The sequence below is a fragment of the Legionella antarctica genome (assembly GCF_011764505.1).
Classification (GTDB): domain Bacteria; phylum Pseudomonadota; class Gammaproteobacteria; order Legionellales; family Legionellaceae; genus Legionella; species Legionella antarctica.
Map to the genome: position 1 here is coordinate 1,220,072 of NZ_AP022839.1, position 57,671 is coordinate 1,277,742.

Below are 57,671 nucleotides of genomic sequence, written 5' to 3' on the forward strand. Positions count from 1 at the left end.
ATAGAGTTTGGGATTTACCTAGTGCCAGTCCTTTTTGTATGAAGGTTGAAACTTATTTACGAATGATGAAATTACCCTATGAAAATAAATTTGTGAATAACCCTCAAAAAAGTCCCAAGGGAAAGCTGCCCCATATTAAACTGGATGGAAAATTTTATCCCGACAGTGAATTGATTATCGATGAATTAAAAACTCGTTTTGGCAACGAACTGGATAGAGATTTAACTACAGAACAAACAGCACTAGCCCAGTTAATTGAAATAGCTTTTTGTGAGCGGCTTTATTGGGTGATGATTTATCTGCGTTGGCAGAATGATACGGCTTGGGAGCATGTTAAAGAGAGTATGTTTGAAAAGTTACCCGCGATTGCCAAATTATTTGTGCCTAATATGATCAAAAAATACATGTTAAAGCAATTGAATCATCAAGGAACAGGAAGGCATACTCTGCAGGAAGTCCTACAATTGGGGATAAAAAATCTGGATACCATATCTGTGATCCTGGATGGGAAAAAATATTTTTTAGGGGATAAACCAACTAGTGTCGATGCCACTGCATTTGCTTTTTTAGCGAATATTATCTGGAGTCCTCTTGATGATCCCTTTAAAGAGCACGCGCTTCAGCAAAATAATATTGTAGCTTATTGTCATCGGATGTGGGATGAATATTATCCGGATTTTGTTAAACCCAAAACACAGAGTTATGTTATAAATAATTTGATACACTAACATTATTAAATTGAACCAAGGTCAAAAATGAATTCCTATTTGTTAACACAAAATATAGAGCAAATTAATCATCAAGAAAGTCTCAATATTTTGGAATCAGGTAACATACTGTTTTTCCCTGAGTATTTTTTTTCCTCAGTTGACCCGTCCTTAATGTCTGAGTCGATTTTACATGGCACGCATAAAAATGTAAGTTATGATTATAAACGTAATAAACTGGGTGCTTTTAAAAAAAATGTTCCCGACTTAGACAAGAAATTAGAACAGTTTATGCGGGGGTATGCAGAGTTTGCCCATAAACTCATTCAAACTGCCCTACCCTCCTACTTACCCCATCTGCAATGGGGAAGAACCAGCTTCAGACCAGCACAAATTAGTGGTAGAGCTACATCGAGACGTAAAGATGATACTCGTTTACATGTAGATTCATTTTCAGCTAGCCCCGTTAACGGCTTAAGAATTTTGCGGGTTTTTTGTAACATTAATCCGCAACAGGAACCTCGCGTATGGAATCTTGGAGAGCCTTTTGCTCAGGTTCTTCAACGTTTTGCACCTCAAATTAGTTCTTACAGTAAATTAACGGCAAGGATTTTAAAATTAGTTAAAACCACCAAAACTCTGCGATCACCTTATGACCATTACATGCTTCATTTGCATGATACAATGAAACGAGATGATCATTACCAGGCGCAAGTAAAGAAAATTCAAATTAATTTTCCGTCGCAAAGCACCTGGATAGTATTCACAGATCACGTGTCTCATGCAGCACTCAGTGGACAGTATTTATTAGAGCAAACCTTCTATCTTCCTGTTGATAAAATGGCCAACCCTGAATTTTCTCCATTCAATGAATGGAAGAAATTCAGACCTGAATTGCGTTATCTGACATCACATTAATAACTTATACGCGTAATCGGAGAAAAACATGGTCAGGAGCTGATCATGATCAGCTATCTTTAACAGCCCGAAGCACCTTGGGATCCTGAGATCCAGCTTGCCGCGAAATTTCTGGATCCTGCGGACAATCTCTGAAGGATAATCAGATTGTATACTGTCTACGTACTGCGCTATATGCGCATTACGTAGATGATATTGATCGCTGCACCAGGGTTTTCCTACTAAGTAGCAACATCGTTTTGGATACCGTGCATAAAGCACGGTAGGCTGGGAGCGAAAATTATGTAACTAAAAAATGAGTGATGATTAAATTTTCTGATGCTCCATCTGGAGCAAGCCGCGTACGCCGTGATATGCATTAATATTCAATCGTTCTAAAAGGCACATTTTTTTGCTACATAACTTAAAATTCGCTATGATGAGTCGCTCTGTAATTCCCTATTACTCAATTTGATAAAGGATAGTGGTATCCTATGGAAGGAAAGCAATTTGATATGGGTCCGCATGTCTGGAACAAAATTAAGGAAAAATAAGAGCTATTCATCCATCATTTATAGTTAAAAATTCACTCAAATTAACCTATTTAAACCTACTCAATACCGTATGAATAGTGATTGCTACTACGAATTGTCTTAGGTCATTTTACCACAACTCTATCAGAATGACTTATCCACAAGTCCACAGGTCAGGAGAGCTTCACTTTCTCGTATAGGCCTGTGGGCCTTGTGGGTAAGTCATGACGCTCTCATTTAGGGTTTATGGTCTTTTCCGGCCATAATACACCTCTGCGGGCGTTAAATAATTAAAGGACTGGTGAAGCCTTCGGTTATTATAATACTCAAAATACTCCGTTAAGGCCAGCTCAACCTCTTCAATTGTATCAAAATCATACCGGTAGATTTTTTCTTGCTTAACACTACGCCACAATCGCTCGATAAATATATTATCTAAATAACGTCCTCGCCCATCCATGCTGATAGAAATGTGGTGAGATTTTAGCGTATTTATCCAATCTTTTGAGGTAAATTGAGAACCCTGATCCGTGTTAAAGATCTCACAACGCGAATGCAGCAAAGCGTTTCTAAGCGCCTCAATACAAAATTCAGCCTCCATAGTAGGTGAAATAGCCCATCCAATCACATAACGACTATACCAGTCCATAATAGCTACTAAATACACATGCTTTCCTTTCATGCGGATGTAGGTGATATCTGCGGCCCAAACCTGATTTGGTTTGGTGATATCCACCTCTTTTAATAAATAAGGGAACACCTCATGCTCCTTATTGGGAACGCTTGTATTTGGCTTTGGGTAAACAGTCGATAACCCCATCATTTCCATCAACTTTTTTACTCGACGTTTACCAACAGGATAGCCTACTTCTTTTGACAGCCATCTTGCCCGCTTAATTTTACCTTCACATGGATACTGCAGATAGTGCTCATCAAGTAGCGCCATAAGCGCTTCATCTTCGACAGAAATGGGCTTGGCACTATAATAATAACTTGAAACAGGCAAGTCTAATAGCAAGCATTGTTCACGAATGGTGAGCTCGGCAAGAGGATCAATCATGACGCGCTTTTCATCCAGACTAAAGTTCATGCTTTTTTTTTAGCCAAGATAGCTGCGCTTGAAGTCGACCAATTTCTTGATATAATGCCTCAACAAGCTGCTCTTGGGACTTGGCTTCTTTTTCATTAGCCCCAGAGAATAAATCGTTAATGGCTTTGATGGCCGATTGCTTCCAAGTTTTTACCTGCGTTGCGTGAACACCGTATTCACTGGTAATTTGCGCTTGTGTGAGTTTCCCCTCAATCGCAGCTAGCGTTATTTTTGCCTTCTTGGCCGCCGTATAATAAGCTCGCTTTTTAGACATTTTATTCTCCTCTTTGTATTAAGAAGAATAGCTCTTAAAAAACCTTTTTTTGTGTCCAGAAAACCGCGCCTATATTAATTCGATGATATTGATAATAGCGAATCGATGATTCCCAAAAATAAATTGGAATGGTTACCCCCCTCATGGAATTGGGGAATAATAATTCTGTTGATTTTATTTATTGGTTTGATCTGGTATTTCCTGGTCAGGGAGAAACCCAAAGAGAATATAATCAAACCGATACCGGTAGTCTCTGCTATTGCTACAGTTCGTGATGTTCCTATCTTCCTTTCGGCTCTGGGGAGCGTTACTCCAAAATATAGTGTAACTGTCAGAACCCAGTTAAATGGTATTTTGACTCAAGTATCCTTCAAAGAGGGACAAATGGTAAAAATCGGCGATTTATTGGCACAAATAGATCCTCGACCCTATGAGGCGTTGTTAACTCAATATGAAGGTAACTTAAAGCGGGATACGGCACTGCTTGCCAACGCAAAAATTGATCTTAAGCGCTATCAAAAACTATGGAAACAAGATTCGGTCTCCCAACAAACTCTGGCCACCCAAATCGCATTAGTTGAGCAATACGAGGGGGCAATCAAAATTGATCAGGGATTGATTCAGGGCACTAAAGTGAATTTAATTTATACTCGCATTATTTCTCCTGTCGATGGTCGCATTGGCTTACGCTTGGTCGATCCTGGCAATGTAGTACAAACCAACGATACTAATGGTATCGCAGTAGTTAACACGTTGAATCCCATAACCGTTATCTTTACCTTACCTGAAGATAATGTGCCGCAAATACTTCCACAAGTTTATTCCGATCAAAAACTTGTTGTGCAAGTCTTTGATCGTCAACAAAATAAATTATTGTCAACGGGAACCTTGTTAACAATTGATAATCAAATAAATCAAAGTACAGGTACAGTCAAACTGAGAGCGATCTTTGATAATAAAGACAATAAATTATTCCCTAATCAGTTTGTCAATGCGAGGATACTGATAGAAACTTTGCACCAGGCTACCGTGGTACCCACTGCTGCAATTCAACATTCTATAACCAAGGGGAATTTCGTCTATTTGGTGAATAAAAATAATACTGTGACTGTTAGACCCATAATAACTGGAGCGGCGAGTGAGAATGAGACAGTCATCAAAAGTGGGGTTAAACCCGGTCAATCAGTTGTAGTAGAAGGTGCGGATAAATTAAGAAACGGCTCTAAAGTTGCGGTAGGAAATGCGGCAAAACTATTCTCCCATACTAAAAAAAGAACGCCTTTTAATTCGGAACGCAGTCTGGCATGAGTATTTCCGGTCCTTTTATTACAAGAGCAATAGCGACATCACTTATCATGGTTGCTATTCTTCTCACAGGAGTTCTCTCATATAAATTATTACCTGTTTCTTCATTACCAGATGTAGATTATCCCACCATTCAAGTGTCAACGTTTTATCCAGGTGCCAGCCCTGAAGTGATGGCCTCCTCCGTGACTGCCCCTCTTGAGCGTCAATTTGGTCAAATGTCTGGATTAGATCAAATGACTTCTAATAGCTCGACTGGCTCATCAATTATTACCATGCAGTTTAATCTAACCGTGGGTTTAGATGTAGCTGAGCAACAAGTACAGCAATCTATAAATGCGGCCAGTAGTTTTTTACCTAAAGATTTGCCCAATCCTCCTATTTATAGCAAAGTAAATCCTTCAGATACACCTATTATCACATTGGCATTGACGTCAATGAGCTTGCCATTACCCAAAATAGAAGATTACGCTGAAACACGTCTTGTTCCTAAACTATCACAATTAGCTGGGGTTGGTTTAGTCAGTATTGGTGGTGGTCAACGTCCTGCTGTACGTATTCAGGCTAATCCAGATGCATTATCCGCTTATGGATTAACTATGGAACATGTGCGAAACCTTGTATCTGCATCGAATGTGAATGCGGCAAAAGGTAATTTTGATGGGCCAAGGCTTTCTTATACGATTAATAGCAATGATCAGTTGTTAACTGCTGCAGAATATCGTCCGTTAATAATTGCTTATAAAAACGGTGCTCCTGTTCGTCTTTCAGATGTTGCGAATGTGGTTGATGGAGCTGAAAACACCATGCAAGCTGCCTGGATGAACATGGAGCCTGCTGTTATTGTAAACGTACAACGCCAGCCCGGCGCTAATGTTATTGAGGTGGCTGATCGAGTAAAAGAATTACTTACCAATCTTCGTGCCACCTTACCAAATGATATTAAAGCTGAGATCTTAACCGATAGAACGATTAGCATCCGTGCATCAGTATCTGATGTGCAATTTGAATTATTATTAGCAGTGGTCCTCGTGGTGATGGTCATATTTCTTTTTTTACGCAATTTTTCGGCTACAATAATTCCCAGTATTTCTGTACCGCTGGCACTTGTAGGTTCGCTAGGGGTGATGTATGCGCTTGGATTTAGCCTTAATAATTTGACCTTGATGGGTTTAACGATTGCTACAGGTTTTGTCGTCGATGATGCTATTGTGATGATAGAAAATATCATACGTTACCTGGAACGTGGCGATACCCCATTGGATGCCGCCCATAAGGGGGCAAAGCAAATTGGCTTTACTATTATCTCTTTATCCATTTCTCTGATCGGGGTATTAATTCCTTTGTTGTTTATGGAGGATATAGTAGGAAGAATGTTTCGGGAGTTTGCTCTTACCTTAACTATAGCTATTCTGATCTCAGCCTTTGTATCGTTGACTTTGACGCCTATGTTGTGTTCAAGACTATTACGTCATAAAGGACTCCAGGAAAAAAGCAGTAAGCTTGAAAGGGTTTTGGAAAAGGGTTTAAATTATCTTATCGACAAATACAAGACATCTTTAGGCTGGGTTCTGCATCATCAATCGTTAATCCTGGGAATATTTTTTTTAACGATTCTGATTAATGTGATTTTACTCTTTTCAATTCCTAAAGGTTTTTTTCCTCTTCAGGATACTGGGGTTATTCAAGGTATATCAGAAGCCTCACAAACTATTTCATTCCCTGCAATGGCTGAGCGTCAGCAAGACCTGGCTCGAGTTGTTCTTGAAGATCCCGCAGTTGAAAATTTATCATCATTTATTGGTATCGATGGGATAAACAGTACCCTCAACAGTGGGCGTATACTCATTACCCTCAAACCATTGGAAGAGCGCCCTGGGGTAATGGAAGTGATTAATCGTATCCAGTCCAATCTCCAAAAGGTGATGGGAGCAACCCTTTATATGCAGCCGGTGCAGGACTTAACTATTGACACAGTGGTTAGTCGAACGCAATTTCAATACGGTATTAGTGCACAACATTCAGAACAGGTTAAAAAATGGACAGATTTGATGCTTGATAAAATGCGCCAGCTTTCCATTCTTCAGGATGTAACTACAGATCAGCAGAATCAGGGTTTAGTATCGCTAATCACCGTAGATCGTGATATGGCATCACGACTTGGTATTACCATGCAGATGATTGATGACACATTATATGATTCTTTTGGGCAGCGGCAAATATCGATTATGTTTACTCAAAGTAATCAATATCGCGTTGTTCTTGAAGTATTGCCCTGGCTGCAACATGCCAACTCGGCATTCAGAAATCTTTTTATTAACTCATCAGTTACGAATACAATTAATCCGGACTCAATTGCGTCCAAATCGTTTGTTTCCAATTCGAGTAATAGTGTTACATCCAGTGGGTCGGTGCCTTTTAGTACTTTTTCGACTTTATCTCATACGATTGGCCCGCTCCAAATCACCCGGCTGGATCAATTTCCTTCTGCCACACTTTCATTTAATCTTGCTCCTGATGCTTCTTTAGGCGATGCGGTAAGGGCTATTGATTCCATAAAAAAAGATCTTAATATTCCTGATAATGTCCGTACTGGCTTTTTAGGAACGGCGAAAAGCTTTCAGGATTCTCTGGCAAATGGTGGGTGGTTAGTACTGTCAGCTATCATAGTGGTCTACATCGTATTGGGAGTGCTTTATGAAAGTTATATTCATCCCATCACTATTTTATCTACTTTACCGTCCGCCTTTATGGGGGCATTGCTCGCGTTATTTTTTACCAGGAATGATCTTGGTATTATTGCCTTGATTGCTATTATTTTGTTGATTGGCCTCGTGATGAAAAATGCAATTATGATGATTGATTTTGCTTTGGAGCAAGAGCGAAACCATCAAAAACTACCCCAGGAAGCGATCTATGAGGCTGCTCTATTACGTTTTAGGCCAATTTTAATGACCACAATGGCATCGATGCTGGGAGCTATCCCTTTAGCGTTTAGTTTTGGTATGGGTGGAGAATTGCGCAGGCCATTAGGTATAGCCATCATTGGCGGATTAATAGTAAGTCAGTTAATTACATTATATACAACCCCCGTTATTTATTTAGCGTTTGACAGAATGGGGCGCAGAGTAATGAGCTTGGGTCAGCCCAAATTGCCTCTGGAAGGCACATAATATGTCAGGGGCAAAAATGTGAATTTATCGTTATTGTTCATCCAACGGCCCATTGGAACTACTTTATTGGCAGTAGGGCTTGCCCTGGCTGGCATCCTCGCATTCAATTTATTACCAGTTGCTCCCTTACCGCAAATTGATTTCCCCACGATTATAGTACAAGCCCAATTACCTGGTGCAAGTCCTGTTGTTATGGCCACTTCAGTTGCAACACCTCTTGAACGCCAAATAGGGCGAATAGCCGGCATTACTCAAATCACCTCAACAAGCATGATGGGGCAAATGACTATTGTAGTCCAATTTGATTTATCACGAAATATTGATGGTGCTGCTCGAGATGTGCAGGCAGCAATTAATGCATCGCTTAGCCAGTTGCCTCCAAATCTGGTTAATAATCCTACTTATCGTAAAATAAATCCTGCTGATGCGCCTATTATGATTCTTGCTCTTACATCAGATAAGAGTTCAACAGGAGAAATGTACGATGTGGCATCTACAATTTTACAGCAGAAAATTTTGCGTACGCCCGGAGTGGGGCAGGTTTATGTTGGCGGCAGCTCGTTACCTGCTGTTCGTGTAGAGCTTAATCCAACAACTCTTAATAAATATGGCATCGGATTGGATCAGGTTGCGACTGTAATTGCACAGGCAAATACCAATCAGGCAAAAGGGCAAATAACCAGTGCGGACGGCACTATTTCAACCATTCGTACCAATGATCAAATGTTCACAGCCGCAGAATACGCTCCATTGATTATTAAATATCAAGACAACAGTCCTGTACGTATTTCTGATGTTGGTTACGTAGTCAACTCAGTTGCTGACCTGCGTAATGCAGGGTTTTCAAATGGGAAACCCTCGGTACTCCTTGTTATATACAAACAGACCGGGGCGAATGTGATTAAGACAGTCGATAGGGTAAGGGAACTGCTGCCACAACTTAAAGCGACTATTCCAAGCGACATGGAGCTGGCCACGTTGCTGGATCGTACCGCCACAATTCGAACATCTTTACATGATGTTGAGCTCACCCTTTTAATTTCAATGGTGTTGGTGATCCTGGTTACTTATCTGTTTTTGGGTAGTTTCCGCAGTATGATCATTTCGGGTACTGCAGTGCCTTTGTCATTATTGGGTAGTTTTGTCGTAATGCAGTTAATGGGTTATAGCCTGGATAATTTATCATTAATGGCATTAACCATTTCTACGGGTTTTGTGGTCGATGATGCCGTTGTTGTTCTTGAAAATGTATCTCGCCATCTGGCAATGGGCAAAAAACCCATGCAAGCGGCACTTGATGGCACCAAAGAAATTGGATTTACTGTTATATCGATGAGTCTTTCATTGATTGCTGTTTTTATCCCAATTTTATTAATGGGTGGGATTGTCGGGCGTTTGTTTCACGAATTTGTAGTAGTGCTCTCAGTGGCAATATTAGTATCTTTAGTGGTTTCATTAACCTTGATACCTATGTTGTGCTCAAGAGTTTTGCATAAAGTAGGCGATGAAAAAAGTCACTTGTTTATGCGTTTTATTGAACGTATCCGTCAACGTTATGCAAGTACGTTAAAATGGACATTATTGCATCCATCAGCCATGTTGGTTCTTACCCTTGGGACCATCATATTAACTGGTTATTTATTTATAGTGACACCTAAAGGATTTTTCCCCCAGCAAGATACAGAGAGAATTGTAGCTTCCTTGCAAGCGGATCAAAATATCTCCTTTCAGGCCTTGAAAAAAAAGATGATTCAAGTTCTTGAATTGGTAAAAAAAGATCCTGCCGTTCTTAATGTTGCAGCATACATAGGGGGGGGAGGAAATACGTCCAATACCGGGTCAATATATATCATGCTAAAACCACTAAAGGAACGGAGAGTGTCTACAGGGACAGTACTTAATCGATTACGTAGCCAATTAGCAATTGTGCAGGGTGCAAGGGTTTATATGCAGGTTCCTCAGGATCTTACTATAGGGGGCCGACAAAATAATGCTCAATTTCAATATACTCTGTCGGACAGCAATTTACAGGAACTTAATTATTGGGCACCACGAATTATGGAACAACTTTCAAAAATTAATGGTATAGCCGATCTGAATAGTGATCAGCTTAGCCATGGATTGCAGGTTTATGTGAACGTAGATCATGATACAGCTTCACGCTTTGGGATCACCCCCCAAAAGATAGATAAGGTCTTATACAGTGCCTTTGGGCAAAGCCAGGTGTCCATTCTATACATGCATATGAACCAATATCGCGTGGTCATGGAAGTAGCTCCAAAATATTGGCAATATCCAGAAATATTAAATGATATCTATGTCTTATCATCATCTGGTGATGAGGTACCGCTTTCTGCATTTGCCAGTTTTGCTCCCTCCTCAACATTGTTGTCAGTTAACCATCAAAGTCAGGCACCATCAGCAACCTTATCATTTAATTTAATTCCCGGTAATGCACTTGGGGATATAGTCAATAAAGTTGACAGGGTTGTAAAAGGGATGAAATTACCCCCTACCATCAGTGGTTCATTTCAAGGTACAGCACAGGCCTTTCAACAATCCCTTGCCAACGAAGCATACTTGATTGCAGCTTCATTATTGGCGGTCTATATTGTGCTTGGTATTCTATATGAAAGTCTGATTCATCCTATAACCATTTTATCTACATTGCCATCAGCCGGATTGGGGGCATTATTAGCCTTACTGATATGCCGCACTGATCTCAGTCTTATTGCCTTGATCGGGATAATTCTCCTCATTGGTATAGTTAAGAAGAATGCCATAATGATGATTGATTTCGCATTGAACGCAGAGCGGACTGAAAATAAATCATCAAGAGATGCTATTTATGAAGCTGCACTGTTGCGTTTTCGACCTATTTTAATGACAACGATGGCTGCTTTGTTTGGCGCGTTGCCTTTAATCATTGGTTTTGGACTAGGCTCTGAATTACGTCGTCCGCTAGGTATTGCGATTGTTGGAGGATTGATCGTCAGCCAATTACTGACTCTCTATACTACCCCAGTTATCTATTTGACTATGGAAAACACGGCTATTCGTTTTCATCATTTCTGGAAAAAAAATAAACCGCAAAGAGGTGCATATGGACACTAACACCAGAGAGATAAGTGCCTCTTTAAAAAGTAGATTAATTCTGGCGTTATTCACCCTATCATTCCTCTCATCTTGTATGGTTGGGCCTAATTATAAACGTCCTCCGGTGTTAGTACCGCTAAAATTTAAAGAAGTGAAAGGGCAAAGCCAGTTAAAGGTGTCCCCCGATCTAAAAGATAAGAACTGGAAACCAATACAGCCGCGAGATTATTGTGAGCGAGGTGATTGGTGGAAAATATTTAATGACCCCTTATTAAATGATCTGGAAATGCAGCTTAATAAATTCAATCAGAATATTGTTAATGCTGAAGCTAATTATCGCCAGTCGCTTGCGATTGTTGAGCAGGCACGTTCCAATTTATTTCCTTTATTAGAAAGCGCCTTTAGCATGTTCCGTCAAAAACAGGGCGCAGGAGTCACGACGTTTATTAGTACTTCAGGTGGAACGACTACTACCGGAACGGCAGCATCCAGTGCAACGGATTTTTCTCCAGCGACAACTACCTATTCCTCTGTACTGACTGCATCCTGGGAGCCCGATATTTGGGGATTAGTTAGACGTACTATAGAAGCAGATGTAGCAAGTGCTCAATCAAATGCTGCATTACTTGCATCTACTCGCTTGTCCGCTCAGGGTTCGTTGGCGCAAATTTATTTTGAATTGCGTACCCTGGATACAGATCAACAATTATTAGATGAAACGGTTGATGCGTATAAAAAAACATTGCAGCTGACACGCAATCAATATGCATCCGGGATAGTATCAAGAGCTGACATAGTACAAGCTCAGGCTCAACTGGAATCTGCACAGGGGCAAGCACTGAATAATGGAATATTGCGTGGTCAATACGAACATGCCATCGCGGTACTAATGGGGCGGCCACCTGCTTTTTTATCTCTAAATTTTATGCCTTTAGCTACCAAATTACCCCTAATTCCTGTGGAAGTTCCAAGCGTCTGGTTGGAGAGACGACCTGATATTGCACAAGCTGAGCGACTGGTTCAACAAACAAGTGCTCTCATTGGGGTGGCAGTTGCAGCCTATTTCCCTACATTGACCTTAACCGGAGCTGCAAGCGTTGCAGGTAACAGTTTTCATCAGCTCATTCGTACACCATCAATTGGTTGGTCTGCTGGATTGCAAGTGGCAGAAACATTATTTGATGCAGGTTTCCGGGCAGCAAAAGTCAGAGCTGCAAAAGCAGCATATTATGCTCAGGTTGCCGCCTATCGACAAGCAGTGCTTACTGCATTCCAGGATGTCGAGGATAATTTGATCGCTTTGCGTATTCTTAGAGAACAACTCGTAGTGCAAAAAAAAGCTGCAGCAAGTGCCGGCTTGGCTCTAAAATTGGTTATCAATCAATATAAGGCCGGAACAGTAGATTATGCCAGTGTAATCACAGCGCAGATTACTGCATACTCCGCTCAGAAAACAGCTAATGATGTAGCTGGACTTCTTATGTCCTCCGAAGTAGGTCTAATAAAAGCATTAGGTGGTGGTTGGGATGCAAAATCACTGTGTTGCGTGACTAAAGATCATTCGTGAGCATAATTTATGTCCTCTCCAGCACCTCCTGAAACATTTTAAAAAGAATAGGGTTATTTATTCTGGCTGGGAGTAGTTTAAACTAATCTAGAAAACATACTTTTGCTGACCCTCATCGATTGAGGGGGATGATTCTGTTGGATGAAACTCGTAATGGGTCAAATTAAAGTCCACAGGCATTTCAGTGCCATGGACGTTTATAGCTTGTTCAAAAGATTCATAGATTATTTTTTGAATTATCTCTTTAACAGGCATAGACTTATACCCCTCTATTATGGCTATCTGAGTGGTTAGATTTATGATTTGTTGTTCCCCGAAAAAAGTGTCCGCACGTGCTTGTTTTCTGAGGTTAAACAAATGCATGATTTTGCTATCTAACTCTCCCAACTCGTCTTTACGGGCATTACACATTGCTGTTTCCATTTGAGTAATCATTCTTTGAGGATCGTATAGGTGAAGAGTTATCAGAGTATGACAGGCTTTTGCCAGGGAGCTAATCTCTTCGTTGTATGCATCTTTATTACTCAACCTATAAGCGTGCATGGCATTCACACTGTGGGAAGAAATTAAATCATCACATTCTTCTTGGGAAAGAAGTGGAGGTTCTTCATTTTTGTCACGTGACATGATGAATCTCCTTTCTGGTACATATATTACAAGTATAGCATTCAAATTGTATATAAATTAGTCAGTCGCTTATTCTATCTTATCTCATTGAATTTCTCTGGAGTTGATTTCTAGTTACAGTCATGTGGTTTATTTCCACAGTTTTTTGCATATTAATCAAAATAAGTTGACATAATTGTAAGATTTATATAAAATGCTTAAAACTTAAACAAAGTGGAGATGGTATGCCTAATGTAAACAATCTTTTGGAAAATGAGCTAGTGAACGAGATGCGAGATAGCAATGTAGCGTATCTTAAAAACAGACCTGGTTTTTTTACTCCTTATAATAGCATAAGCGACTTTGACGAAACCTTGGCGGCTCCAGTAGTTGCCCCCGCTGGTTTTGCGATTGCAACTGGACTGTTAGGTGTGGCAAGTGCTCTTGCAGCATCTGTTTGTGTTACCAGTTTTTTGGCAGCAGGCTTTGCAGCTGCGTTAGGTAAGAATGGAGCACGTGATGAGGCACTTACTGTTGGTGTAGTTAGTGGCATAATTGCTTTAGCAGCTCCTTTATTAGCCGCTCTTAGCGCTCTGACCATTGTGCTTTCTTTTCTTGCCACAACGGCATATTTAGTGACTCGATCAGCTGCTACAGTTGGTAGTGCAATAGCTAAGGGAGCAACTGCTCTGACTGAATGTTTTCATGATCATGATGATGAAGAAAACAGTGATGAAGATCTTGCATTTGAACAAATGCAGACTAGCTCTGTAATGTAGATGCCAGTTTAACGAAAGCCCTCTTACCGTAAAGAGGGCTCTTTTTTCTATAATAACTTTTAAGCTGTTCTTTGCTTAATCAGAAGTAATTAATTTCAGTAAATTAATAATATCAGTTGTTAAAAAAAATCCTGCACCATTGAAATCTGAAAAAGTTACTTGCTTACGCAATAGTTTCTTGACAAAATATTGCCTAAAAAGTTAGCATGTATCCTGAATTTATTAAGATAATTGAAAAATGATTTTAAACCGACATTTTATTTTTGGTAATCCATTTTTCTTAATCTCGCTTATCCTTATGGTGGTGCGTCACTTGAGCCTTTCCTCAGCTCTGAGTCGGCTTACTCTTTAAATTTATCTGTCCCGCCTCTAAGCGTAAAAGCAAACGGATGATACTGAATTAATTATCATAACCAGGGGCTTAAATCCTTTGCGCGTGATGGAAATGAGTGACTTCCTCGTTCAGAGAGGAAAAAAGCAGTATGTCTAAACATCGGTGGCTAATTTAAGGTTGATGTGATTAGCAAAACAATTGCACAAGTCTATAACAATATTTAGGAGTTATAGTGAATACATTTAAAAGCAAACATCAATGGCTAGCAAAAGCTTATCCCTGGATCATTTGGACAATTGCCGCAAGTTTCTTTTTTTATAAATATTTAATTCAGGTTTCTCCAAGTGTAATGACTGATGATTTAATGCAAGCTTTTCAGGTCCATGGTGCGGGTCTTGGTAACCTATCGGCTTTTTATTTCTATGCTTATTTAATCATGCAGATCCCTGTTGGGGTGATGCTTGACAGATTCAGTCCCCGCCTACTTACAACGGGGGCTATTTTTCTTTGCAGTATCAGTACGTTTATTTTTTCACAAACTGATACATTTTGGCTGGCTTGTTTTAGCAGAGCCCTTATGGGGGCAGGAGCTGCGTTTGCTGCTGTATCCTGTTTTAAACTGGCTGCAGTTTGGTTTTCTCCAAAACGTTTTGCTTTGGTTTCTGGAATGTTTATGACCGCTGCAATGCTCGGTGCTGTCGGTGGCCAAATGCCATTAGCTCATTTAGTGCAAAATCTTGGCTGGAGAATGGCGCTCGAAATTGTTAGTGCTATGGGGGTTGTTCTTGGTGTTATCTATTTTTTGGTGTTAAGAGATAAACCAATCAAACCGTTGCATAAAATTCAAAACAAGGAAAAAATAAGCCGTCTATTACACCGTATTGTAAGCAATAAGCAAGCATGGGCACTGTCTTTATACAGTGGGCTGGCTTTTGCGCCCGTTTCTGTATTTGGAGGATTATGGGGGGTACCGTTTTTGGAAAAGGCCTATCAACTTTCTCGAACCAATGCAGCGCTTGCAATATCATGTATTTTTATAGGATTTGCTGCAGGAGCACCTTTTTGGGGGTGGTTTTCTGATTATATCAGAAGGAGAAAGCCTGTATTGTTCATTGGGACGTTTTCCGCTTTGTTATGCTTACTAATAGTACTCTACATCCCCGGTCAAATTTTGTCTTCTTTAATGTTCCTTTTGTTTTGCTTTGGATTTGGCGCTAGCGGATTTTTTACCAGTTTTGCCATGATTCGTGAATTATTTCCTATAGCCCTGGTTGCTACAGTTCTTGGTATTATGAATACCTTTAATTCCGTATTTGAAGCATTGTTTGAACCTCTGGTTGGTGCCATTCTCGATTGGACTTGGGATGGAGCCACAACTAATGGAATGCATCAGTTTTCAGTGCAGGGATATCATTGGTCTCTACTGCTCTTACCCGTTTCCCTTATTTTATCGTTACTCACTTTAACTCTGGTTAAGGAAACTTATTGCCGGGTTATTGAAGAAAGTGATTTTTAAATAAAGATAAGTCTTAGCTTCTTGACTGTAACGAAGTAAATAAAGGCAACGCACTTCGCCCTGACCCAGGCTTGGAGACATTGGCAGTAGAACTCCAGTAGAAGCCAGGGTTGAGATATTGCCGCAAGTAGCATCAATACCTGAGCCTATATATCGTCCAAGCTCGCAAATGACTGGTATATACCAGTCAGTATAACTCCTCGCTAATCTTGTTGAGACAGGCTTGCGCAGCTGGAAATTGGACTACGACGGTTTTTCCGAGCAATTACATCGTGAGGTGAAACAGTTAACTGGCATTAATAAATGCCAGTTTCCAAGCAAGGTAGTCAAGGTATCACATTCCCTGCACTAAAAATGTCTGGGTTAACCTGAAAAAAATTGCATACTAAAATGTTCGAAAGAAATTACAAAGTAGAAAATGATTTGCATAAAATCCTCTCATCAATGAACTAAAAAATGCTTCGGTTTTGATGCGTTTTTCGTAAGTCCCTAAATTAATCTAATGCACTGGTTGTTTATCTTGAAGTTCCTCAATGGATGCAGCTAATTTTTCACTAATAGGAATGGTGCTGTTTTTTAATGTGTCAACTAAATGCTCCTTGGCTTTTTGCGGATTTTTATAATTAAAATAAATGGTTTCAGCTATTTGGGTCAGAAAACAATCAGGATTTAAATTATTGGCTTTGTTAATCAATTGTTCTGTTTTTACAAAGTCTTCATTCAAAGCATATACCAGAGCTAATCCCCCCCAACCATCGGCTAATTCATCAACCAGCTCTACCGCATCCTGATAGGTTTCATGAGCTTTAGCAATCCGATCATTTAGAAGTTGGCACCAGGCTAAAGCAATATGACAGTCATAAAATTCAGGGTAAATTTCTACAGCTTTTTGAAGCGTGTTTTCTGCTGAGTCTAAATCACCTTGGGTCATATAAGTGTTGCCTAAAGCAAACCAAAGACGAGAGTCTTGAGGATTAATTTGTAATAGTGCTTCGATTTCGTCTACAGTGGTTTCATGAGTTATCAGACGAACCAGCATATTTACTAATTTTGCATCATAATTGTCAGGATTTATTTTCAAAGCAGAAATACTGGTTTCCTTTGCAACTACATCCTCATTAAGATCGAAATATAACAGAGAAAGAAAGCCCAATGCCTCAGCATCGTCTGGATTCTGCTCTAGTATATTTTCGACCAAACCTATAGCATCATCCATAGAGTCTTGCCGATGAAGAATACGTGCCATTAAAAGCTCTGCTTCTGGATAATGTTCTCCCTCTAGGATAGGAGCTAAAATTTCCAAGGCGTTTTCATTGTAGCGCAGGGCAGGGGTATCAAAATGATTTAAGGATGCAAGAAAACAGTCCTTGGCTTGCGATAATTGACCCTGATTTAAATAAAGTAAACCTTGGTGTCCCAGACAGGCTTCAGGGTTAATAATCCGTGCCTTATCCAGGTAACGTTGTGCTAATTGCAAATCATCTAATTCCATATAGAGATCACTAACCTCTAATAGTAAAGTTAGATTGTTTTTATCTTGCTCGAGGAAAGATAAGTGACGCATGAGGTTATCGGATAATTGCTGGTTATGCATGGGCAATCCTTATGGGGTAGTAAGTAAAGTTCTTCTGGAGGCCAGGACGTCTGCATCGCAAAAGTTGTTCAGAAAGAACTGCATGGAATGATCTATTAATATTCATGTTCGGATTTTATCAGGACTATTAAAAAAGCCCAATCTTTTAATTGGTACATTGTATTTTTTCGGGTAAAAATCCGTCATTAGTTTTTAAATAAGGATTATAATCTACCGTACACTGTGACGTTTTCTTCGCTAGAGGTTGAGCTAGCTTGATGCCTGTCTGATTGTACTCACAAACTATATAAATAGTCTCCTTGCCTGAAAATGTCCACTTGGCCATATTTTTTTTAATCGAATTTGGTCTCAAGCTGACTCCTTTTTTAGGATGTCCTGAATAGAAAGAAACACCATTTAAAAAATTATTGGGAATATCGGGAAGGGTTTCCCAATTATCTTGAGAATTATTGATATGTTCTGTTCTGTTTATTTGTTTAGGACACGCTAGTGTATAGAGTTTAGCCTGAACGAAGGTTGAAAAAATTATAAAAAATAAGCCCGGTACCAGTCTCCAATTGTTCATGGTGTTCCTAACTCCCACCTTTATGTTTCTTGATTTAATCCGGGGGAATAAAAAAATTCAAGTATTGATTAAGTACTGGTTTAATAAATTTTTAAGGGTGTTGTCACTTCAACTTTATTTTTGATACCGTACTGAAATGACAACTCACCTGATAAGCAGACCGAATAAAACAGCCGATTTCTAATTCGGTTTGTTTATGTCAAAAAATAAATTATTTATTAGCTGGACTCTAATATAAAAAAACTGTAGCTTAATGTTTAGCTATTTATACAGAATAATAAATTAGTTTGAAGTTTCTAAGTCCACAGCATTGAGACGAGAAAAATCATTTTCTGACTTTTTTAGTTCAAATATTCGATATAAATTTAAAGGCAATAACAAAGTGATATGGGTCCGCATGTCTGGAACAAAATTAAGGAAAAATAAGAGCTATTCATCCATCATTTATAGTTAAAAATTCACTCAAATTAACCTATTTAAACCTACTCAATACCGTATGAATAGTGATTGCTACTACGAATTGTCTTAGGTCATTTTACCACAACTCTATCAGAATGACTTATCCACAAGTCCACAGGTCAGGAGAGCTTCACTTTCTCGTATAGGCCTGTGGGCCTTGTGGGTAAGTCATGACGCTCTCATTTAGGGTTTATGGTCTTTTCCGGCCATAATACACCTCTGCGGGCGTTAAATAATTAAAGGACTGGTGAAGCCTTCGGTTATTATAATACTCAAAATACTCCGTTAAGGCCAGCTCAACCTCTTCAATTGTATCAAAATCATACCGGTAGATTTTTTCTTGCTTAACACTACGCCACAATCGCTCGATAAATATATTATCTAAATAACGTCCTCGCCCATCCATGCTGATAGAAATGTGGTGAGATTTTAGCGTATTTATCCAATCTTTTGAGGTAAATTGAGAACCCTGATCCGTGTTAAAGATCTCACAACGCGAATGCAGCAAAGCGTTTCTAAGCGCCTCAATACAAAATTCAGCCTCCATAGTAGGTGAAATAGCCCATCCAATCACATAACGACTATACCAGTCCATAATAGCTACTAAATACACATGCTTTCCTTTCATGCGGATGTAGGTGATATCTGCGGCCCAAACCTGATTTGGTTTGGTGATATCCACCTCTTTTAATAAATAAGGGAACACCTCATGCTCCTTATTGGGAACGCTTGTATTTGGCTTTGGGTAAACAGTCGATAACCCCATCATTTCCATCAACTTTTTTACTCGACGTTTACCAACAGGATAGCCTACTTCTTTTGACAGCCATCTTGCCCGCTTAATTTTACCTTCACATGGATACTGCAGATAGTGCTCATCAAGTAGCGCCATAAGCGCTTCATCTTCGACAGAAATGGGCTTGGCACTATAATAATAACTTGAAACAGGCAAGTCTAATAGCAAGCATTGTTCACGAATGGTGAGCTCGGCAAGAGGATCAATCATGACGCGCTTTTCATCCAGACTAAAGTTCATGCTTTTTTTTTAGCCAAGATAGCTGCGCTTGAAGTCGACCAATTTCTTGATATAATGCCTCAACAAGCTGCTCTTGGGACTTGGCTTCTTTTTCATTAGCCCCAGAGAATAAATCGTTAATGGCTTTGATGGCCGATTGCTTCCAAGTTTTTACCTGCGTTGCGTGAACACCGTATTCACTGGTAATTTGCGCTTGTGTGAGTTTCCCCTCAATCGCAGCTAGCGTTATTTTTGCCTTCTTGGCCGCCGTATAATAAGCTCGCTTTTTAGACATTTTATTCTCCTCTTTGTATTAAGAAGAATAGCTCTTAAAAAACCTTTTTTTGTGTCCAGAAAACCGCGCCTATATTAAAACAACCCTGAGGGTGAGTATGGTTTGGGTTATATGTATGATACGGGAACATCTGTTCCTCAAAATAGTGATACTGCTTTAATCTGGTATAAAAAAGCAGCTGCTCAAGAGAATTCGAATGCGGCCTTAGCTATAGGTTATAACTACGATAATGGCATTGGGGTTAAAAAAGATCACTCTGCAGCCATCCAATGGTATTCCAAGAGTGCCAATTTAGGAAATCCCAGTGCCCAATTTAATCTTGGTTTGATGTATGAACAAGGTCAAGGGACGCCGGTGGATGTCACCAAGGCAGCACAATACTTTGAAAAAGCAGCAGAGCAAGGACATGACAAAGCCCAATTAGAATTGGGTTATTTATATGACTCTGGAAAATTGGGTAAAAGCGATCTTTCAAAAGCAGCTTACTGGTATCAAAAAAGTGCCGATTTAGGTAATATTAATGCTCAATTCAATTTAGGGGATATGTATTTCTATGGAGACGGGGTAGGCAAGAATCTGGAGCAATCCGTATCATGGATACAGAAGTCTGCTGAACAAGGTTATAGTAAGGGGCAAAATCAATTAGGTGTTTATTATAGGGATGGCATTGGGGTGACCACAAACCCAATAGAGGCTTATGCCTGGTTTAGTACTGCGGTTAACAATGGATTTGATAAGGCAGCTGTCAATTTAAATGAACTGGAGAAAACAATGAGGCCCGACGATCTAATTAAGGCTAAAACTCTGGGAGAGTATTATTCTAATAAATATAAAGAAAAAAAGTAGGTTTCTTGTTTAAGCGCTCTTTTTTTACTCCAGTCTTTATTGAATACAGAACAAATACCGTTACTTCTGTTTCAAAGTATCTATTTCATGCCTTGATGAACATTAATTACACTTAAAATATTTCTTAATTTATTAATATACATAATGTATAATTTTATTTCCATTTAAGTTGGCGAGATAAATAAGCATGGCTAGAGAAAAAATTGATGCAAGACAGAACGGGATGGGTGCTTCAAACAAACTCAACCTGGTTCTTCAGAAAGAGTATTTGTATCCTGTCAGAATCGCCGGGTAAGTGTCTGCCACTGAGCCCGGACTAATCCGAGCCGCGCGCGTCAGCAAGCGGAATTATCTCGAGATGCTTATGTGGTGCATGGAACCTGCCGCACTTTAAGTAAGATTAATTCAGCCAATGATGGCATTTCAAATTTTTTAGTCACCCTATCGTAAATATACTGATAAACGTTAACTTTCAGTTTTCTGGCCGTCTGTACAATCGTGGCAAACGTATCCTTTGATTTGGTGCCATTTTGGGAGACCGTTTGGAGATTGATGTCGCGTATCCTTGCTTGAAACCGTGTCCCTAATTCAGAGGCATTGTTGTGCAATGGCAGAAATGGATGGTCTAACACCAATAATAACGCTTGTTTTTTAGCACGTGTCTTTGCAATGCGTTGATCTAAAACATCATAGCCTGTCGTGGTTGCGAACAAAGTATCAAATTGCATTGATAGTTGTTGGGCCATTGATTGAGATGGAGCCGTCTTGTAAGTCAATAATGCATGGTAGAAATCCCATAATTGCTCAAGAAATACAGCCAATATATTCTGATTCATATCTGAGAATGGAGTGAGTTTTTTATAATGACGACCTTCATGGATCCAGCACAGCGCATGATGTAGGGCCAATTTATTAAACTGAGGCGCATCATCTGTCATTAAATAATGGATGAAGTATTTCGAGTGCTGATAATAGGCAAGAGCTGCTGACTCAAGAATTATGCGTCGATTCGTGCTGTGTTTTTTTGGATTTGGAAAAAGTGTTCCCATCAAACTATCGATTGATTCACGTGTGAGGGGTTGTGCATGCAGCATTGGTTTAATTTGATCCAACCATTTTTTTGCGAGACCAAACTCATCCATTAACTCATAAGCCTCCTGATTAAACATAAACTTTAATTGGTCTCGACACAGCAACTCCAATAAGGTCAAGCGATCTTTTTTACGACGAGTGAAGTATGCTGTAAAAAAGTCATTACATAAAACATGGGTGTAGTGATTTTTGCCGTTAACACGACTGCCTGTGTCATCCATCTGCTGGTACAAGCCTGCGTTGCTACCGGCATCGACAATATCTTCTTTTTCCTGATGAAAAATATCATTGCCTTCTGTCAGCATGGAAGCAATTTTACCATGTGATATTTGAATACCACATGTTTTTAAAAAGCGCTCAATGGCGCTCTCCGTCATCCCTGCATCACGGTATAATGTGATGACCAGCGCTTTAACCCCAGGACCAAATTCACTGCCCTTATATTCGCCAGGAATCGGCGCAATAAAGGTTTTTTTCAAAGATGGTGAGTAATACGTTTCCAGCTTGAATTCAACATTATCCGTGATGATTTTTAGATCCTGGATGATTCGAATCTCAAAACCCTTGAACTTGGCGTCATCTGGCAGCGTTGCTTTGTCCAGAGCAATCGTAACACGTCTATCAATACGTACGTTTTTTTTGTCTTTGCCTGTGTTTTTATTGTTCCCTTTACCACGTTTATTGCGATCTCCTTCAGATGAATGATTGGAATTGCCTGTATTATCGCCATTGCTACCTTTGGATTGACCGCGAATATTAGGTTTGCCCTGTTCACCCTTAAGGCGGTTTATCTCATCACGTAATACTTGGTTTTCCTCTCTGAGCAAAGCATTTTCTTCGGCAAGCATTTCGACCAAATTAACCAATACCTTAATGATAGTCACGGCCTTTTTGTCGGCAAGACTATCGATATCTTTTGTTAACTCATCTAAAACTTGTTTGATTTCTTGGCGTTTCATCATCTACCACTGCGTTACTAATGCTGATACGGCAATCACAACATGACTTTTTTTGAACGCATTTTTCGAGTTTTAACGCCACTAAGGGCTAAGAAAAAATCTGACCTCAGGAGGGAGATGTTTTATTAGTGAAAGGGGCTACATTGTGATCTTGGGGATCTTAGGGCATGCATATTGCATGACTTACGTTTGATATGGAAAAACATCAGTTTTACAGAAAAACCGTGTCAATAGGTATTTTGAATATTTTTAAAGAATTCCGCTTGCTGACGCGCGCGGCTCGGATTAATCCGGACTCAGTGGCAGACACTTACCCGGCGATTCTGACAGGATACGAGTATTTGATTATTAAACCCGACAATTTACATCCAATACTTGCAACCGAAAGTGTTCGCAATTGTTACGCAGTATTAATCTTTCATTCAGAGCAAAGTGCCATTCTGCACTGGGATGATAATACCTGTCATTCTGAAATAAACAAGTTTGTAACCGAGTTTCTTAGTGAAAATTTAAAACTCAAAGACTGCACCGTTCATCTTATAGGTGGATGGAAAGATCATGAGGAATCGATTAAATCTGGTGATTTTTTAAGAAATTATTTTTCAAATATAAATTTAATCCTGGATCATTATCAAGTAAAACAATCAGCAGGTACTTTAAGTGAGACAGGCTTTAGCCTGGTTGCCATGGACTCAGTTTCGGGTCAGATATTTCTACAGGACAATTGGGTAAGACCCCAGTCTGGACAGGAAGGAACGGATGTATCTTATCGTGAAAAAAATTGCAGACTGTTAGACTTGACCCACTTTCAAGATGATATGTATCAAGATTCAGGTGTACGGATTATATCCAGAGACAATTTTTCTAACCAGCAGTCTCAAGAAGCAAATCAATTATGTGTGGCTGCCAGGGATAATAAAAAAGAGTTATTAATAAATAAAATTGATGAGGGAATTACAAATGTTAATGCTTCACCAAAAAATGGTAAGGGGTGGACTCCGCTTCATTTCGCCTGCAAAGTTGGAAACATCGACACTGCCCGATTATTGCTGAACAACGGGGCAGATTTATTTCAAAAAAATGAGGGAGGAAAAACCCCTTATGATTTGATAGGTGACTATCCATTTGCAAAAAGGCAGTTGCTGGATGCTTTTCGATTAGTAAAATATAATATGTCCGTCAATCAAAAATCCTTAATTAGCCTATCTTTGTTTGCAAGACACCCAGAAAGACTTGATAACTCTCAAAGAACTCAGCTCTCGGCGATTGATGCGTTATTGAACAGTGAAGAAGGTTTAACTCAATTAGAGGCTAGCTTACCCCCCCCTTTATTAAGCAACGTAATAGATTGAGTCCATCACACACAATCTATTGCATATTTTTACTGGTTCACATGAAGCGTATATACAGAAACCGGGAATCCATCCTATACCTAATCGAGAACAAATTAAGAGAAGCAACACATTCAGTTTCCGCTTTTACCATTTCTCACCTTCTAGAGGCCTTTATTATGGTTTCAAATGATATTTATACTCATATTATTCCAATAAAAAACAAAGTGGTTGATTAATTTCTCATATGGTGCAAAAATATACTTCTTTTTAGATGAAGGAACCATTCATGAAGTGTCTGCGCATATTATCAATCATCAACGGTTTATTTTTATCCAGTAATGTTGCTGCTACAACTTTGATAACATCACTGCACAGTAATTATATAGATTTTACTCATAATACAGCATGGGTATCAGAAATGCAGGATATGGGGCCAGACCTGGTTACGCCAGAGCAACCTCAAGGGTATAGCAGCGATAAAGGGGAGGAGGCTATTGAGGATACAACAGACATACAACAGTTTTTACAAGAAATTTATTTGGAAAAAATCCCTTCCGTTTTATGGCAGTTTATTGAAATGCCATCAATGATTGGTGTTAACAATGTGAATAGAGATCAATTTACTCTTAACAACAGTGATCAGGTGCAACAAATCATCACAAAAAATCAATTAGATCTATTTTATGTATGATCTCTCTGCTGACTGATACCCGAAATGATATCAATAAATCCTTGTAATTTTATAGGATATCGTGAAAGTTTGTACTTTTTTGGACCTTGTTTCTATGTAACAGTATATCGGCCAGTTAATTCTAAGTGATGAAGTTTGTCACCTTTCCCGCGCAGAAAAAAATAAGATCTAAAGAAATGGGAGTTTTCATTTCTATATTATTAAATATAATGACTAGAAATAATAAAAAGTTAAAAAAAATTTAACTTAATGTATATTAAATCATGAGGTTAAATTGATTGGCTTTAATGCCCATTAAAAAGCTAATCAGTATATAAGAGGGTCTATGCTTACAAAAATAGAACGTTTCGGACAATGGCGCGGAAAAAAATCTGATGATGAACAAAGCATCATAAAATCTGCCCTTCTTATTGGTGATTATGTTCATTCAGTGAAATACCTGGATACTATTAAATCTGATCTCTCTGATAATCTCTCAAACCAATATATAGCTTTCAATAAATATGAAGAACGTTCTTATGGGGTTTTACTGCATTGCAAGCTTCAAATTGAAGAGGCGCTGGATCAAATACCTGTTACTGGAATCACCGAAAGGATTTTGCTAAATGATTTAAAGATTATTCTCGAAGAGATCTATGATAATCCACGCTCCAATCCCTCACAGAAAGGCAATGATTTAATTATAAAAACCAAGAAATTATTAATGCTGAATTCTGAACATCTTGCAGATAAAAAACTGGCGAAATTCTTGTGTTTTGATCTTTATGTTTTATTAAATATTGTTAATTTGTCATTAAGCCAACTTACTTGGTGGCAGGAGATGGCAGTTAAGGCAGTGATGGATTTAAATAAAATGAAGGATGAGGTAACTATTTTGCTGCGAATGACCGAAGAAAAGGTGAGGCAGTTAGATAAGATTTTGGAAGAGTCTCTACAACCTATTCAAAGCATTGGAGAAAGGAAGAGTTCATCTGACCTTGAGTATGCTGATCAAACAAAACAAAAACTTACTCCCTTGCTGCAGATGGTCGAAGTAGAGTCTCCAAAAGATCATAGTTCCATACCTGAAAAAATAACAGTACAAGATTATTTTAATGATGAGTTTCTGGATATTATAAAAAGTTCAAATTCAGGGGATAAAGAAATCATTATGTTAGAAGAGAGAATGAATAAGGTCATAGAAAGCATTAATCGTTTACTCTTAAAAAGAAATAAAAAAGAAGAAATAAGGGTTAAAATAGAAAAAATTCAGTCACTCTTCAATGCATTTAAAGAAAATGATAAAAAAATCAGAGGGAGGCAATATTGTTCAGATTTACTAAATTCTAATTATGAATCATTTAAACTTCTTATGGATAACTGTAATGGCTCTGAAAAATTACAATTAATAACAAAAATTGAACAATTAAATAGCCCTAATCTATCGAAGCAGATGCTCTACAGTATCAGTCGGGCGACCGCAATAATCACCCAGGTTTATCGAGTTTTCACACCCCAAAAACTGCAGGATACGGTTATTACTAAAATACCTACCTTAGATAGTGAATGTAAGGTCAGAATAAAAGATTTAGCAAGAGCTTGTATATCAACCTTGAATCAGGAGTATTCTGTTACAGATAGAGAAATAGCCATATTAAATCATCAATTATCTAATGAAAATCTTGAGGTAGAGCAATTGATAGCTCAAGAATCCACTGCTAATCTGGTTTTATTAGTTAAAGCAAATACTGCAGCCAGAGATGCTTTGCGGCAATATAGAGGCGTTGCTGAATTTTTAAACGATACAGTCTGGCATATTAATGTTATCAAAGAATCAACCCGTGTTTTAGATCAATTTATCCATATCCATGATGGGTTTTTAGTAAGACTTTCTAATTTATTTGCTCAAATATCAATTCTATTTAAATCCGATACGGCCGCGATGATTGATAGGGCTCGTGAAATGAAAGAGCACTTGGCAGGTTTTAATGGGGATTATAAAAATGAATTGGCAAAAGAATTAAATAGGATCATGCATCATCCTGATATAAATCAAGAGTTGAAGACCAGGCTACAACAGAAGATAGGGATAAAATTAACCAGCGAAACACGAATCATACCGTTCACTTCTCCAAGTAAAGCAGAGGTGGAGTATTTGACGAGAAGCCTGGAAGAGTTGTTTAATATGAAATCAGAGTCTGGATTACCGGAGAGAAATGAGCCTCTTTCCGAGGTGTCTTTATCTCCTTCACAATCCTATTAATCAGAGAATTATGAGTCGCAATCTAGAGTGTCATGGGCCACGATTACTAGCCCACTAAAGGTCGGGTTTGGCCACGATTAATGGCCCACTCCATGGCCATCTCTGAGTCCCACTTTGAGTAGCAAATAAACAGTGTTAGTTTGGTCATTACCAATAACTAACGGATTTGTTATGAGATGAGGATTAAAACAATGGCAGAAATTAGAGAGGTGCTATATCAGCACAAAAAAGGGATGACTCAACGCAATATTGAAAAGTCTCTAAGCGTTTCACGAATGAGCATACGCAAGTACGTTTCAATGGCCAAGGATTTGGGTTATCAGGAGGATATTTCCAATGATGAGCTCGAAGTTATCGCTTTGCAGATACATAATAAAATCGTTAATACTACAGCCAACAACAGACCCAATAAATCAGAAAAAGAACTTGAGGCGCATCACGAAAAAATAGCATCACTCCTCACTGAGAAGTGGATTACCCATATGCAGATACACCGAATTTTAAGCGATAATGGTCTTGTTAGCAGTCGAAGAAGTCTTAGTCGTTATATTGAACGTCATTTCCCCTCGTTGCCTAAGGCTACGGTACATTTGTTAACAAAGCCTGGGCATGAAGCACAAGTTGACTATGCGTTTGTTGGGTTTATCAATAATAAAAAAACATACGCTTTTATTATGACGTTATCACATAGTCGGTATCGATATGTTGAGTTTGTACATTCTCAAAATCAGCAATCATGGGCGCAAAGCCATATCAATGCCTTTCATTTTTTTGGAGGCGTGCCCAACTGCATTCTTTTAGACAATTTGAAATCGGGAATTATTAAAGCACATATTTATGATCCAACGGTCAATGAAACCTATGCAGAGTTATCTCGCTTTTATGACTTTATAGCCGATCCGGCGAAGGCTCGAACGCCCGAGCACAAGGGGAAGGTTGAGCGTAGTGTTCAATTGGTAAAAGAACAGGTTATCGCGGGGATAACCTATGATGATTTGGCCTCGATGAACGCCTTTGCACGTGATTGGTGCGCTAATAAGGTATCGCACGTCATCTGCAGTACCACTGGTGAAAAGCCAATTGACGTATTTAAAAATGAAGAATTTAATTTATTAAACCCACTGCCAGCAGGCGCTTTTGATATGCCCATTTGGATGGATGCTCAAGTTCATCGTGACCATCATTTTGTTGTTGCTGGTAATTTTTATTCTGTGCCAACGATACATATCGGGACAAAGGTTAAAATTAGAGTTGGCTTGAAGACCGTTCAGGCCTATGTGAATCATGCTTTGATTAAGACCCATATTCGTAACTACGGGCGTGGACAGTGGGAAACGGATCCCAATGACTACCATAATTCTGCAAAGTATTACTTAGAAAATACTGCTGGCGTTTGTATTGAAGCGGCCAAAGCAATTGGTCAGGCAACGGAGGAAATGGTCACAAAGGTACTGGCTGAAGGCTCTAGAACGAGCTTAAGAAAAGCCCAGGCTATCATCCGCTTGGTTGAGGAATACGGTAATGAGCGCCTTGAAAATGCATGTTTACGCGCGATTTTATTTGATAATTATACTCATCAATCATTGAAAAAAATCCTCACGGAAGGCCTGGATAAAAAAGACACGAGAACATTCTCCACTAAGCGCTCGGCCAATCATGAGAACTTTGCCTATATTCGCGCAGCAAGTGATTACAGCTCAACGATGGAGGCTCATTATGAGTGATATCAATATGTTAGAGCTTGCAAAAAAACTACGTTTGACAGGGATCCCAGACACACTGCTAGCAAGAGTAGAACAGGCTCGCGCAGCGTCCCTCTCTTATGAAGAGTTGCTCTCAATGTTGTTTCAGGATGAGGATGAGGCTCGTCAACAAAAATTGCTTGCTGGGCGTGTAAGGCAAGCTCGATTTGAGGAGCCTCAGTGTTTTGAAAATTTTGAACTGGCTCGATATTCAACACAAGTCACACAAGCCATCCGCACCCTGATGACAGGGAAGTTTATCAAAGAAAAAAACCATGTCATCATCATGGGACCTGTTGGCACCGGAAAGACTCACCTGGCTCAAGCCCTGGGTCTAATGGCATGTCAACGACATAAAAAAGTCTGCTTTATAAGAGCGAATGAACTGTTAAATCAGTTCCACCAAGCAAGAGCGGATGAAACATGGACTGCGCTTTTTAAACGTTACTCACGATACGATGTGCTTATTTTAGATGACTTCGGGCTGAAAGCATTATCGCCAGAACAGTCCACTGATCTGTATGATTTAATAGCAGCTATCCATGTAAACTCTATGCTAATTATAACTACTAACCGTAAAATAGAAGGATGGATGGAGCTATTTTATGATCCGGTTATGGCAAACGCAGCATTAGATCGTATCGTAAATAAAGCTTATCGAATTGTTCTTGATGGGGAGTCATACAGGAAAAAATTTATACCGAAATTTAATTTAGTAGATGACAAGTGAGTTAAAAAAATTTACCCTAAGTGGGCTACTTTGAGTGGCCAGAGGGTGGGCTAGTAATCGTGACCCATGACAGGTCCAGTGGATAATGAAACAAAATGCTAAACCACATATTTATTGTGCTAATGCAGTAGGAATTTATGGACTACAGAACAATGGTGATCCAACTGTATTTGATGAAGATACAGACATTGACTTTTCTCATCCAAAAGATTTTTTAAGTGAAGTGGGTATTCGATGGCAGCAAGCCTTAAAAGATGCTGAAGATGCTGGGCTGGCTGTGACCACAACCCGTTTTGGAGTGGTTTTAAAGAAAGGAAAAGGGTTTTTAGGTAAATTGTATCCCAGTTATATATGTGGATTAGGAAGTGTTATTGGTGATGGCCGCCAAATTTTGTCTTGGGTAGATAGTAGAGATCTGGTAAATGCATACCGATTTTTATTAGCTCATCCACACCTTACCGGTCCAGTGAACATTACTTCACCAAATCCCTGTATGCAAAAGGACTTCGCAAAAGCATTCGCACAATCTCTCCATAGACCGTTATTGCTGAAAACTCCTGCTTTTGTAATGCGATTATTATTTGGTGAGATGGGTGAATATTTAATCAACAGCGGTCAAAGAGTTGTGCCAAAACGTCTTCTAGAAGCTGGATTTAAATTTCAATCGAATGATATTAAAGAGGCTTTAGAGCATTTGGCATAAAAGTTGATTATTAATAAATGAAGCCCGAAATCATCTCTGTGCTAACGGGCTTATCAGCTATCTTAATGATTTTTTTGGAAATATTGCTTTAATTTCATCGGAGAAATAGTTTCATCGTCTTTGATTGCAGCAGCAACAACGTTTTGATGCCCCGTTTCATAAGTACAAACCATTGCGCCACTATGTTGATCAATAACGCCAGGAGCATTCATGGTGCTTAAAATCTCATTAGCAGCATCCAGGGCAACATCATCAGAATCACCTAATAAAGGTGCTATAATAAAGCCCCAGTTTGATGCAGTATTATAGGTGCTAATATTATAAGTAAGATAGATATCTGGTCCTATTTGTTCAGCCATAGACAGACCTTCAGCTTTAATATCGTTAATATCCGGACATGTTGTCTCCTGGGACGAGAACGCTGAACCGGCAAGAATTAAAGCTCCAGCAAAAGCGGTTAATTTCGATCGTAACATCATGTTACTTACTCCTAGTTTATTTAAAAAACGAGAAAAGGGTATCATTTGGCTTTAAGATTTACAACTTAGAGGAACATAATCATCGATTTTATATATTTTTAATAACTTGGTATAACGAAGCCCCCAAGTGAGAGCCCTCGAAATTTTGTAAGAATAGGTTAATTGGGGATTATTTTCCCGGCAGCGAATTAAGTATTTTAATATTTAAGATTTTCCATTTTCCGTTTTCTTGTATTAATTGGTAGGCAACGGGAGTCGTTGTACCGTCTTTTGCTGTTAAAATCCCAGCCAGATACCCTGTGTTGTTTACTATTTTTCGTTCACTGAAATTGGAACTGGCATTATTTATTAAAGCAGGGAATTGAGCGACGTAACTCCTAAAGCCGTCTATGGAAATATTCTTTTGAAATTCAGTAGAGTTATAGGCGTATGCTTTTTCCATTTGACCTGTTTGCAAGGCAGTCAGTTGATGATCAACTACTGTAATCAGAGAGCTTGTCGCATAGGTTAATACTGCAGTTATAGATACGATAATTACTGCGAGGCAGGCCATCACTGAGCTAATAAGGAGAATTAATTCTTTCACAGGCGGGAGCTTGTAGGAGACTTCTAATCTATTTCCGTTTTTGTCTTCAAATTTGTTTTTAACAATTACAATTACATCAATGAGTGCCCAAACCCCGATTGCGCCTCCAGAAAGCAGCATTAAAATTCCAGTCCATATTTTACCGACATAAAAGCGATGTGCACCAAGCATTCCTAAAAAAATACAGAGTATCAGAGCTGCTTTACCTGATTTAGAACTCTGATTCTCCTTTAATGGGGCAGAATTTTTAACAGCTTGCGATTGAATCGTCGCTTGTTCTGTCCTGGTTCCACATTTTGAACAAAACAAAGCATCTGAATCCAGAGGGTTACCACATCGCAAACAAAAATTATTCGTGTTCATATTTATTCTCTTACGGGATACCAATTCAACAGTTGAATTAAGTTCAATAATTTTTAATATAAAGCATAGGACATTATCCGAATAACGAATAAAGCCAGCTTAACAGTTTATCCCAAGTGAGCTTTGATTTATATCTTCATGAAGGAGTTGACCATCAATAGTATCTAACATTAATTGAATTTGTTTTTCATACATGCGTCGTTCATATCCCCCTTCTAATCCCCAGTATATGCTTTCAATTAACTCTTTATTTTCACTATAAAGAGTTAAGATTTCCTCAAAAAAATAGGATAGGTCTCCATCATTAAAACGGGTCGTACCAGCCTCTGATTGGCTCATCATGCGGTCATTTATAAACTTGCCACAGTACGCTGTTTCATTTTCGTGGGAATCCCAACCGGTGGCTAAATAAAGAACTATTTTTTGGCCAGTTCTTTTGGCATTGACAATATTTTCTTTTATTTTACCAAGGGAAAAAAGGAGCGCTGGATGTATTGAAATAGAGCTCCGGATCGTCAGTTTTAAATCGACTGCATAATAGTCCATTTGATTTTGATGCCAGCTTTTAATTTGTTGCTGTTCTGCTTTTCCTTGAGTCTGGAATTCGTACTCGATAAAAGAGTGATCTTGGTGGGGGTATACTCTAGAATCAAAAATATCGATGTGGCATATATCCAGACAGGAAAAAGATTCTCTTAATACCGCGGATAATCCGTTGTCTCTATTTACGTCAGGACCAATAATGATGTGTTTTAGAGGATTAGGATGAGTTAATTCCGCATTTTTAATTAGAATAGCAATTTTGTTGAAAATACAAAAACCGGAACTTTCCCGGCTAAATGCATGATGCGTGGGTAAGCCAAAAGAAAAATAGCATTTAGCGGGATGCATTAAGGTGGTTGCGATATCTTTTATTAACAGTTCAAAAGTGTGGGGTGTGATTAGAATATCTGCATTTATTTTTTTTAGTCCTGTGCGTTGCGCATCAATTGAGTAGCTGATGATTTTTTTCAAATAGTCTATTGGATGAACTGCAAGGAGGGGTTGAAAAATCCTATCTTGTGATGAGATCTGCTTTAACAGAGCAAATGCTTCTTTTTTACAGCCTTTATTAATGGCAGCAAATAATTCCTCCCAAACCTGGGGCAGGCTCACATCCTCTGTAGTAATAACAGGAAGCATGGAGTGTTTTTTTTGTCCTTTTCTTATGGCATTACTCATGTGTATTAATCGTATATTTTGATCTTCTATTCCCCCGGCAGGCATACCTTTCATTTGCTCCACATGTTGTTCTGAAGGAATTTGAATAAAACATTCTGATGGCTCGGAATTCATTTGATCATCAAGAGATTGAAGCAGTTTTAGTGCTTCTCTTTTTAAACCCAATCCAATGTTTGCAAACTCAGTATCTTGCGTGTAGTTTTTAAGTTCAAGAAGGTAATCCTTTAACCGGGAGGATGTTTGTATCTCCTCTGGATTTGAACTACTGATATTTGTAATGCAGCATAGAATTCTCTTTTCCAATAAAGATAACGAAGGTTCTATAAAAAATTTTCTATTCATGGATTGTTCCTAAGAAAATTAGTACGTTCATTAATCAGTGTATCTATAATAACTAGTCTAGGCTAGGAGAGAAATCCTCGTAGAAAAAACTGTTCAAATCGATCACTATTAATTATAGTTAATAATTATGTACACTGTTTTTGCACTGTAACGAAGGGGCTTTGAATCATGATTCGCCATAAGATAATACAACTACCTGCAAAACCTTTTGGTGCACATCTTATTACAAAAGAAATAGGCAACGAGTTAGAGCATACTGGGTCAGGCATTCTTCATCTTTTTATTCAACACACATCAGCTGCTTTGGCTTTAAACGAAAACGCCTCATCAGATGTTTTGATGGATGTGCAGGATTTTTTTAGTGCCCTGGTACCTGAAAGTAATCGTTATAGACACAGGGAAGAGGGGGCTGATGATATGCCCGCTCATATTAAATCCATATTATGCAATACCTCTTTAACTATCCCTTTTGAAGATAATCGATTATTGTTGGGTGTCTGGCAGGGGATATACTTAATGGAGTTTAGGAGGAAAGCAGGCCCAAGGAGTATTGTTTTAACCCAGTTTTCATAAAGCCTTTAATTCTAATAATTTCATATAAGCTTTGGTCAGAGTACATCCTCATGATCAAAAACAATCCATTTCAGGAAGAAATTACTTGATTTTACCAACGCATACTGATTAATATTCGCACCTATATTAACGGTAATAGGATAAAATATGTCGGGTTTTTTTAATAGACAAAGCTCCTGGAAACTGTGTTTACAGGCTGTGAACCTTGCCGCTCTTACTATAGCGGCATATGATTTATATCAGAATCCAGACAAACTGGGTCAAAATGGTTTTGACATCGCAGTCCACGCCCTTAATTTTCTTTCTTTAAGAGAGAACGTAGACATAGTTGAAGCTTTTCTTGTTTCCAATCTTAATGGTGCTCAGTTAGGTGTTCTTTATTCCGGTGCTGTCTCTGGATGTGCTAGTCTTTCTAGGCCATTACTCGCAGTAGCGGCGGATGTGGTAGTACATGCTCTGAGTGGCACTTCCATATTTTTTTGTCCTGAAGAAGAATTACAGAGTGAAGAAGAAAACAAAGCCAACGGACTAAAAATAAATTGATCCTGTCAGCTCTCACTGTTGTTCCTGGTGTTTTATGTTAAATCAGGAACAACTGTTTATGCATTGTAAAGTAGTAGTAATGACTCCTGTTTCCGTACTAGCATCGACGTCGCGCGGTTAAGTCACAATAAAAAGTCTTTATATGAAATTAAAACATCTCACGCCATAAGGTTCCTCATCTAGGAATGAGCCTTCGTCTTTTTAGTCAAAAGAACTTAATAATCATTTTTTAAATGTACTCAACATGTTTAATTTTGAGCTATATTAAAGTGTATAGGAATACAAAAAAAATAAATAAAGGACATATTATGAGTCATATTCTGCTATTGCTTTTAGCAGTAACCCATTCTGGACTCTCTTTACCTCCTATGGAATTTATGCAAGAAAAGCTATTCAACATAGCAAAAAATGTTATCAATGAGATACCCTCAATAACAATGCCGCTGAATGAAATTAAGGGCATGTTGCATCAACAGGCTCCTGATTTAAATGGACTCGTGATCAACAAGGTGTTAACAACCTTAAAATGTGCCGTGGAGTACAATGTCGAGCATAATAATATTTTAACGATTATTGATTATTCTCTTCCCTCAAATGAAAAACGTTTATGGGTATTTGATTTAAGGGATAAGAAATTATTGTTTTATACCTACGTGTCTCATGGCATTACGTCCGGGACTTTAGCAACTAATTATTTTTCAAATAAATACAACAGTAAAGCCACTAGTCTTGGTGTCTATAAAACTGAGAAAGCATATTACGGTCGTGAAGGGCTATCTTTACGTCTGGGTGGCCTGGATGCAAATTTTAATGATAATGCCTCCGGTCGAGCAATTGTAATGCATGGTGGATGGTATGTTGATGAGCAGTTCATTAAAAGGTATGGCAGACCCGGTCGCAGTTGGGGGTGTCCTGCTCTTCCCTTAAGTTTATATCAACCCATAATTAATACCATCAAGGATAACTCTTTACTGGTAGCCTATTACCCAAGCGATGCCTGGTTTGTAAAATCAAAATTTCTTAATTGCGGTAACGTGCAGGAAGCTTCTCATTCAATGACCGTTCTCAAAGAACCTGAAAAAGCTAAGGGTAATAGTGAACAGCGAGAAGATGTCCTATTTGCCAATATCAGTAAAACGATGAAGCATGCGGATGATAATCCTATAGTGGTGATGTCAGCAGATAACTATGAGCGAATATTTCATACTCAAGCCCCTTTGGGGCGCATGCTTAGGCGCCAAATTAACGATATGGAATATATTGCTTTGAGTAATGCTGAGTTTCATACTTTGGCAGTTCATAGCAACTCTCAGGATAATGAGAATTTAAATGCCGTCCACTTTGTCGTTCCAGTGATTATAAAAGATCGAGGGTACTATGAAACTCAGATGAAAATTTTAGATATGGGAAAAATCAAGGATATTCGATTTAATGCCGATCTATCCCAGGCTGAACCTGTGACACATTACTCTGTTATTTTTGAAACAAAGCCTGCCGTAAATTTAAAAGCAACAAACCGATTTATCCGCTGGTTGGGTCTATGAAAAGAGGTATCTTTAAATTTTGCGTAGATCAAGAGAGTTGCGAAACAATACCTGAACCACGGATCACTAACATTTAGACGAGTAGTTTCGTGATTTTGGCGACACGCTCCTCCCGATTTCCCCATAACTCAACTAATTGGGGCGGATTTTTTTCGGGTAATACCTGAAACAGATGATTAAACTAAATTTCTTTCAGGTAATCATCCACTTCGCTGCGATATGTCGGGTCGTTTAAACGAATTCCATCATCCTCAATTTGGATTGGATGTTTTTTGTTTATTGAAACAAACACGACCAAATCAATGAATGCCAGTGATTCCCGGATGGGGTCAATAAGAGTTTGAACAAATTGATCATCCATATCAGTTTGTTGGTAACGAGCTGAGTACATAGAGTAGGCAATATAAGGATCTATTCGAGTTCAAGCTGTACCTTTGTTCTATAATCAAAATTATAGAACAATTCAGCAGACTATGTGTAAGTACTACTTCCTTAATTAGATCGGCTGAATGAAAATATAGGAGCATTTTTTGCATGCTCTAACCTACATTACTGACAGTTTTATATAACTCCTGGTCATTATGAAAAAAAATAATTTATGCCAATTCGTATTGTATTTTCACTGAATCGAGCCTCAGATTCAACTGATGCAGTAGCAAAGGGGGTTGGGGGAATTGTATTTATATTTTGGGTAAGATTTAAAAGAGTATGAAGAGGTCCTAGCCGATAGTAAATATATTCTACTTTCATGCTCCAGCAAGGTGAAAATAACCATTCTGCGCCACCCCCAGCTGCCCATCCGGCTAAAATTTTACTGTAGTCGATCTCTTCATGAAAAGGCAAAAAGACCGGGTTAGTTGAGGTTACCGAATAACTGGTTTTCAAAGAGCCCTCTCCATACGCCAACCCCCCTGCGCCATAAATTAAAAATGAAGGACTTATAAGGACACCTAAACGACCTTTAAGAAGACCCAGATAATTTAATTTTTTGGTGTTTTCAATATTGGCGGTTTGTATTCCCAACTGAGGGGTTGATACGAAATTGGTACTCGTGGTTATACCACTTGATTGGTCAATCGCATCCAGATCTGTATCGATGCCTATAACAAGATTATTGGAAAACTGAGAATTGTACCCAACTTGACCTCCACCGATAAAACCTTTTGAAGAATTAAAAAGATTTTTGGTTCCTAGTAACCCTAGGGAGGATGATATGGCTTGAGAGTCTGGTAGAAAAAGAGAATTGGCAAAACCAGCTACCCCTTCATTTTTGATTGTATTGTTTGATGACCATAAGTACCCTGCATTTGCTCCGATATAAAAGCCAGTCCAGCTCCGATAAATAGCACCAAAAGTATGAGTTCCATATAACACTAAGGTTAAGGAGAGGTAAGTCCATGTTTTATTCATAAATAATTTTCCAATGATGTAATATTTACAGTGTTCTTATTTTGTATCCATCCAAATGAGATGATAAGAGAATTAAAAAACCTAGATACAGTCTATATACCATGCGCAGCCAATAATAGTGGGGCAAGAAATAAGTGTATCTAAAATATATGATAAAATAATTTAGATCAATTATCTCTAGTTCATATCAGGTTGATATGGGTCCGCATGTCTGGAACAAAATTAAGGAAAAATAAGAGCTATTCATCCATCATTTATAGTTAAAAATTCACTCAAATTAACCTATTTAAACCTACTCAATACCGTATGAATAGTGATTGCTACTACGAATTGTCTTAGGTCATTTTACCACAACTCTATCAGAATGACTTATCCACAAGTCCACAGGTCAGGAGAGCTTCACTTTCTCGTATAGGCCTGTGGGCCTTGTGGGTAAGTCATGACGCTCTCATTTAGGGTTTATGGTCTTTTCCGGCCATAATACACCTCTGCGGGCGTTAAATAATTAAAGGACTGGTGAAGCCTTCGGTTATTATAATACTCAAAATACTCCGTTAAGGCCAGCTCAACCTCTTCAATTGTATCAAAATCATACCGGTAGATTTTTTCTTGCTTAACACTACGCCACAATCGCTCGATAAATATATTATCTAAATAACGTCCTCGCCCATCCATGCTGATAGAAATGTGGTGAGATTTTAGCGTATTTATCCAATCTTTTGAGGTAAATTGAGAACCCTGATCCGTGTTAAAGATCTCACAACGCGAATGCAGCAAAGCGTTTCTAAGCGCCTCAATACAAAATTCAGCCTCCATAGTAGGTGAAATAGCCCATCCAATCACATAACGACTATACCAGTCCATAATAGCTACTAAATACACATGCTTTCCTTTCATGCGGATGTAGGTGATATCTGCGGCCCAAACCTGATTTGGTTTGGTGATATCCACCTCTTTTAATAAATAAGGGAACACCTCATGCTCCTTATTGGGAACGCTTGTATTTGGCTTTGGGTAAACAGTCGATAACCCCATCATTTCCATCAACTTTTTTACTCGACGTTTACCAACAGGATAGCCTACTTCTTTTGACAGCCATCTTGCCCGCTTAATTTTACCTTCACATGGATACTGCAGATAGTGCTCATCAAGTAGCGCCATAAGCGCTTCATCTTCGACAGAAATGGGCTTGGCACTATAATAATAACTTGAAACAGGCAAGTCTAATAGCAAGCATTGTTCACGAATGGTGAGCTCGGCAAGAGGATCAATCATGACGCGCTTTTCATCCAGACTAAAGTTCATGCTTTTTTTTTAGCCAAGATAGCTGCGCTTGAAGTCGACCAATTTCTTGATATAATGCCTCAACAAGCTGCTCTTGGGACTTGGCTTCTTTTTCATTAGCCCCAGAGAATAAATCGTTAATGGCTTTGATGGCCGATTGCTTCCAAGTTTTTACCTGCGTTGCGTGAACACCGTATTCACTGGTAATTTGCGCTTGTGTGAGTTTCCCCTCAATCGCAGCTAGCGTTATTTTTGCCTTCTTGGCCGCCGTATAATAAGCTCGCTTTTTAGACATTTTATTCTCCTCTTTGTATTAAGAAGAATAGCTCTTAAAAAACCTTTTTTTGTGTCCAGAAAACCGCGCCTATATTAGGTCAATGTCTGCGAAATTTAGTGAGGAGTTTGGTAAATCCACAAATACAAATACAAATACAAATTCATTACTGAATTCACCCCGCTATGTTCCTAAAACACAGATCCCACTATTAGATATATAGCAGAGGGATCTGTTTGAATTTAATGAGCGCCAGCTAATTGATAACTGGATTCGTTATCTTTAATTACAAAATCAGCGGTTTGATCTGCAAACATACCGAAGGTGTTTAAATTGGTTGTCGGCCTGGTGGTTGGGGGTGACTTAGCCTGCACTGAGTGTAACTGCTCTAACCTATCTATTTGAGTCTTTCCCCGTTCTAATAGTTGTTGATATTGTTCATTAAGGCGCTCATATTCCTCTTTGACAATAGCCAGTTGTCGCTCTGCTTCACAGATTCGCTCTGCAATCTGATGAAAACTGGTTTCTTTATTGTTTATAAACGACTCCAGTTTTTCCTTAAATGCTTGTTGTTGTGTCTCATCTAAAAGAAGTGTTGTTGATAAAGTTTGAACAGTGCCCTGCAGGGTACCTGCGATTCCTTTTACCCGTTCTATCTCTTCACTCATTCCAAGTTTTACTTGATTCAATTCAGCGACTTTTTCGGTCAAATTAAATTGAGCTTTTTCGTAGTTTTGTTGCATCTGTCTTAATTGTTCTTTGCAGTTTTCCAATAACCGAGTATGTTCTTTGACCGAGTCCTTTAGTGATTCAGTGAGAGTTACAAGGTCACCATTGGTTTCACGCAATCCACGTTCAGTTTCTTCAAACAGCATACTTTGTTCGGATAGCTCTTGAATTTGAGCTTTTAATTCGTCTATATTAAGATCCAGCTTTTCATTTTCTTTTTGAAAATGTTCTATTTCAACTGCTAATTGCTCCCTTATCTTATCCAAAGATAAAATAATCAGTCCCAAGGTGTCTGCTAAGCTGTTAATACCTGCTTTTAAATGTTCTGTACGATCTATATTTAAGTGGTGATGATTATCAAGGAGGATACTGCTGGCGGTATAAGTGAATAGAGTAAATAGGCTAAAAGTAAAAATTACAGCGATATGCGCCACTAATGAAATGACGAATGTAGGAACAACAAGTACAATTCCTGCAACAATTTTTTGCCATAATGGCAATTCACCCCAATATGCCGCAGCACGAGATAAAAAGCTCGGATTATGGGCCATCGCCTCGATCATTCTATTTAAATTTTCTTTGATTTGGTCAAGTTCTTTTTGGCTAAGTAAAACCTGTTCTAGATTTTCCTTGATTTTTTTAGACTTTATATCTTTCGGATTTAGTTCTGTTGCTTCGTCTTGCTGGATTGTCTCTGGTATAGGTATCATTCCCTTGACTCCTTTAATTGGTGACCACAATTTACCGAACTTGTTTCCTTGTGCGGTTATCTTTTAAGAGTACTTGAAGCTAATTATTGCATCAAATATAGAATCTTGTTATAAAATTATCGTATCCTGTCAGAATCGCCGGGTAAGTGTCTGCCACTGAGCCCGGACTAATCCGAGCCGCGCGCGTCAGCAAGCGGAATTATCTCGAGATGCTTATGTGGTGCATGGAACCTGCCGCACTTTAAGTAAGATTAATTCAGCCAATGATGGCATTTCAAATTTTTTAGTCACCCTATCGTAAATATACTGATAAACGTTAACTTTCAGTTTTCTGGCCGTCTGTACAATCGTGGCAAACGTATCCTTTGATTTGGTGCCATTTTGGGAGACCGTTTGGAGATTGATGTCGCGTATCCTTGCTTGAAACCGTGTCCCTAATTCAGAGGCATTGTTGTGCAATGGCAGAAATGGATGGTCTAACACCAATAATAACGCTTGTTTTTTAGCACGTGTCTTTGCAATGCGTTGATCTAAAACATCATAGCCTGTCGTGGTTGCGAACAAAGTATCAAATTGCATTGATAGTTGTTGGGCCATTGATTGAGATGGAGCCGTCTTGTAAGTCAATAATGCATGGTAGAAATCCCATAATTGCTCAAGAAATACAGCCAATATATTCTGATTCATATCTGAGAATGGAGTGAGTTTTTTATAATGACGACCTTCATGGATCCAGCACAGCGCATGATGTAGGGCCAATTTATTAAACTGAGGCGCATCATCTGTCATTAAATAATGGATGAAGTATTTCGAGTGCTGATAATAGGCAAGAGCTGCTGACTCAAGAATTATGCGTCGATTCGTGCTGTGTTTTTTTGGATTTGGAAAAAGTGTTCCCATCAAACTATCGATTGATTCACGTGTGAGGGGTTGTGCATGCAGCATTGGTTTAATTTGATCCAACCATTTTTTTGCGAGACCAAACTCATCCATTAACTCATAAGCCTCCTGATTAAACATAAACTTTAATTGGTCTCGACACAGCAACTCCAATAAGGTCAAGCGATCTTTTTTACGACGAGTGAAGTATGCTGTAAAAAAGTCATTACATAAAACATGGGTGTAGTGATTTTTGCCGTTAACACGACTGCCTGTGTCATCCATCTGCTGGTACAAGCCTGCGTTGCTACCGGCATCGACAATATCTTCTTTTTCCTGATGAAAAATATCATTGCCTTCTGTCAGCATGGAAGCAATTTTACCATGTGATATTTGAATACCACATGTTTTTAAAAAGCGCTCAATGGCGCTCTCCGTCATCCCTGCATCACGGTATAATGTGATGACCAGCGCTTTAACCCCAGGACCAAATTCACTGCCCTTATATTCGCCAGGAATCGGCGCAATAAAGGTTTTTTTCAAAGATGGTGAGTAATACGTTTCCAGCTTGAATTCAACATTATCCGTGATGATTTTTAGATCCTGGATGATTCGAATCTCAAAACCCTTGAACTTGGCGTCATCTGGCAGCGTTGCTTTGTCCAGAGCAATCGTAACACGTCTATCAATACGTACGTTTTTTTTGTCTTTGCCTGTGTTTTTATTGTTCCCTTTACCACGTTTATTGCGATCTCCTTCAGATGAATGATTGGAATTGCCTGTATTATCGCCATTGCTACCTTTGGATTGACCGCGAATATTAGGTTTGCCCTGTTCACCCTTAAGGCGGTTTATCTCATCACGTAATACTTGGTTTTCCTCTCTGAGCAAAGCATTTTCTTCGGCAAGCATTTCGACCAAATTAACCAATACCTTAATGATAGTCACGGCCTTTTTGTCGGCAAGACTATCGATATCTTTTGTTAACTCATCTAAAACTTGTTTGATTTCTTGGCGTTTCATCATCTACCACTGCGTTACTAATGCTGATACGGCAATCATAACATGACTTTTTTTGAACGCATTTTTCGAGTTTTAACGCCACTAAGGGCTAAGAAAAAATCTGACCTCAGGAGGGAGATGTTTTATTAGTGAAAGGGGCTACATTGTGATCTTGGGGATCTTAGGGCATGCATATTGCATGACTTACGTTTGATATGGAAAAACATCAGTTTTACAGAAAAACCGTGTCAATAGGTATTTTGAATATTTTTAAAGAATTCCGCTTGCTGACGCGCGCGGCTCGGATTAATCCGGACTCAGTGGCAGACACTTACCCGGCGATTCTGACAGGATACAAATTATCGCATAAATTTTGATAATTTAGGATTAAATATGTCTGCAATATTGATTTTAATGCATAACCCCTTAAATGTAAAAATATGTGAAGGAATGACAGGACGATTTTTACAGGAGCAAGCTATCGACTCTAAAATACTTGCGCCTGTAGATTTTGTGAAACCTGGCGTTAATCAAGCACAAATGCCTGAAAAAATTGCTAAATTAATAGCAGCAGACAATGATATTAGAATCATATTTTTTGAAGCAAATCTTGGTTATCCAGGGCAAGAAGCGCTTAATGCCACTACCATAGAAGTACTCCAGTATTTGATTGAAAATTGCCCTAATGCTACGTTTATTTTAAAAAGCCAAACAGAGAAGGCTATAAAAAATGCTCAATATATTTTGCAAGGAGAACACGTTCCTTCTGTAAAAATTGTTCCTGCTGGGGGCAAGATGAAACTAAGTGAGGAATTAAAAGAGCTGATTTATAGGGTATTTGAAGAGGGAAGTTTAAAAATGACACTTCCTTAACAATGCAAATGGTAAGTGAATGGTAAACCAAATATCTGAGTATTGCTTTGATGTCCTGTTATGGCTTTTTAATTAAACAAAACTAAGCCGATGCTGATTAACAAAATAACCAGAATTATTAATTTTTTATGTTTATGTGTGTCTGGGTCGGAGTGTTTATTTTTGTTTGTCTGACTATTTTTTCTAGATTTCATTGAGACTAAATCCTTATTTAAACAATAGAGCATTACTTTATTATAGTTTAGTGTTCATCTGAATGCTAAATTGCTAAGCTAGGAAATTCTCCTGTTGATACCGATAAAAGAGACTCCTTATTTAAAAGGATTTTTTATGAGATCAAGGCTATTTGTCTTATTTTTGATATTTCTGTTCAGCCTATCAATTTTGATGCAAATCCGGATGTATCAAGATTGGGACATGTTGTTTTTACTAGAAGGGGGGAAACGTTTATTGGCAGGGGGTACCTATGTTAACGATATGTTTGAGACCAATCCGCCATTAATATATTATTTTAGTATTGCTATAAATTTTTTAGCTAAAGCATTTAACACCAGTAACGTTTTGGTATTTAAATGTGTCGTTTATGTTTTTATTTTATACTCACTTGGAATCTGCCACCATATATTAAGCTGTAAGCCGATAAAGTCTGAAGTAATCAGTCCTTTGATACTCACTTTGGGTTTTTGTTTATTAATTCTCTCCGTGTGTTTTTTTGGCCAGCGTGAGCACTTGATGCTTGTCCTGACTATGCCGTATTTTTTTTTACTTTATAAGACTGCAACTGGTATCAAATTTAGTTCCATTCTAAGGATTATTATTAGTTTTCTTGCTGCATTAGGTTTTGCGCTCAAACCGTATTTTCTATTTGGTCTTTTATTTTCCGAACTGTTGCTGATGTATTGGCAACAAAATTGGAAGACAATAGTTCGCCTGGAGACACAAGTAATTTTTTGGACAGTCATTGTCTACCTGATCTCAGTAGCTGTTTTAATGCCTGATTTTTACTCTGTTATTTTGCCAGATTTACTCCATTTTTATGCGTTCAACAACAGCATCGTTGATATAATAACTAATTTTGCCTTGGTGAATGCTCTTTTTTTGCTATTAATAACGTGTTGGTTATCTATTTCGTTAGGCCGGTTGGAGAAATTGCTTAGTGTAATTACCATAGGATTCATGTGTTGTTTTGTTTTTCAGGGTAAGGGCTGGTCTTATCATGTTTATCCCCTTGTTACCCTCAATTCATTACTTGCAACGTTGCTGATATGTCATCTGAGTTCTGCTTTTAAGGGCAATAAAAAAAATTCTATTTTTGTACTAGTGATTATTCTCGCTCAATTTTTCTTCACGCTAATCCCTGCTTTTTTTAATTATTATCAGAAGATAAGCTTCTATAAAAATGAAACCGGTACTTTTCAGCAATTTATAAAAATTGCCAGAAAGTTTGCATCGCAAAATAAATCCATCTTTTTCTTTTCTACGGATTTGTCTCGAACTATTCCTATCGTTTATTATTCTGGTATGCAGCTGGGGTCCAGGTTTCCAACTTTATGGCCAATACCTGGAATAATAAACAGACAATATACCCTAAAACAATGTGATTCATTGTGTCTTGACGCACAACGAAGGATGCTAAATTACATAACCGAAGATTTTAAACGCTACCAACCGGAATTGGTCTATGTCGATATCAGTGCTCAAAAAATCCTTATAAAATCACAATTTGATTATCTGGAGTTTATGCAAAAATCATCTTCATTTAGGATTATATGGCGGAAATATTGTTATCGTGTAACCAGTAATAACTACGCAATTTACCAGCGTTGTAAGAGATAAATCGCATTTAATTTTCGCTTATTTTTACTGTCTTTCCAGTGTGTTATAGTCATTATTGGTAATACAAATTTTGTAAGGCCACTTACCATGGATAATGAATATGTCGGAGTGATAACTCGTTTTCTTCGCAAGGATGAGCGGTTAATTATATCAGAAGAAAATGAAATGCCTCTTATAATTGAAGCTAAGGACTCTACTGACCTTAAATTCCTACATGAATTCCTCTCATCCAATGCTGCAAAAATTTTAGAAGAAATAGCGAAATATGGTGCTGTGCTGTTAAGAGGATTTGATGTTGCATCCGATCAGGATTTTGAAGAAACGGTTCTAAAAATTCCAGGATTTAAGGGTATAAGTGAAGCATTTATGTCGGAAGAGGGGCGGATTCATGCAGACGATTTGAAGTATGTTTTATATACCAACGCAGTCTATAAAACAGGTGGAACCTTGTATCTTGGTGGTTTTCATAGTGAGAATTACTACAGTGCTGACGTACCGGGTTATATCTGTTTTTGTTGCCTGGATCCTTCAGCTCTTGGTGGGGAGACAGGTTTGATTAATATGGAAAAAATTTATCATCATTTGGATGATAAGCTTAAGGAAAAATTAGAAAAAAACACGTTCTTTGTATCCAAATGGCTGGTTTCCGAAGTTGAGAAACGTTATAAATTATCCCGAGAAACAATAATAAATATTTGTAATCATTTCGATCTCCCAGTCGTGGGTGAGGGCAGTGACCAATTTATCCTCATGTACAAACCCAATGTGTTTGAACACCCAGAAACCAAAAAGAAATCGTTACAGATAAACTTGTTTGAGATTGCTGCCCTTAATGAAGAGATGAGAACGTGTTTTATGGATGATTATCAAGGGAAAATTTGGTTTTGGCATCGATTTGTCTGGAAATTGCCTGCATTTGTTTTGAAGATCCTTGAGTATATGTATCTTATTTTTGCATCCTTATTTTTCTCTCCCCGGAATGCATTTAAAAATGTAAATTCAAAATGGAATACCTATAAAGCCTCACTAAATTTGCCTTCGTTTAACGATACAAGAGTGGGAAGTTGTTTTAACGATAAAGAAGTTAAAGATCTGGCAAAGTTAATAAGAAGTTATTACTCATCTTGCTTGTGGAAAAGAGGGGATATTTTATTAGTAGACAATAAAAAAGTAATGCATGCCGGCATGCCGGGTTCAGGGCCCAGGCTGGTAAGAGCCATGATTTGTAATCCCTTGGATATGAGCTATTCTTTCAAGGAGCCGGGATCCATACCCTGTAATGATCGAACTTGCGAAACTATTGGCTTTTATATGAAATCAGGAGTGTTAGATAAGAACAAATTATTGTGAACAATTAATGCTTTCAGCAAGAAAATTCCATTTAAATACATCAACATTCTGCTTTATTAGCGCGTTTCATTAAGTCCCTTTTTAGGAGAATTCGAGAAAACGACTTATTTGTTTAAAAAAAATCCATTTTCTGCACTTAATATAATATTTCCTTAAGGCTTATGCTTTATTATTAGAGGATTAATAATGATCAGGAAGCTTTAATGGCATTCACACTTACTTTCTTGGGGACAGACACACAATTTCCTGGGTGGGACGTCCATTTGATGTCCGAATTACCCAAAAGTCCTGCACAATACAAAAACAGCTATATATTTATCAAAAAGAACGATACTCAGGAACTGTATTATGTTAAGCCTGATGGGGAATATGAAAAAGCAAAAATTATTGATCTCAATTCATTTGAAGAAAAAATAAACGCCATTAAAAATAAAAGTAAGGATAAGACTAAATTACATCTCATTGATGAGCAAATTAAAGAAATTGTAACATCAAACGGAGGTCACACTCCTGCTTTAGAAGGATACGATAAGGCAGAAACTTTAAGCTATATTTCGACTTTAATTCCCGGCGAATCTAGTGAGTCGCTCCCTACTGATGGTGTCACTCAATATAGAAACTCAAAGGTAGCCGTTGTTGACGGTCCCACCACATTAGGTCCAGAAGTAGGCGATAGAATTGCACGTGGTGTTCAGGCCATCCTGGAAGCCATCAGCCGCGGTGAAACAGAGATCAATATTATTGCTCATAGTCGTGGTGCCGTGGAAGCAATATTAGTGGCTCATGAGTTGGAACGAATTCAAACGCTTTTAAAAAAACGTCCAATTGATCGTGCCGAATTAACTAAAAGTGTCTGCACATACACCACCTCTGCAATGAATGGAGCACACAGAAAAGCTTTTGATGAGCTGGATCTCGATAAGATTGCCCCCAATATTGATAAAATAAAACTATCCATGTTGACTATTGACCCCGTGCCCGGCGGTAACTATATGGGCATTACTCGCGCTTCATCATTAGCATGGAGAGACCCTCGTTTTTATAGAGTTCCTAAGATAGTCAAAGAATACGAACAATATATTTATGAAAATGAGAGAACTCGTTGTTTTAAATGCATCGTGCCAAAATGTGATTCTCCAGAAACCACATCTTTTAAATTGTGCAGTCTTCCAGGACACCATGGAACCGGATCAGGTAACCTCAAGTCTCAGCAAAGAGAAGACGTACCCAAGGGTAAAACAGCAGAGCATGTACAAGAATTAGCGATAGTAAAAATTATAGATTTTTTAACGCGAAATGGGGTAACCATTACGCCGAGAACAAAGAATGATCCCTTTGACGCATTAATTGCTCAACTCATGCCAGTTAATAAAGAAAAACTAAACAAATTATATTTAGATTTATATACTAGCATTATGGCCAATAGGGAAGCCTATCAGTATTTTAATAAAACATCGTATCCAACCCTTGGACAAGAACAGGCGTTACTTAAAAAGATATGGACAGTAGTCGATGAACGTATTGTTCATTATAAAGCACATAATGATACCTATTTGAACACAATTGTTCCCCCTGTTCCTGGTGGACATTTTTTAAACTATGAACACGCACGCATTCATTTAAATAAAGTATTAGGTTTGAGTGATAAATTATCGCTAAGTGAAACAATTAACAATTCAAGAGATAAATTGCTTAAAATATGCGAGCGTGCTGAGAAATCAAAAATTCAGAAGTTACAGCCTGAATTAAGCAGTGATCTGACTGCCTCATTATTAGTGGCTGATAAAATAGCTACGACTTTAGATAGTCAAGAGGGATTTGCTCTTCTCCTGGAGGGCTTGGGTATGTTAATTGAAGAAGTAAGACGGCCTTATTTGCAGGATGAGTTTATCGATTTAGAACAGCGCGGAGAAATATACAAAGCTGTAAACAAAGCCTTTTCTCTGTTCAATGAATTTGCAAGTACCCATGCGGAAAATGAGGTAGCAAAAACTATTTTAAAAAACTTGAATTCCAATTTGGCAACTACATTGAAAGTAAAACATGACTCTTTAGTGAACCAATATCAAGGCCTATCAATTAAATTAGAAGGTAGTGCTTTCTTTGCCAGGTTGCAGGAGGAAATTAAAAAAATTAGCCGCGATTTAGCTCATAATGGCGCACATGAGAAAGACTATAAGGTAATGATCCAATTAAATTCTTTCCTTGACCAGGCAAAAGAATTAGATACATCTAAACCCGATGAGATTAGAAAATTTATCCAGCAACATATTACCTCTTTAAATGAAAACGAAGAGTTTCAAGATGTTGAAAGTGAATTAGCTATAAATAGTCTTATATTAGCTAAATTGCTAATGACTGAAGCTATAGATGATAGCTTGAATTATGACGTTGATAGCCTTATAAAAGAAGTGATCAAATCTACTAATCAATTAGAAAAATTCAGGGAAGCACTTCCTAATTTTAAAATACTCTATGACGATATGCCTTATGATCAATGGGATCTTGAATTAAAAGAAAAACGACATCACTTGGTGCATTTGGCTGCTCAATATATAGTCAAAAAAGGATTGGAGCTAGACCAACAATCCATTAAAGAGCTTTTCATAGAAAATGAGGCACTTTATAAGGAAATTTCCGGCCTTGCTACTGGATTGGGTGCCAAAAATCATTTAATTTTTGACTTAACTGAAGTAAAAAAACTAAATCAACAGTTTAGTGTCCAAGTACAAAAACTTGAAGAAAAAGCGAATAAGTTAACGCAGGAGCAAGAACAGCTAACGAAATATTTATCTACAATGGAAGAGGCTCACGAGTTTACGGTGAGGAAGTTAACCCAACAACACGATAGTGTAACAAAAGAATTAGTTCAAGCCAGGATGGAGCACGATCTTGCTGTGCAGAAACTAAGTGAGGTTAATAAGGTTGAAAAACAGGAATTTGCTCAAAAAGCAGGGGACTTAAAAAAACAGCTGGATGAGTTAACTGAGGTTAGAGAAAATTTAGCAAAAAAATTATCTCAAGGTGAAAGAGAGCACGGAATTCAGGTTGACGAATTAATCCAGGAAAAAGAAAGCTTAAGTGAACAGCTAAAGATGCTCCAGAAAGAACATATTCATGTTGTTCAGGAGCTTACTACTGCTAATAAAAGTCAAAAGCAAGAATTCTCTGAGAAAGTAGCGGGCTTGGAAAAACAACTGAATGAATTAACTAAAGGTCAAGAGAGTTTAACGAAACAATTAGCTCAAAAAGAAAAGGAGCATGTGAAGGCTATTGAGGAGTTAACTTTTACCCAAGAAAAACAAAGGAAAGATTTCAGTACCCAAATGGATGTTTTGAACGAGCAACTGGTTAAGTTAAATCAAGAGCAAGAACAGCTAACGAAAAAATTATCTACAACGGAAAAGGCTCACGAGCTTAAGGTTCAGCAGTTAACCGAACAACACGATAGAGTATCGGAAGAATTAGCTCAAACTAAGAAGGATCACGAACTTGCTGTGCGGAAGCTAAGTGAGGTTAATGAGGTTGAAAAACAGGAATTTGCTCAAAAAGAAGGGGACTTAAAAAAGCAGCTGGATGAGTTAACTGAGGTTAGAGAAGGTTTAGCAAAAAAATTATCTCAAGGTGAAAGTGAGCACGAAATTCAGGTTGACAAATTAATCCAGGAAAAAGAAAGCTTAAGTGAACAGCTAAAGATGCTCCAGAAAGAACATATTCATGTTGTTCAGGAGCTTACTACTGCTAATAAAAGTCAAAAGCAAGAATTCTCTGAGAAAGTAGCGGGCTTGGAAAAACAACTGAATGAATTAACTAAAGGTCAAGAGAGTTTAACGAAACAATTAGCTCAAAAAGAAAAGGAGCATGTGAAGGCTATTGAGGAGTTAATTTTTACCCAAGAAAAACAAAGGAAAGATTTCAGTACCCAAATGGATGTTTTGAACGAGCAACTGGTTAAGTTAAATCAAGAGCAAGAACAGCTAACGAAAAAATTATCTACAACGGAAAAGGCTCACGAGCTTAAGGTTCAGCAGTTAACCGAACAACACGATAGAGTATCGGAAGAATTAGCTCAAACTAAGAAGGATCACGAACTTGCTGTGCGGAAGCTAAGTGAGGTTAATGAGGTTGAAAAACAGGAATTTGCTCAAAAAGAAGGGGACTTAAAAAAGCAGCTGGATGAGTTAACTGAGGTTAGAGAAGGTTTAGCAAAAAAATTATCTCAAGGTGAAAGTGAGCACGAAATTCAGGTTGACAAATTAATCCAGGAAAAAGAAAGCTTAAGTGAACAGCTAAAGATGCTCCAGAAAGAACATATTCATGTTGTTCAGGAGCTTACTACTGCTAATAAAAGTCAAAAGCAAGAATTCTCTGAGAAAGTAGCGGGCTTGGAAAAACAACTGAATGAATTAACTAAAGGTCAAGAGAGTTTAACGGAACAATTAGCTCAAAAAGGAAAAGAACATTTAAAGGATGTTGAGAATTTAGTCTTGGCAGAAAAGCAACGGGAAGAACTTACTAATCGAATAGGTGATATGGGGGTGCAACTGGTTAATTTAACTGAAAGACAAAAACAGCTAACGGAACAATTATCTACAGGGAATAGAGAGCACACTTTCAAGGTTAAAGAGTTAACCCAGGAAAACGATACTTTAAGTGGACAGCTAAGGATGCTCAACGAAAAACATGCTCTTTTTATGCAAAATCTATCTACTCCTAATGAAGTTAGAGAACAAGAATTCGCTGAAGAAGTAGATGCCTTGCAAAAACAACTGGCTGAGTTAATCAAAGTTCAAGAGAGTCTGACAGAGCAATTAAATAGCAACGAGAAAGAACATCAACGTGCTATTAAAAAATTAACTCAAGAAAATAAAAGTCTTGAGTTGGTAAATACATACCTTCAAGACGATGTTGAGCTGTTGAAGCAACAAAAGAAAAATCTGCAAGGGATCTTAGGTAATAGCAATGAATGGAAGTGCCAATCCATTATTATTGACAAACTGACTCCATTAACAAAAGATTATTTATTGCACCTTGCTGCTGAAATCCAAAAATCAATAGCTCCTGAACTGGATGCGGATGATCTATCTGGCTTTATTACCCAGGTTAAACGTATTCAAGTTTGGCCTCAAGACAAAGCGTCTAAAATTCTTAAGGAAAAATTTGATGCAGTTAGTGGATTATATATGACACTACACGATGAAACGATATTAAAGCCTAGTGAAAAAATTACCAAGTTCTATGGTCAATTAAATGATGCTAATGAAGTACTTAAAAAGCATCGTGATCCTAACTGGCAAAATTTTGCTAACGCGGCTGTTGTTTTAGGTATTGTCTTAACGGGTGTTTTACCGGGGCTAACCGTTCTTGGTGTTATGGCCTTATGCGGTAAGTCACCTAAATTTTGGGAGTCTGCTGGTCATACATTTTTTACCACCTCTAGCGAAGAAATTGCAGAGAAAATTCCTGACACAATAATGAAAAATGGAATTACTTCTGGTGGAAGTTAGATAAAAAAGCATAGGCAATTTACACATTTTCCTATGACGTACTTCAGTGTTGTTATTTAACGCGCGCTATATTTCCTCTCTATAGCGCGTTGTTGTTTCTGGAACAACAACGTTCCGTCAAAAACAGCAGTTCAGTTGGATCTGACCTTGGCAGATAAGACGACCACACGTTACCATCCACCTTCGTAGGGACGATGTTTTTTTATCTGGTTCGCGTTTTCGCCTCGATGATAATGCAACTTCCATGCACTTTGTTTGGTCGTGTGATCCCAAAAATGGTGGTAATCAATGGCAAAAGAACGTTTTAATTGACCGTTTTCCTGTTGTTTATAAAAATTCAATCCACCGCCACCGCTGTGACGATACAAAAGCAACGCAGCTCTATAATTACCTTTTCGTATCATGGCGTAGGCTGCTATTGAAGTAGCTAGAAAAGAAATAGTGCCATAAAAAACACCATTTTTTGAAGCGGGTTGTAACAGCTCTTCATTCTCGTCCATCGTAACAGCCTAATTATAATCAATAAGGCATTCTATCAATACAGCGCGCGAGGTACCAAAACTTAGAGGGTAGGACTAGAATGAGTAACTGACTCATCCGCTTTATTTACGCTGCTTTCTAAGGGATTGGCGTAGTTTATTACCTCTTCATGGGTCGATGAAGGATTATCCTCACCAGGATGAGTTGATAATTTACTTAACAGGGTTAATGAGTTGTCTTCTTTATCTTCAATTTCCCATGGAAATGCAGGCAAGGATCTTATGGGGTTATCTCTTTCCTGAATCCTTTTCATAATGTGCTGGGTCAGTTTAAATAAGAAAACACAAGTACCCACAAGTGCCGATGCACCAATTAAGGATAAGAGAATTGCTGGCCCCATGGCTATAGATAATGAGAAAAAGGCTACAGCAGATAATGCGACAGTTGTTATAATAAATGAATTAAAGGTAATTAAAGCGCGTGGGTTACGTCTAATAATGTTAGGTCGAGTCACACGGGCATTTAACATTGCTTGTTCATAATCGGAGCTTAATAAGGCTCCAGTGGTTATTGTTGAAGCATGTGCCAGGAAAAAGTTCAGCACACGGCCCCAATTGACTTTTTTATTTTGTCTGGTAGCTCGTCTCATTTCATTTTGTGCAAGCCCTGTAATATAGGCGCGGTTTTCTGGACACAAAAAAAGGTTTTTTAAGAGCTATTCTTCTTAATACAAAGAGGAGAATAAAATGTCTAAAAAGCGAGCTTATTATACGGCGGCCAAGAAGGCAAAAATAACGCTAGCTGCGATTGAGGGGAAACTCACACAAGCGCAAATTACCAGTGAATACGGTGTTCACGCAACGCAGGTAAAAACTTGGAAGCAATCGGCCATCAAAGCCATTAACGATTTATTCTCTGGGGCTAATGAAAAAGAAGCCAAGTCCCAAGAGCAGCTTGTTGAGGCATTATATCAAGAAATTGGTCGACTTCAAGCGCAGCTATCTTGGCTAAAAAAAAAGCATGAACTTTAGTCTGGATGAAAAGCGCGTCATGATTGATCCTCTTGCCGAGCTCACCATTCGTGAACAATGCTTGCTATTAGACTTGCCTGTTTCAAGTTATTATTATAGTGCCAAGCCCATTTCTGTCGAAGATGAAGCGCTTATGGCGCTACTTGATGAGCACTATCTGCAGTATCCATGTGAAGGTAAAATTAAGCGGGCAAGATGGCTGTCAAAAGAAGTAGGCTATCCTGTTGGTAAACGTCGAGTAAAAAAGTTGATGGAAATGATGGGGTTATCGACTGTTTACCCAAAGCCAAATACAAGCGTTCCCAATAAGGAGCATGAGGTGTTCCCTTATTTATTAAAAGAGGTGGATATCACCAAACCAAATCAGGTTTGGGCCGCAGATATCACCTACATCCGCATGAAAGGAAAGCATGTGTATTTAGTAGCTATTATGGACTGGTATAGTCGTTATGTGATTGGATGGGCTATTTCACCTACTATGGAGGCTGAATTTTGTATTGAGGCGCTTAGAAACGCTTTGCTGCATTCGCGTTGTGAGATCTTTAACACGGATCAGGGTTCTCAATTTACCTCAAAAGATTGGATAAATACGCTAAAATCTCACCACATTTCTATCAGCATGGATGGGCGAGGACGTTATTTAGATAATATATTTATCGAGCGATTGTGGCGTAGTGTTAAGCAAGAAAAAATCTACCGGTATGATTTTGATACAATTGAAGAGGTTGAGCTGGCCTTAACGGAGTATTTTGAGTATTATAATAACCGAAGGCTTCACCAGTCCTTTAATTATTTAACGCCCGCAGAGGTGTATTATGGCCGGAAAAGACCATAAACCCTAAATGAGAGCGTCATGACTTACCCACAAGGCCCACAGGCCTATACGAGAAAGTGAAGCTCTCCTGACCTGTGGACTTGTGGATAAGTCATTCTGATAGAGTTGTGGTAAAATGACCTAAGACAATTCGTAGTAGCAATCACTATTCATACGGTATTGAGTAGGTTTAAATAGGTTAATTTGAGTGAATTTTTAACTATAAATGATGGATGAATAGCTCTTATTTTTCCTTAATTTTGTTCCAGACATGCGGACCCATATCACTGAGAGTGTTTTATTTAACATTTCTAAATCAGGTGAGCCTTTGGTAGCAATTTCTCTGGCGGTTACAGCTGCAGCAACAAGTCCTGCATTCAAGGCTCGGTAATAAGGCACGGCTGCTGCGGCATCACCAACCAGATAAACTCGTTTATCCTTGATCTCTTTTGCAAAACTTGCACTTTGATAAACGCTGAGGGCAACCCCATTTATTTTTTCACTATCGCTTATCATTACTTCATCCAAAGCTATTTTTCGCAGAGATATCCACGGGCGAATGGAGTTTAAAAGTTGTTTCATTTTTTTTGTTGTGGGATCCAAATCTGTCAATTTTGCATTAGGAATAGTTCTGATCTCTTTATAGGTCTCTTCATCAACAAATACAAATAAAGAAACAGGTGTAGAACCCTCTTTTTCTTTTCCTACATTTTCAGAGATGAAATGTTGAACTTGTCCTAATGCAGGTCCATAAGTAGCAGCAGGTAAACGAGAAGCAGCTCCTTGAGCTTTATATTTAATTTCAACTATATATTGCAGGTTTTCATCTACAATTTTTTCATCGTCGAATAGTTGTCTCCTCACTATACTATGCGCGCCATCAGCACCTATAATTGTTTGAGCAGTGGGAAATTGGTTTAAAAGTTGCTGACAATCTATAGTGGACCCCAAAAATGAGACAGTGGTGTAAAATAGAATGTAAATCAGCATGCAAAAATGACCCCCTTTTAGGGTAAATCAGCATCCAATTTTGACCCTCTAAAATCGAGTAAAACGTGTACTCTAGATTTTAATAATCTAGAGGGAATTAGAGGATGTTGATCATGGAAACAGAAGCAAAAATTAGGCGCATGTTTCATGTGCAAAAATTAACTATTGCGGAAATTGTTCGCACAACAGGATTATCGCGTAATACAGTTAGACGGGTAATCCGAGCAGAAAAGTCTGGGAAAAATTATCAACGCTCCATTCAACCACTACCTGCACTGAATATCTTCAAAGAGACGTTGGTATCATGGTTGAACAACGACCACAAGTTATCGAAAAAGGAACGCCGTAGTGCAATGAAGTACTACACTCAACTAAAAGAAAGTGGCTATTGCGGTTCTTATGATAGTGTCCAGCGTTTTGTTAAAGTATGGCGCTGTACGAGTCGAGAGTCATTAAAAGCCTATATTCCACAATACTATCATCCCGGAGAGGCCTATCAGTTTGATTGGAGTGAAGAAACTGTAGAGCTTGCAGGCGTTGTTCAAAAAATCAAAGTAGCTCAATTTCGTTTAAGCTACAGCCGTAAATTTTTTCTTGTAGCATATCCTCGAGAAACTCAAGAAATGTTATTTGATGCGCATAATTTAGCCTTCAAATTTTTTGGTGGCTTAACGCTAAGAGGTATTTATGACAACATGAAAACGGCGGTAGATAGTGTTTTCAAGGGTAAGGAGCGTGCTTTTAACCGGCGATTTTTGGCATTAATGGATCATTACTTAATTGAACCTACAGCCTGCAATCCCGCAGCCGGATGGGAAAAGGGGCAGATTGAAAATCAAGTTGATAATGTACGTGACTGGGTATTTAAACCACGTCTTAAATATGAAACCTTGTCGTTATTAAATGAACATCTTCAGCAGCAATGCCAATTATTGGCCGAGAAAAGGCATCACCCAGAACAACAAGAACTAACTGTTGACGCTGTATTTCAAGAAGAAAGAACTCATTTTAGAGCGTTAAATCATCCATTTGATGGGTATAAAGAAGTTTCAACTCTAGTACATTCAACCTGCTTGATTCATTGCGATAGAAATCGTTATAGCGTTGATTGTGCCTATGCCAACCAGATGGTGACGCTCAGGATATACGCATTAACTATAGAGGTATTTTCAGGTAATGAGTCCATCGGTTGCCACCAACGCACCTTTGGCCGCAATAAAACACTGTTTAATCCATGGCATTATTTACCTTTACTGGAGCGCAAGCCAGGGGCATTACGCAATGGTGCTCCATTCAAAGACTGGCAATTACCACCAGCCATTTTAAAAATCAAAAGCATTCTCATGAAGCGCCGTGGTGGTGACAGAGAATGCGTTGAGGTGCTGTTGGCAATGAGTGAGCATGGCATTGAGGCGGTGAGTGTAGCCTGTGAATTAGCGCTAACAGAGCAGGTGGTTAGCCGTGATTATATTCTTAATGCGTTGCATCGATTACGGCCTACAGCACTTCCTCAAGCAACGACAATGCCCGCTGGATTAATCTTAAAGGAAGAACCCACAAGTAATTGTCATAAATATAATTTACTCTTAACGGGAGCAAATCATGCCATTCACTAAATTATCTGAGTTGCTTAAGATATTAAAATTACAAGGCATGTTAGATAGGTTGCTAGCCTATGAAGAGTCGAAGCCTTTGGTGAAACTAACTCATTATGAGTGGTTATCTATGCTATTAGAAGCAGAACAAATAACACGCAAAACGCGTGCTATTAATTATCAACTGAGTGTCGCAAAATTCCCGGTCAATCGTAATTTAAGCCAATTTGATTTTACGCAACATCCTGTTAATGAAGAAGAAATAAGTTTATTGCACGCAGGGAGCTTTGTTGATGCTGGGCGCAATATTATTTTTGTGGGTGGCACGGGCTCTGGTAAAACGCACTTAGCTATTGCTATAGCAACTAATTTAATTAAGCAAGGAAAGCGGGCTTGTTTTTATAATGTTGTTGATCTGGTCAACAAATTAGAACAAGAAAAAAAACAAGTTAATACAGGACGGCTAGCTAATCGCCTGCAAAATTTTGATGCTATTGTCCTGGATGAGCTTGGATATTTACCATTTTCTGAAGCGGGCGGAGCTCTGTTGTTTCATTTAGTTAGCAAATTATATGAAAAAACATCATTAATCATTACAACAAACTTAAATTTTGGTGAATGGCCAAAGGTGTTTTGTGATACAAAAATGACCGCAGCCATGCTGGACAGATTGACTCATCATTGCTCTATTGTTGAGACTGGAAATGAAAGTTATCGCTTTAAAAATCGAAGCTAAAACAGTAAAGTAAATAATCAATGTGATATGTTTTTGAGGGTCAATTTTGGATGCGGTTTGAGGGTCAAAATTGGATGCTGATTGACAAAAATAGAAACCATTGTTAAACGGGGTACCAAGTGGCTAAAAAAAAATTTACATCTGACTTCAAAGCAAAGGTAGCAATTGAGGCATTAAAAAGTCACAAGACGACCAATGAATTGGCATCTGAATTTGAGGTGCATGCAACACAAATCAATCTGTGGAAAAAACAATTACTGGATGGAAGCAAGCAATTGTTTAGCGGCAAGCATGACAAAGACATGGACTCCATCATACAAGAACGAGATCGATTATACACGCAAATAGGCCAGCTAGCGGTTGAGTTAGACTGGCT

Annotated in this window: 46 protein-coding genes and 1 pseudogene (2 of these 47 running past the window's edge); 27 read left to right on the forward strand and 20 right to left on the reverse strand. The window is 38.4% G+C overall.

The features are described from left to right. Positions 1 to 728, forward strand: partial view of a glutathione S-transferase family protein gene (locus HRS36_RS05880; protein WP_173236583.1) — the 3' portion only. It extends 22 nt beyond the left edge of the window; the window shows 728 of its 750 coding nt (coding positions 23–750); its start codon lies beyond the left edge, outside the window; its stop codon occupies positions 726 to 728. A 27-nt stretch (positions 729 to 755) separates the two neighbouring features. Next, complete coding sequence (locus HRS36_RS05885; RefSeq protein ID WP_173236584.1) at positions 756 to 1,625, forward strand: Kdo hydroxylase KdoO; 870 nt, start codon at positions 756 to 758, stop codon at positions 1,623 to 1,625. A gap of 756 nt (positions 1,626 to 2,381) precedes the next feature. Here HRS36_RS05885 and HRS36_RS05890 read toward each other — a convergent pair. Continuing rightward, positions 2,382 to 3,227: an IS3 family transposase gene (locus HRS36_RS05890; RefSeq protein WP_173235473.1), complete on the reverse strand. Its 846-nt coding sequence runs from the start codon at positions 3,225 to 3,227 to the stop codon at positions 2,382 to 2,384. Continuing rightward, the gene (locus tag HRS36_RS05895; RefSeq protein ID WP_173235475.1) at positions 3,217 to 3,501 is read right to left on the reverse strand and encodes a transposase; all 285 of its coding nucleotides are present in this window, start codon (positions 3,499 to 3,501) and stop codon (positions 3,217 to 3,219) included. The genes HRS36_RS05890 and HRS36_RS05895 overlap by 11 nt, the downstream gene beginning before the upstream one ends. Positions 3,502 to 3,606: 105 nt before the next feature. On the opposite strand from HRS36_RS05895, the gene HRS36_RS05900 reads away from it, so the two are divergent. Genes HRS36_RS05900 through HRS36_RS05915 form a run of 4 tightly spaced genes read left to right on the forward strand, consistent with a single transcriptional unit; the run spans position 3,607 to position 12,642 of the window. Further along, the gene (locus HRS36_RS05900; RefSeq protein ID WP_173236585.1) at positions 3,607 to 4,809 is read left to right on the forward strand and encodes an efflux RND transporter periplasmic adaptor subunit; all 1,203 of its coding nucleotides are present in this window, start codon (positions 3,607 to 3,609) and stop codon (positions 4,807 to 4,809) included. Then, positions 4,806 to 7,979, forward strand: coding sequence for an efflux RND transporter permease subunit (locus HRS36_RS05905; protein WP_173236586.1), 3,174 nt, complete (start codon positions 4,806 to 4,808; stop codon positions 7,977 to 7,979). Before HRS36_RS05900 ends, HRS36_RS05905 begins: the two co-directional genes overlap by 4 nt. A gap of 18 nt (positions 7,980 to 7,997) precedes the next feature. Further along, positions 7,998 to 11,093, forward strand: coding sequence for an efflux RND transporter permease subunit (locus HRS36_RS05910; protein ID WP_173236587.1), 3,096 nt, complete (start codon positions 7,998 to 8,000; stop codon positions 11,091 to 11,093). Continuing rightward, the gene (locus HRS36_RS05915; protein ID WP_173236588.1) at positions 11,083 to 12,642 is read left to right on the forward strand and encodes an efflux transporter outer membrane subunit; all 1,560 of its coding nucleotides are present in this window, start codon (positions 11,083 to 11,085) and stop codon (positions 12,640 to 12,642) included. Before HRS36_RS05910 ends, HRS36_RS05915 begins: the two co-directional genes overlap by 11 nt. Before the next feature lie 87 nt (positions 12,643 to 12,729). On the opposite strand, the gene HRS36_RS05920 is transcribed toward HRS36_RS05915, so the two are convergent. Further along, positions 12,730 to 13,269, reverse strand: a complete 540-nt coding sequence (locus HRS36_RS05920) for a hypothetical protein (protein WP_173236589.1) — start codon at positions 13,267 to 13,269, stop codon at positions 12,730 to 12,732. Positions 13,270 to 13,493: 224 nt separating this feature from the next. Between HRS36_RS05920 and HRS36_RS05925 the strand changes: the two genes are divergently transcribed. Both HRS36_RS05925 and HRS36_RS05930 read left to right on the forward strand, forming a co-directional pair. Next, a complete protein-coding gene (locus HRS36_RS05925) occupies positions 13,494 to 14,027 on the forward strand; it encodes a hypothetical protein (protein ID WP_173236590.1) in 534 nt (177 codons plus the stop codon). 566 nt (positions 14,028 to 14,593) lie between these two features. Continuing rightward, positions 14,594 to 15,877, forward strand: a complete 1,284-nt coding sequence (locus tag HRS36_RS05930; RefSeq protein WP_173236591.1) for an MFS transporter — start codon at positions 14,594 to 14,596, stop codon at positions 15,875 to 15,877. 499 nt (positions 15,878 to 16,376) lie between these two features. Here HRS36_RS05930 and HRS36_RS05935 read toward each other — a convergent pair whose 3' ends face one another. From HRS36_RS05935 to HRS36_RS05950, 4 genes are all read right to left on the reverse strand, one after another. Beyond that, positions 16,377 to 17,471: a tetratricopeptide repeat protein gene (locus HRS36_RS05935; protein WP_173236592.1), complete on the reverse strand. Its 1,095-nt coding sequence runs from the start codon at positions 17,469 to 17,471 to the stop codon at positions 16,377 to 16,379. Positions 17,472 to 17,616: 145 nt separating this feature from the next. Next, on the reverse strand, positions 17,617 to 18,036 hold the full coding sequence (locus HRS36_RS05940; protein WP_173236593.1) for an STY0301 family protein: 420 nt from the start codon (positions 18,034 to 18,036) through the stop codon (positions 17,617 to 17,619). Between the two features lie 649 nt (positions 18,037 to 18,685). Beyond that, a complete protein-coding gene (locus tag HRS36_RS05945; RefSeq protein ID WP_173235473.1) occupies positions 18,686 to 19,531 on the reverse strand; it encodes an IS3 family transposase in 846 nt (281 codons plus the stop codon). Further along, positions 19,521 to 19,805, reverse strand: a complete 285-nt coding sequence (locus tag HRS36_RS05950; RefSeq protein ID WP_173235475.1) for a transposase — start codon at positions 19,803 to 19,805, stop codon at positions 19,521 to 19,523. Before HRS36_RS05950 ends, HRS36_RS05945 begins: the two co-directional genes overlap by 11 nt. Before the next feature lie 111 nt (positions 19,806 to 19,916). Here HRS36_RS05950 and HRS36_RS05955 point away from each other — a divergent pair, with 111 nt between their 5' ends. After that, positions 19,917 to 20,651 carry a tetratricopeptide repeat protein gene (locus HRS36_RS05955; protein WP_173238474.1) on the forward strand — a complete coding sequence of 245 codons (735 nt, stop codon included), beginning with the start codon at positions 19,917 to 19,919 and terminating at the stop codon, positions 20,649 to 20,651. A 362-nt stretch (positions 20,652 to 21,013) separates the two neighbouring features. On the opposite strand, the gene HRS36_RS05960 is transcribed toward HRS36_RS05955, so the two are convergent. Then, positions 21,014 to 22,705: an IS66 family transposase gene (locus HRS36_RS05960; protein WP_173235423.1), complete on the reverse strand. Its 1,692-nt coding sequence runs from the start codon at positions 22,703 to 22,705 to the stop codon at positions 21,014 to 21,016. A gap of 191 nt (positions 22,706 to 22,896) precedes the next feature. On the opposite strand from HRS36_RS05960, the gene HRS36_RS05965 reads away from it, so the two are divergent. From HRS36_RS05965 to HRS36_RS05990, 6 genes are all read left to right on the forward strand, one after another. Then, positions 22,897 to 24,054, forward strand: a complete 1,158-nt coding sequence (locus HRS36_RS05965) for an ankyrin repeat domain-containing protein (RefSeq protein ID WP_173236594.1) — start codon at positions 22,897 to 22,899, stop codon at positions 24,052 to 24,054. A 268-nt stretch (positions 24,055 to 24,322) separates the two neighbouring features. Beyond that, a complete protein-coding gene (locus HRS36_RS05970) occupies positions 24,323 to 24,727 on the forward strand; it encodes a glycoside hydrolase family 18 protein (protein WP_173236595.1) in 405 nt (134 codons plus the stop codon). 325 nt (positions 24,728 to 25,052) lie between these two features. Then, positions 25,053 to 26,969, forward strand: a complete 1,917-nt coding sequence (locus HRS36_RS05975; RefSeq protein WP_173236596.1) for a hypothetical protein — start codon at positions 25,053 to 25,055, stop codon at positions 26,967 to 26,969. 176 nt (positions 26,970 to 27,145) lie between these two features. Continuing rightward, positions 27,146 to 28,693, forward strand: coding sequence for an IS21 family transposase (gene istA / locus HRS36_RS05980; RefSeq protein ID WP_173235442.1), 1,548 nt, complete (start codon positions 27,146 to 27,148; stop codon positions 28,691 to 28,693). Next, positions 28,686 to 29,441, forward strand: a complete 756-nt coding sequence (gene istB / locus HRS36_RS05985; protein ID WP_173235440.1) for an IS21-like element helper ATPase IstB — start codon at positions 28,686 to 28,688, stop codon at positions 29,439 to 29,441. Before istA (HRS36_RS05980) ends, istB (HRS36_RS05985) begins: the two co-directional genes overlap by 8 nt. 85 nt (positions 29,442 to 29,526) lie before the next feature. After that, the gene (locus tag HRS36_RS05990) at positions 29,527 to 30,144 is read left to right on the forward strand and encodes a DUF1731 domain-containing protein (protein ID WP_173236597.1); all 618 of its coding nucleotides are present in this window, start codon (positions 29,527 to 29,529) and stop codon (positions 30,142 to 30,144) included. A 62-nt stretch (positions 30,145 to 30,206) separates the two neighbouring features. On the opposite strand, the gene HRS36_RS05995 is transcribed toward HRS36_RS05990, so the two are convergent. From HRS36_RS05995 to HRS36_RS06005, 3 genes are all read right to left on the reverse strand, one after another. Further along, positions 30,207 to 30,623 carry a DUF4949 domain-containing protein gene (locus HRS36_RS05995; RefSeq protein WP_173236598.1) on the reverse strand — a complete coding sequence of 139 codons (417 nt, stop codon included), beginning with the start codon at positions 30,621 to 30,623 and terminating at the stop codon, positions 30,207 to 30,209. Between the two features lie 169 nt (positions 30,624 to 30,792). After that, complete coding sequence (locus tag HRS36_RS06000; RefSeq protein ID WP_173236599.1) at positions 30,793 to 31,572, reverse strand: DUF4864 domain-containing protein; 780 nt, start codon at positions 31,570 to 31,572, stop codon at positions 30,793 to 30,795. Between the two features lie 99 nt (positions 31,573 to 31,671). Beyond that, positions 31,672 to 33,135 (reverse strand): acetylpolyamine aminohydrolase, encoded by a 1,464-nt coding sequence (locus HRS36_RS06005; protein ID WP_226905590.1) that lies wholly within the window; start codon positions 33,133 to 33,135, stop codon positions 31,672 to 31,674. A 168-nt stretch (positions 33,136 to 33,303) separates the two neighbouring features. Between HRS36_RS06005 and HRS36_RS06010 the strand changes: the two genes are divergently transcribed. The 3 genes from HRS36_RS06010 to HRS36_RS06020 all read left to right on the forward strand — a co-directional run bounded on the left by HRS36_RS06010 (position 33,304) and on the right by HRS36_RS06020 (position 35,795). Next, entirely contained in the window at positions 33,304 to 33,708 is a 405-nt protein-coding gene (locus HRS36_RS06010) for a secondary thiamine-phosphate synthase enzyme YjbQ (RefSeq protein ID WP_173236600.1), read from the forward strand. A 147-nt stretch (positions 33,709 to 33,855) separates the two neighbouring features. Then, complete coding sequence (locus HRS36_RS06015) at positions 33,856 to 34,251, forward strand: hypothetical protein (RefSeq protein WP_173236601.1); 396 nt, start codon at positions 33,856 to 33,858, stop codon at positions 34,249 to 34,251. A gap of 308 nt (positions 34,252 to 34,559) precedes the next feature. After that, positions 34,560 to 35,795 carry a murein L,D-transpeptidase catalytic domain family protein gene (locus tag HRS36_RS06020; protein ID WP_173236602.1) on the forward strand — a complete coding sequence of 412 codons (1,236 nt, stop codon included), beginning with the start codon at positions 34,560 to 34,562 and terminating at the stop codon, positions 35,793 to 35,795. 181 nt (positions 35,796 to 35,976) lie between these two features. Here the strand turns inward: HRS36_RS06020 and HRS36_RS06025 are convergent, their stop codons facing one another. The 6 genes from HRS36_RS06025 to HRS36_RS06050 form a co-directional block, all read right to left on the reverse strand. Further along, a complete protein-coding gene (locus tag HRS36_RS06025) occupies positions 35,977 to 36,156 on the reverse strand; it encodes a hypothetical protein (RefSeq protein ID WP_173236603.1) in 180 nt (59 codons plus the stop codon). Between the two features lie 218 nt (positions 36,157 to 36,374). After that, positions 36,375 to 37,205, reverse strand: a complete 831-nt coding sequence (locus tag HRS36_RS06030; RefSeq protein ID WP_173236604.1) for an outer membrane protein — start codon at positions 37,203 to 37,205, stop codon at positions 36,375 to 36,377. A 459-nt stretch (positions 37,206 to 37,664) separates the two neighbouring features. Continuing rightward, on the reverse strand, positions 37,665 to 38,510 hold the full coding sequence (locus HRS36_RS06035; protein WP_173235473.1) for an IS3 family transposase: 846 nt from the start codon (positions 38,508 to 38,510) through the stop codon (positions 37,665 to 37,667). Then, positions 38,500 to 38,784 carry a transposase gene (locus HRS36_RS06040; protein ID WP_173235475.1) on the reverse strand — a complete coding sequence of 95 codons (285 nt, stop codon included), beginning with the start codon at positions 38,782 to 38,784 and terminating at the stop codon, positions 38,500 to 38,502. The genes HRS36_RS06035 and HRS36_RS06040 overlap by 11 nt, the downstream gene beginning before the upstream one ends. Positions 38,785 to 39,005: 221 nt before the next feature. Further along, positions 39,006 to 40,202: a LegC2/C7 family Dot/Icm T4SS effector gene (locus HRS36_RS06045; protein WP_173236605.1), complete on the reverse strand. Its 1,197-nt coding sequence runs from the start codon at positions 40,200 to 40,202 to the stop codon at positions 39,006 to 39,008. 213 nt (positions 40,203 to 40,415) lie between these two features. Beyond that, positions 40,416 to 42,107 (reverse strand): IS66 family transposase, encoded by a 1,692-nt coding sequence (locus HRS36_RS06050; protein WP_173235423.1) that lies wholly within the window; start codon positions 42,105 to 42,107, stop codon positions 40,416 to 40,418. Between the two features lie 369 nt (positions 42,108 to 42,476). Here HRS36_RS06050 and HRS36_RS06055 point away from each other — a divergent pair, with 369 nt between their 5' ends. The 4 genes from HRS36_RS06055 (at position 42,477) to HRS36_RS06070 (ending at position 51,649) form a co-directional block, all read left to right on the forward strand. Beyond that, a complete protein-coding gene (locus HRS36_RS06055) occupies positions 42,477 to 42,956 on the forward strand; it encodes a hypothetical protein (protein ID WP_173236606.1) in 480 nt (159 codons plus the stop codon). 399 nt (positions 42,957 to 43,355) lie between these two features. Beyond that, positions 43,356 to 44,792 (forward strand): hypothetical protein, encoded by a 1,437-nt coding sequence (locus tag HRS36_RS06060; RefSeq protein WP_226905591.1) that lies wholly within the window; start codon positions 43,356 to 43,358, stop codon positions 44,790 to 44,792. Positions 44,793 to 44,879: 87 nt separating this feature from the next. Continuing rightward, entirely contained in the window at positions 44,880 to 46,142 is a 1,263-nt protein-coding gene (locus HRS36_RS06065; protein ID WP_173236608.1) for a TauD/TfdA family dioxygenase, read from the forward strand. Between the two features lie 203 nt (positions 46,143 to 46,345). After that, entirely contained in the window at positions 46,346 to 51,649 is a 5,304-nt protein-coding gene (locus tag HRS36_RS06070) for a coiled-coil domain-containing protein (protein ID WP_173235390.1), read from the forward strand. Between the two features lie 170 nt (positions 51,650 to 51,819). Here the strand turns inward: HRS36_RS06070 and HRS36_RS06075 are convergent, their stop codons facing one another. Both HRS36_RS06075 and HRS36_RS06080 read right to left on the reverse strand, forming a co-directional pair. Next, positions 51,820 to 52,149 carry a hypothetical protein gene (locus tag HRS36_RS06075; RefSeq protein ID WP_173236609.1) on the reverse strand — a complete coding sequence of 110 codons (330 nt, stop codon included), beginning with the start codon at positions 52,147 to 52,149 and terminating at the stop codon, positions 51,820 to 51,822. Between the two features lie 62 nt (positions 52,150 to 52,211). Beyond that, positions 52,212 to 52,733: a hypothetical protein gene (locus HRS36_RS06080; protein ID WP_173236610.1), complete on the reverse strand. Its 522-nt coding sequence runs from the start codon at positions 52,731 to 52,733 to the stop codon at positions 52,212 to 52,214. Between the two features lie 142 nt (positions 52,734 to 52,875). Between HRS36_RS06080 and HRS36_RS06085 the strand changes: the two genes are divergently transcribed. After that, positions 52,876 to 53,160, forward strand: a complete 285-nt coding sequence (locus HRS36_RS06085) for a transposase (protein WP_173235475.1) — start codon at positions 52,876 to 52,878, stop codon at positions 53,158 to 53,160. Then, the gene (locus HRS36_RS06090) at positions 53,150 to 53,995 is read left to right on the forward strand and encodes an IS3 family transposase (protein ID WP_173235473.1); all 846 of its coding nucleotides are present in this window, start codon (positions 53,150 to 53,152) and stop codon (positions 53,993 to 53,995) included. The genes HRS36_RS06085 and HRS36_RS06090 overlap by 11 nt, the downstream gene beginning before the upstream one ends. Before the next feature lie 195 nt (positions 53,996 to 54,190). Here HRS36_RS06090 and HRS36_RS06095 read toward each other — a convergent pair whose 3' ends face one another. Next, entirely contained in the window at positions 54,191 to 54,964 is a 774-nt protein-coding gene (locus tag HRS36_RS06095; protein WP_173236611.1) for a hypothetical protein, read from the reverse strand. Between the two features lie 104 nt (positions 54,965 to 55,068). Here HRS36_RS06095 and istA (HRS36_RS06100) point away from each other — a divergent pair, with 104 nt between their 5' ends. From istA (HRS36_RS06100) to HRS36_RS06110, 3 genes and pseudogenes are all read left to right on the forward strand, one after another. Beyond that, on the forward strand, positions 55,069 to 56,580 hold the full coding sequence (gene istA, locus HRS36_RS06100) for an IS21 family transposase (protein WP_197933184.1): 1,512 nt from the start codon (positions 55,069 to 55,071) through the stop codon (positions 56,578 to 56,580). Then, the gene (istB, locus tag HRS36_RS06105) at positions 56,567 to 57,295 is read left to right on the forward strand and encodes an IS21-like element helper ATPase IstB (protein ID WP_173235816.1); all 729 of its coding nucleotides are present in this window, start codon (positions 56,567 to 56,569) and stop codon (positions 57,293 to 57,295) included. The genes istA (HRS36_RS06100) and istB (HRS36_RS06105) overlap by 14 nt, the downstream gene beginning before the upstream one ends. Before the next feature lie 119 nt (positions 57,296 to 57,414). After that, positions 57,415 to 57,671: pseudogene (locus HRS36_RS06110) on the forward strand (IS3 family transposase); it runs 885 nt beyond the window's last position.

Bases quoted from the DNA above. Each gene is read 5' to 3' on its own strand.
- HRS36_RS06050 (WP_173235423.1), bottom strand. From the start codon at position 42,107: ATGATGAAACGCCAAGAAATCAAACAAGTTTTAGATGAGTTAACAAAA.
- HRS36_RS06030 (WP_173236604.1), bottom strand. From the start codon at position 37,205: ATGAATAAAACATGGACTTACCTCTCCTTAACCTTAGTGTTATATGGA.
- HRS36_RS05915 (WP_173236588.1), top strand. From the start codon at position 11,083: ATGGACACTAACACCAGAGAGATAAGTGCCTCTTTAAAAAGTAGATTA.
- HRS36_RS05940 (WP_173236593.1), bottom strand. From the start codon at position 18,036: ATGAACAATTGGAGACTGGTACCGGGCTTATTTTTTATAATTTTTTCA.
- HRS36_RS05945 (WP_173235473.1), bottom strand. From the start codon at position 19,531: ATGAACTTTAGTCTGGATGAAAAGCGCGTCATGATTGATCCTCTTGCC.
- HRS36_RS06065 (WP_173236608.1), top strand. From the start codon at position 44,880: ATGGATAATGAATATGTCGGAGTGATAACTCGTTTTCTTCGCAAGGAT.
- HRS36_RS05975 (WP_173236596.1), top strand. From the start codon at position 25,053: ATGCTTACAAAAATAGAACGTTTCGGACAATGGCGCGGAAAAAAATCT.
- HRS36_RS05995 (WP_173236598.1), bottom strand. From the start codon at position 30,623: ATGATGTTACGATCGAAATTAACCGCTTTTGCTGGAGCTTTAATTCTT.
- HRS36_RS06010 (WP_173236600.1), top strand. From the start codon at position 33,304: ATGATTCGCCATAAGATAATACAACTACCTGCAAAACCTTTTGGTGCA.
- HRS36_RS05895 (WP_173235475.1), bottom strand. From the start codon at position 3,501: ATGTCTAAAAAGCGAGCTTATTATACGGCGGCCAAGAAGGCAAAAATA.
- HRS36_RS05990 (WP_173236597.1), top strand. From the start codon at position 29,527: ATGAAACAAAATGCTAAACCACATATTTATTGTGCTAATGCAGTAGGA.
- HRS36_RS06025 (WP_173236603.1), bottom strand. From the start codon at position 36,156: ATGGATGATCAATTTGTTCAAACTCTTATTGACCCCATCCGGGAATCA.
- istB (WP_173235440.1), top strand. From the start codon at position 28,686: ATGAGTGATATCAATATGTTAGAGCTTGCAAAAAAACTACGTTTGACA.
- HRS36_RS05885 (WP_173236584.1), top strand. From the start codon at position 756: ATGAATTCCTATTTGTTAACACAAAATATAGAGCAAATTAATCATCAA.
- HRS36_RS06075 (WP_173236609.1), bottom strand. From the start codon at position 52,149: ATGGACGAGAATGAAGAGCTGTTACAACCCGCTTCAAAAAATGGTGTT.
- istA (WP_173235442.1), top strand. From the start codon at position 27,146: ATGAGGATTAAAACAATGGCAGAAATTAGAGAGGTGCTATATCAGCAC.
- HRS36_RS06020 (WP_173236602.1), top strand. From the start codon at position 34,560: ATGAGTCATATTCTGCTATTGCTTTTAGCAGTAACCCATTCTGGACTC.
- HRS36_RS05905 (WP_173236586.1), top strand. From the start codon at position 4,806: ATGAGTATTTCCGGTCCTTTTATTACAAGAGCAATAGCGACATCACTT.
- HRS36_RS06060 (WP_226905591.1), top strand. From the start codon at position 43,356: ATGTATCAAGATTGGGACATGTTGTTTTTACTAGAAGGGGGGAAACGT.
- HRS36_RS06090 (WP_173235473.1), top strand. From the start codon at position 53,150: ATGAACTTTAGTCTGGATGAAAAGCGCGTCATGATTGATCCTCTTGCC.
- HRS36_RS06095 (WP_173236611.1), bottom strand. From the start codon at position 54,964: ATGCTGATTTACATTCTATTTTACACCACTGTCTCATTTTTGGGGTCC.
- HRS36_RS06085 (WP_173235475.1), top strand. From the start codon at position 52,876: ATGTCTAAAAAGCGAGCTTATTATACGGCGGCCAAGAAGGCAAAAATA.
- HRS36_RS06005 (WP_226905590.1), bottom strand. From the start codon at position 33,135: ATGAATAGAAAATTTTTTATAGAACCTTCGTTATCTTTATTGGAAAAG.
- HRS36_RS06035 (WP_173235473.1), bottom strand. From the start codon at position 38,510: ATGAACTTTAGTCTGGATGAAAAGCGCGTCATGATTGATCCTCTTGCC.
- istB (WP_173235816.1), top strand. From the start codon at position 56,567: ATGCCATTCACTAAATTATCTGAGTTGCTTAAGATATTAAAATTACAA.
- HRS36_RS05925 (WP_173236590.1), top strand. From the start codon at position 13,494: ATGCCTAATGTAAACAATCTTTTGGAAAATGAGCTAGTGAACGAGATG.
- HRS36_RS05950 (WP_173235475.1), bottom strand. From the start codon at position 19,805: ATGTCTAAAAAGCGAGCTTATTATACGGCGGCCAAGAAGGCAAAAATA.
- HRS36_RS05920 (WP_173236589.1), bottom strand. From the start codon at position 13,269: ATGTCACGTGACAAAAATGAAGAACCTCCACTTCTTTCCCAAGAAGAA.
- HRS36_RS06015 (WP_173236601.1), top strand. From the start codon at position 33,856: ATGTCGGGTTTTTTTAATAGACAAAGCTCCTGGAAACTGTGTTTACAG.
- istA (WP_197933184.1), top strand. From the start codon at position 55,069: ATGTTGATCATGGAAACAGAAGCAAAAATTAGGCGCATGTTTCATGTG.
- HRS36_RS06055 (WP_173236606.1), top strand. From the start codon at position 42,477: ATGTCTGCAATATTGATTTTAATGCATAACCCCTTAAATGTAAAAATA.
- HRS36_RS06070 (WP_173235390.1), top strand. From the start codon at position 46,346: ATGGCATTCACACTTACTTTCTTGGGGACAGACACACAATTTCCTGGG.
- HRS36_RS06000 (WP_173236599.1), bottom strand. From the start codon at position 31,572: ATGAACACGAATAATTTTTGTTTGCGATGTGGTAACCCTCTGGATTCA.
- HRS36_RS05965 (WP_173236594.1), top strand. From the start codon at position 22,897: ATGGAAAAACATCAGTTTTACAGAAAAACCGTGTCAATAGGTATTTTG.
- HRS36_RS05960 (WP_173235423.1), bottom strand. From the start codon at position 22,705: ATGATGAAACGCCAAGAAATCAAACAAGTTTTAGATGAGTTAACAAAA.
- HRS36_RS06045 (WP_173236605.1), bottom strand. From the start codon at position 40,202: ATGATACCTATACCAGAGACAATCCAGCAAGACGAAGCAACAGAACTA.
- HRS36_RS05900 (WP_173236585.1), top strand. From the start codon at position 3,607: ATGATTCCCAAAAATAAATTGGAATGGTTACCCCCCTCATGGAATTGG.
- HRS36_RS05955 (WP_173238474.1), top strand. From the start codon at position 19,917: ATGTATGATACGGGAACATCTGTTCCTCAAAATAGTGATACTGCTTTA.
- HRS36_RS06040 (WP_173235475.1), bottom strand. From the start codon at position 38,784: ATGTCTAAAAAGCGAGCTTATTATACGGCGGCCAAGAAGGCAAAAATA.
- HRS36_RS05935 (WP_173236592.1), bottom strand. From the start codon at position 17,471: ATGCATAACCAGCAATTATCCGATAACCTCATGCGTCACTTATCTTTC.
- HRS36_RS05890 (WP_173235473.1), bottom strand. From the start codon at position 3,227: ATGAACTTTAGTCTGGATGAAAAGCGCGTCATGATTGATCCTCTTGCC.
- HRS36_RS05970 (WP_173236595.1), top strand. From the start codon at position 24,323: ATGAAGTGTCTGCGCATATTATCAATCATCAACGGTTTATTTTTATCC.